Source organism: Pedobacter indicus (genome assembly GCF_003449035.1).
In the GTDB taxonomy this organism is placed as follows: Bacteria; Bacteroidota; Bacteroidia; order Sphingobacteriales; family Sphingobacteriaceae; genus Albibacterium; species Albibacterium indicum.
Genome location: NZ_QRGB01000001.1, coordinates 1,267,929 through 1,325,599, shown reverse-complemented (window position 1 = coordinate 1,325,599; position 57,671 = coordinate 1,267,929). Strand labels below are relative to the sequence as shown.

Annotated in this window: 48 protein-coding genes (2 of these 48 cut by a window edge); 9 read left to right on the top strand and 39 right to left on the bottom strand. The window is 41.0% G+C overall.

Annotated elements, in window-relative coordinates:
* From D3P12_RS06000 to D3P12_RS05990, 3 genes are all read left to right on the top strand, one after another.
* Positions 1–506: the end of a sodium-translocating pyrophosphatase gene (locus D3P12_RS06000; RefSeq protein ID WP_118194129.1), read on the top strand. Its footprint begins 1,708 nt before the window's first position; the window shows 506 of its 2,214 coding nt (coding positions 1,709–2,214); the start codon falls outside the window, past its left edge; the stop codon is at positions 504–506.
* A gap of 136 nt (positions 507–642) precedes the next feature.
* Entirely contained in the window at positions 643–2,139 is a 1,497-nt protein-coding gene (locus D3P12_RS05995) for an amino acid permease (protein WP_118194128.1), read from the top strand.
* A 61-nt stretch (positions 2,140–2,200) separates the two neighbouring features.
* Positions 2,201–2,767 carry a MarC family protein gene (locus D3P12_RS05990; protein ID WP_118194127.1) on the top strand — a complete coding sequence of 189 codons (567 nt, stop codon included), beginning with the start codon at positions 2,201–2,203 and terminating at the stop codon, positions 2,765–2,767.
* On the opposite strand, the gene D3P12_RS05985 is transcribed toward D3P12_RS05990, so the two are convergent.
* The 22 genes from D3P12_RS05985 to ubiE all read right to left on the bottom strand — a co-directional run bounded on the left by D3P12_RS05985 (position 2,764) and on the right by ubiE (position 30,364).
* Entirely contained in the window at positions 2,764–3,933 is a 1,170-nt protein-coding gene (locus D3P12_RS05985; protein ID WP_118194126.1) for an RsmB/NOP family class I SAM-dependent RNA methyltransferase, read from the bottom strand. The genes D3P12_RS05990 and D3P12_RS05985 overlap by 4 nt on opposite strands.
* 19 nt (positions 3,934–3,952) lie before the next feature.
* Positions 3,953–5,197, bottom strand: a complete 1,245-nt coding sequence (locus D3P12_RS05980) for a type 1 periplasmic-binding domain-containing protein (RefSeq protein WP_157970263.1) — start codon at positions 5,195–5,197, stop codon at positions 3,953–3,955.
* Entirely contained in the window at positions 5,154–6,704 is a 1,551-nt protein-coding gene (guaA, locus tag D3P12_RS05975) for a glutamine-hydrolyzing GMP synthase (protein ID WP_118196996.1), read from the bottom strand. The genes D3P12_RS05980 and guaA overlap by 44 nt, the downstream gene beginning before the upstream one ends.
* A 32-nt stretch (positions 6,705–6,736) precedes the next feature.
* Complete coding sequence (locus D3P12_RS05970; RefSeq protein WP_118194124.1) at positions 6,737–7,705, bottom strand: NAD(P)H-quinone oxidoreductase; 969 nt, start codon at positions 7,703–7,705, stop codon at positions 6,737–6,739.
* Between the two features lies 1 nt (position 7,706).
* Positions 7,707–10,406, bottom strand: a complete 2,700-nt coding sequence (locus tag D3P12_RS05965; protein WP_118194123.1) for a TonB-dependent receptor — start codon at positions 10,404–10,406, stop codon at positions 7,707–7,709.
* Between the two features lie 154 nt (positions 10,407–10,560).
* A complete protein-coding gene (locus D3P12_RS05960; RefSeq protein WP_118196995.1) occupies positions 10,561–11,088 on the bottom strand; it encodes a ferritin in 528 nt (175 codons plus the stop codon).
* Between the two features lie 129 nt (positions 11,089–11,217).
* Positions 11,218–11,607 (bottom strand): DUF6686 family protein, encoded by a 390-nt coding sequence (locus D3P12_RS15435; RefSeq protein ID WP_118194122.1) that lies wholly within the window; start codon positions 11,605–11,607, stop codon positions 11,218–11,220.
* 59 nt (positions 11,608–11,666) lie between these two features.
* Positions 11,667–13,511 carry a UbiD family decarboxylase gene (locus tag D3P12_RS05950; protein ID WP_118194121.1) on the bottom strand — a complete coding sequence of 615 codons (1,845 nt, stop codon included), beginning with the start codon at positions 13,509–13,511 and terminating at the stop codon, positions 11,667–11,669.
* 48 nt (positions 13,512–13,559) lie between these two features.
* The gene (locus D3P12_RS05945; RefSeq protein WP_118194120.1) at positions 13,560–14,009 is read right to left on the bottom strand and encodes a deoxycytidylate deaminase; all 450 of its coding nucleotides are present in this window, start codon (positions 14,007–14,009) and stop codon (positions 13,560–13,562) included.
* A gap of 25 nt (positions 14,010–14,034) precedes the next feature.
* Positions 14,035–15,945, bottom strand: a complete 1,911-nt coding sequence (locus D3P12_RS05940) for an amidophosphoribosyltransferase (protein WP_118194119.1) — start codon at positions 15,943–15,945, stop codon at positions 14,035–14,037.
* Between the two features lie 130 nt (positions 15,946–16,075).
* Positions 16,076–16,609: an OmpH family outer membrane protein gene (locus D3P12_RS05935; RefSeq protein ID WP_118194118.1), complete on the bottom strand. Its 534-nt coding sequence runs from the start codon at positions 16,607–16,609 to the stop codon at positions 16,076–16,078.
* 61 nt (positions 16,610–16,670) lie between these two features.
* A complete protein-coding gene (locus D3P12_RS05930; protein WP_205941063.1) occupies positions 16,671–17,180 on the bottom strand; it encodes an OmpH family outer membrane protein in 510 nt (169 codons plus the stop codon).
* Between the two features lie 190 nt (positions 17,181–17,370).
* On the bottom strand, positions 17,371–18,825 hold the full coding sequence (locus tag D3P12_RS05925) for a RagB/SusD family nutrient uptake outer membrane protein (RefSeq protein ID WP_245977401.1): 1,455 nt from the start codon (positions 18,823–18,825) through the stop codon (positions 17,371–17,373).
* A gap of 17 nt (positions 18,826–18,842) precedes the next feature.
* The gene (locus D3P12_RS05920) at positions 18,843–22,010 is read right to left on the bottom strand and encodes a SusC/RagA family TonB-linked outer membrane protein (RefSeq protein ID WP_118194117.1); all 3,168 of its coding nucleotides are present in this window, start codon (positions 22,008–22,010) and stop codon (positions 18,843–18,845) included.
* 351 nt (positions 22,011–22,361) lie between these two features.
* Complete coding sequence (bamA, locus tag D3P12_RS05910) at positions 22,362–24,944, bottom strand: outer membrane protein assembly factor BamA (protein ID WP_245977400.1); 2,583 nt, start codon at positions 24,942–24,944, stop codon at positions 22,362–22,364.
* 117 nt (positions 24,945–25,061) lie between these two features.
* On the bottom strand, positions 25,062–25,802 hold the full coding sequence (locus tag D3P12_RS05905; RefSeq protein ID WP_118194115.1) for an isoprenyl transferase: 741 nt from the start codon (positions 25,800–25,802) through the stop codon (positions 25,062–25,064).
* A 118-nt stretch (positions 25,803–25,920) separates the two neighbouring features.
* On the bottom strand, positions 25,921–26,802 hold the full coding sequence (locus tag D3P12_RS05900) for an NAD kinase (protein ID WP_118194114.1): 882 nt from the start codon (positions 26,800–26,802) through the stop codon (positions 25,921–25,923).
* On the bottom strand, positions 26,803–27,465 hold the full coding sequence (locus tag D3P12_RS05895; protein ID WP_118194113.1) for a CBS domain-containing protein: 663 nt from the start codon (positions 27,463–27,465) through the stop codon (positions 26,803–26,805).
* 22 nt (positions 27,466–27,487) lie between these two features.
* Positions 27,488–28,261, bottom strand: coding sequence for an alpha/beta fold hydrolase (locus D3P12_RS05890; protein ID WP_118194112.1), 774 nt, complete (start codon positions 28,259–28,261; stop codon positions 27,488–27,490).
* Between the two features lie 104 nt (positions 28,262–28,365).
* Positions 28,366–28,815, bottom strand: a complete 450-nt coding sequence (locus D3P12_RS05885) for a GatB/YqeY domain-containing protein (protein WP_118194111.1) — start codon at positions 28,813–28,815, stop codon at positions 28,366–28,368.
* Positions 28,816–28,860: 45 nt separating this feature from the next.
* Positions 28,861–29,604: an SDR family NAD(P)-dependent oxidoreductase gene (locus D3P12_RS05880; protein WP_118196991.1), complete on the bottom strand. Its 744-nt coding sequence runs from the start codon at positions 29,602–29,604 to the stop codon at positions 28,861–28,863.
* Between the two features lie 28 nt (positions 29,605–29,632).
* On the bottom strand, positions 29,633–30,364 hold the full coding sequence (gene ubiE / locus D3P12_RS05875; RefSeq protein WP_118194110.1) for a bifunctional demethylmenaquinone methyltransferase/2-methoxy-6-polyprenyl-1,4-benzoquinol methylase UbiE: 732 nt from the start codon (positions 30,362–30,364) through the stop codon (positions 29,633–29,635).
* Positions 30,365–30,441: 77 nt separating this feature from the next.
* Here ubiE and yihA point away from each other — a divergent pair, with 77 nt between their 5' ends.
* Genes yihA through dapA form a run of 6 tightly spaced genes read left to right on the top strand, consistent with a single transcriptional unit; the run spans position 30,442 to position 37,855 of the window.
* Complete coding sequence (yihA, locus tag D3P12_RS05870; protein ID WP_118194109.1) at positions 30,442–31,053, top strand: ribosome biogenesis GTP-binding protein YihA/YsxC; 612 nt, start codon at positions 30,442–30,444, stop codon at positions 31,051–31,053.
* Positions 31,054–31,074: 21 nt separating this feature from the next.
* On the top strand, positions 31,075–31,923 hold the full coding sequence (locus D3P12_RS05865) for a UbiA-like polyprenyltransferase (protein WP_118194108.1): 849 nt from the start codon (positions 31,075–31,077) through the stop codon (positions 31,921–31,923).
* A 12-nt stretch (positions 31,924–31,935) separates the two neighbouring features.
* Positions 31,936–33,648, top strand: coding sequence for a M3 family oligoendopeptidase (locus tag D3P12_RS05860; protein ID WP_118196990.1), 1,713 nt, complete (start codon positions 31,936–31,938; stop codon positions 33,646–33,648).
* 17 nt (positions 33,649–33,665) lie between these two features.
* A complete protein-coding gene (locus D3P12_RS05855; protein ID WP_165438720.1) occupies positions 33,666–34,883 on the top strand; it encodes a multidrug effflux MFS transporter in 1,218 nt (405 codons plus the stop codon).
* Positions 34,884–34,917: 34 nt separating this feature from the next.
* A complete protein-coding gene (ligA, locus tag D3P12_RS05850) occupies positions 34,918–36,939 on the top strand; it encodes an NAD-dependent DNA ligase LigA (RefSeq protein WP_118194107.1) in 2,022 nt (673 codons plus the stop codon).
* Between the two features lie 34 nt (positions 36,940–36,973).
* Complete coding sequence (gene dapA, locus D3P12_RS05845) at positions 36,974–37,855, top strand: 4-hydroxy-tetrahydrodipicolinate synthase (protein ID WP_118194106.1); 882 nt, start codon at positions 36,974–36,976, stop codon at positions 37,853–37,855.
* A gap of 40 nt (positions 37,856–37,895) precedes the next feature.
* Here the strand turns inward: dapA and D3P12_RS05840 are convergent, their stop codons facing one another.
* From D3P12_RS05840 to gap, 17 genes are all read right to left on the bottom strand, one after another.
* Entirely contained in the window at positions 37,896–38,075 is a 180-nt protein-coding gene (locus D3P12_RS05840; RefSeq protein ID WP_118196988.1) for a histone H1, read from the bottom strand.
* A gap of 129 nt (positions 38,076–38,204) precedes the next feature.
* Positions 38,205–39,449: an aminotransferase class I/II-fold pyridoxal phosphate-dependent enzyme gene (locus tag D3P12_RS05835; RefSeq protein WP_118194105.1), complete on the bottom strand. Its 1,245-nt coding sequence runs from the start codon at positions 39,447–39,449 to the stop codon at positions 38,205–38,207.
* A 178-nt stretch (positions 39,450–39,627) separates the two neighbouring features.
* Entirely contained in the window at positions 39,628–41,304 is a 1,677-nt protein-coding gene (ftsZ, locus tag D3P12_RS05830; protein WP_245977399.1) for a cell division protein FtsZ, read from the bottom strand.
* 137 nt (positions 41,305–41,441) lie between these two features.
* Complete coding sequence (ftsA, locus tag D3P12_RS05825; protein WP_118194104.1) at positions 41,442–42,785, bottom strand: cell division protein FtsA; 1,344 nt, start codon at positions 42,783–42,785, stop codon at positions 41,442–41,444.
* Between the two features lie 6 nt (positions 42,786–42,791).
* On the bottom strand, positions 42,792–43,610 hold the full coding sequence (locus D3P12_RS05820) for a cell division protein FtsQ/DivIB (protein WP_157970262.1): 819 nt from the start codon (positions 43,608–43,610) through the stop codon (positions 42,792–42,794).
* A complete protein-coding gene (gene murC, locus D3P12_RS05815) occupies positions 43,603–44,964 on the bottom strand; it encodes a UDP-N-acetylmuramate--L-alanine ligase (protein WP_118194102.1) in 1,362 nt (453 codons plus the stop codon). The genes D3P12_RS05820 and murC overlap by 8 nt, the downstream gene beginning before the upstream one ends.
* On the bottom strand, positions 44,951–46,066 hold the full coding sequence (murG, locus tag D3P12_RS05810; RefSeq protein WP_118194101.1) for an undecaprenyldiphospho-muramoylpentapeptide beta-N-acetylglucosaminyltransferase: 1,116 nt from the start codon (positions 46,064–46,066) through the stop codon (positions 44,951–44,953). The genes murC and murG overlap by 14 nt, the downstream gene beginning before the upstream one ends.
* Positions 46,067–46,070: 4 nt before the next feature.
* Positions 46,071–47,237 (bottom strand): FtsW/RodA/SpoVE family cell cycle protein, encoded by a 1,167-nt coding sequence (locus D3P12_RS05805; RefSeq protein ID WP_118194100.1) that lies wholly within the window; start codon positions 47,235–47,237, stop codon positions 46,071–46,073.
* A gap of 14 nt (positions 47,238–47,251) precedes the next feature.
* The gene (gene murD, locus D3P12_RS05800; protein WP_118194099.1) at positions 47,252–48,619 is read right to left on the bottom strand and encodes a UDP-N-acetylmuramoyl-L-alanine--D-glutamate ligase; all 1,368 of its coding nucleotides are present in this window, start codon (positions 48,617–48,619) and stop codon (positions 47,252–47,254) included.
* Positions 48,619–49,872, bottom strand: coding sequence for a phospho-N-acetylmuramoyl-pentapeptide-transferase (gene mraY / locus D3P12_RS05795; protein ID WP_118194098.1), 1,254 nt, complete (start codon positions 49,870–49,872; stop codon positions 48,619–48,621). The genes murD and mraY overlap by 1 nt, the downstream gene beginning before the upstream one ends.
* A gap of 3 nt (positions 49,873–49,875) precedes the next feature.
* Positions 49,876–51,333: a UDP-N-acetylmuramoyl-L-alanyl-D-glutamate--2,6-diaminopimelate ligase gene (locus D3P12_RS05790; RefSeq protein WP_118194097.1), complete on the bottom strand. Its 1,458-nt coding sequence runs from the start codon at positions 51,331–51,333 to the stop codon at positions 49,876–49,878.
* Positions 51,330–53,405, bottom strand: coding sequence for a penicillin-binding protein (locus D3P12_RS05785; RefSeq protein WP_118194096.1), 2,076 nt, complete (start codon positions 53,403–53,405; stop codon positions 51,330–51,332). The genes D3P12_RS05790 and D3P12_RS05785 overlap by 4 nt, the downstream gene beginning before the upstream one ends.
* Before the next feature lie 20 nt (positions 53,406–53,425).
* Positions 53,426–53,839, bottom strand: coding sequence for an FtsL-like putative cell division protein (locus D3P12_RS05780; protein WP_118194095.1), 414 nt, complete (start codon positions 53,837–53,839; stop codon positions 53,426–53,428).
* 2 nt (positions 53,840–53,841) lie between these two features.
* Positions 53,842–54,747 (bottom strand): 16S rRNA (cytosine(1402)-N(4))-methyltransferase RsmH, encoded by a 906-nt coding sequence (gene rsmH / locus D3P12_RS05775; protein WP_118194094.1) that lies wholly within the window; start codon positions 54,745–54,747, stop codon positions 53,842–53,844.
* Positions 54,737–55,204 (bottom strand): division/cell wall cluster transcriptional repressor MraZ, encoded by a 468-nt coding sequence (mraZ, locus tag D3P12_RS05770; RefSeq protein WP_118194093.1) that lies wholly within the window; start codon positions 55,202–55,204, stop codon positions 54,737–54,739. Before mraZ ends, rsmH begins: the two co-directional genes overlap by 11 nt.
* Before the next feature lie 490 nt (positions 55,205–55,694).
* Entirely contained in the window at positions 55,695–56,882 is a 1,188-nt protein-coding gene (locus D3P12_RS05765) for a phosphoglycerate kinase (RefSeq protein WP_118194092.1), read from the bottom strand.
* A gap of 62 nt (positions 56,883–56,944) precedes the next feature.
* On the bottom strand, positions 56,945–57,671 hold the 3' portion of the coding sequence (gene gap / locus D3P12_RS05760) for a type I glyceraldehyde-3-phosphate dehydrogenase (RefSeq protein WP_118194091.1). 272 nt of this gene lie beyond the right edge of the window; only the last 727 of its 999 coding nucleotides appear in the window; its start codon lies off the right edge, out of view — the gene reads right to left on this strand; the stop codon is at positions 56,945–56,947.

Below are 57,671 nucleotides of genomic sequence, written 5' to 3'. Positions count from 1 at the left end.
AAGCGAAGCCGGAATATCAAAAATGTGTTGCGATCTCTACAAATGCTTCGCTCAAAGAAATGATGTTACCTGGTGCAATCGCGATTCTTGTTCCGGTTATTATAGGATTTATATTCGGACCAGAAGTACTTGGAGGACTTTTAGCAGGTGTTACTGTATCGGGTGTGCTAATGGGAATATTCCAAAATAATGCCGGTGGTGCCTGGGATAATGCCAAGAAATCATTTGAAAAGGGAGTTGAAATCGACGGGCAAGTTCATTACAAAAACTCTGAACCTCATAAGGCATCAGTTACCGGAGACACCGTTGGTGATCCTTTTAAAGACACATCGGGTCCATCTATGAATATATTAATCAAACTTATGTCTATCGTTTCGTTGATCATAGCTCCGCACATCAATGAAGGAAACCATAGCGAAGCAAAGGCCCTCCATAATAAAGTTTCTGAGCCGATAGAGGTTGTAATTACAAATACGGAAATCAACCAATTCGAAAAATTGAATTAAACGTTCTCTCTTTTTTTAAGAAAAACATAAAAAGCGACTTAGGAAAAACCTAGTCGCTTTTTATGTTTTTAATCAAAAATTTGTACGTTTGATCTCATATTCTACATAAACCGAAAAGAGAAACTATTCGAAAAGCATGTTATTTAAAAAATCAATATCACTACTTGTAGATGAAGCAAAAGAAATGGGAGAAGGAACTCTCAAACGAACATTAACAAGCTATCATTTAGTTGCTTTGGGTGTCGGCGCGATCATCGGTGCCGGTTTATTTTCACTCACAGGAATTGTTGCGGCAGAAAATGCAGGACCGGCAGTCACGATATCGTATATCTTAGCTGCATTAGTTTGCGGTCTGGCCGGATTGTGTTACGCAGAATTTGCATCAATGATACCGGTCGCTGGTAGCGCTTATACATACGCCTACGCTACTATGGGTGAGTGGATTGCATGGATTATCGGGTGGGATCTAGTACTTGAATATGCCTTAAGTGCCGCAACAGTCGCTGTAAGCTGGTCACAATACTTCAGTCAGTTCCTCGGAGGCTTTGGCTTGAACATTCCACAGTTTCTCTTGCATGGCCCATGGGAAACCTACGAAACGGCAACAGGGCTCACTGAAACTGGAATTATAAATCTTCCGGCAGTAGTAATAGTCTGTTTGCTATCACTCCTATTAATCAGAGGAACAGCTGAATCTTCATTTGTAAACAACATGTTGGTGGTCATCAAGCTGGCAGTGGTCCTTATTTTTATTTGCCTGGGTTGGTCTTTTATGGATTCAGCAAACCATACTCCCTTTATTCCTACAAACACTGGGGAAGAGCTTTTAAAATCAGGACAAATAGGTTTATTTGATTTCTTTAAAGAGGGGTATTTTGGTGAATATGGAATTACAGGTATTATGCGCGGTGCTGGTGTTGTGTTTTTTGCGTTTATTGGTTTTGATGCCGTTAGTACGGCTGCGCAGGAAGCGAAAAATCCCCAAAAAGACATGCCGATTGGTATTATTGGATCTCTCATTGTATGTACTGTTATATATTTCTTCTTTTCCTTCGTCATGACTGGCTTGGCGAATTACACCGAATTCGAAAACGACGCGAGTCCGGTAACAACAGCTTTCGCTGTAACAGGGTACACGTTCTTAAATCAGTTTTTGATGATCGCGATCTTGACTGGCTACACATCCGTAATCCTCGTCATGCTTTTAGGTCAAAGTCGTGTATTTTACAGTATGAGCAAAGACGGGCTGCTACCAAAACTTTTTTCCGATTTATCGAAGAAACAAACGCCTTGGAAAACTAATTTAATATTTATGATATTTGTAAGTGGTTTTGCAGGTTTTGTTCCAATCTCGGATCTCGGACATATGGTAAGTATTGGAGCATTATTTGCCTTCTCTTTAGTATGTATCGGTATCGTTATATTGAGAAAGACAGATCCAAACGCCTATCGGCCGTTTAGAACACCTTTTGTTCCGGTGATACCAATCTTGGGAGTAATTGTGTGTGTATTATTGATGGGGTCGCTACCAATCGAAAGTTGGGAAAGGCTTGGAATATGGATGACCATTGGTATCATTATTTATTTAATTTATGGGAAGAAACACAGCAAAATCCGAAACGGCAATATTTAAAAAAACTTTCGTATTGCTTACGAATGGAAACAATAGAATAGATTAATAATCAACATATTATATGTATTTTAACTTTAAAGAGATTCTTTCGGTATCAATGATACTATTTGCTATCATCGATATTTTAGGATCGATCCCCATTATAATCGACTTACGACAAAAAGTTGGAAAGATTCAATCGGAAAAAACATGTCTGGTTGCGATGGGGATCATGTTGGCCTTTCTTTTTATCGGAGAGGAGCTGCTCAACATTATTGGAGTAGATGTCGCTTCTTTTGCAATAGCTGGGTCATTAGTAATTTTTTTCATAGCGATGGAAATGGTGCTTGGTATTACAGTTTTTAAAGAAGATAGTCATGAAACAGCCTCCATCATACCTCTAGCCTTTCCTTTAATTGCGGGGGCAGGAACGCTTACCACTCTTCTCTCTTTAAAGGCGGAATTTGCCACACAAAACATTATAATAGGAATTGTTTTGAATTTTATAGTCGTTTACCTAGTATTAAAGAACACCTATCGTCTGGAAAAATTACTTGGAAAGAATGGCTTGAGCGTACTTCGTAAAGCTTTCGGAATAATCCTGTTAGCAATTGCCATTAAGCTATTTCGGTCGAATACAGGTTTTTAAATGATCCGAATCATACGAGCTGCAAATAATGTGTCCGCCCCTTCATCACTACCTTCTAAATAGTCCATTGTTTCTATCTGAAATCCATTTTCAGATAAAAACTGAACATGGTCTTCATTTTCTTCTTGATAAACGGAACAAGTCATGTAGATAATAGGTTTACCTATCTTTACATGCTTGATCACACCAAGTAAAATCTGCCGTTGCAATTGACTATAATATTTAAGTTTTTCGAGAGTAAATGACGACATTTGTTCGGGAGATCTTCCCCATGTACCAGATCCTGAGCACGGAGCATCAATAATAATACCGTCGAACTTTTCATCACCTATGCTGGCTTTTGCACCTTTCGTTAGGTCGATAACCTTCTTTCGATAGGGAATTCTAATTCCCGCTTTGTCAAATCGCTCATCAAGATTGCGAAGAATACTGACCCGTATGTCCGAAACAAGTAATCGAATAGTCGGGTTCTTCTCGATTAATAAAAGTGCCTTTCCTCCTGATGCGGCACATGCATCCCACCAGCTATCTCCGTCTTCCGGACGAAAAAAATCGATCGTTCGCTGAGAGCTTAGATCTTGTACCTCGTAATGTCCTGCTATTTCCTTAATTTTATCGAGCTGACTATCTGCTTCTAGTTGGAGAGTCAAAGGTCCAAGTCTCGTAAATTCAATATTATTTTCTGATATCAAGTCCATCACATATCGCTCACTTCCCAATTTCATTCTGATAAATAAGCGACGTTGATCAAAATGACTGACCAAAAAATCATCTACATTAATCTTATCTGAAATCATCTCAGGTAAAGGAAAACATTGACTCGGAGTAAAGTCATATGAACTTTTCAGATGTTGAAGTTTTTGCTCTATCGGTTTTCCAATAGTAGATAACAATGACGGCTCGAGCAACTCGACAAAATCACTGGAATTTGTGCACAGATACTCGGCAATAGCCAACTTAGCTTCCAACTCGTAATCAGGAAAAGCCACACCAAGTCTAAAATAGTTAAAAACTAGCCGTCGGGCAATTTTTCGATCCTTAGACCCCATTTGCTTATTCCTTCTAAAGTAATTACTTAAGAAGCGAGAGAGAGGAATATCGAAGCTATATTGGTCGAGAATATTTTTAAAAGTACTTATTTGTTGGCGTAGGCGCTTTACATTCATTATTCAGCTTATTCAGAGTCTAATTAACCGGTACATATTTGTACCCATTAAACTCTAATATACGCACGAAAGTATTCACATAACCCCAAGCTGAGTTCCTTTCGAAACGATAGTCTGTTTGGACACCCGCATAGGTTTCTTCTGTCAAATGTTGCGGATAGTCTTTACCGTATTTAGCCAACATGTACCCAAAGAAAAAACCAGTATCAAAACCCTTGTAGGCGTATTCGGTTGGCTCGATTTTAAATTCGTCTCTATATTTTCGTTGAAAATCTCTTACAGTCGACTTATCAGCATTTACATAAAATGAGGTGGAAATTTTCGTGTTCAATAACTCCAAGTTAAAGGTATCGAATGAACCACGACTCCAATTTGGATGTCCAAATAAATCGATCTTAACATCCAATTCATCCTTTAGATCTACAAGGCCAGTTAAAATACTGTTTACTGCATATTTATTCGTGGAGCCTACGACTATAATATTGTTACCTACCAAATTAAGAATATCACGAACCTTATTTACATCATTAACTTCCGTAAACTGGATACCCTTTTCTCCAAAGCTTCTTTTTAACGGTGTCAAAAATTCAACACTTTCTTCATCAGCTTTATTAATCAAAATCACCTGATCATCACGACGATGAATCTTTTCAATATAGTCTGCTATACCGAAGCTATGTAAATCTATGGGAGCTATCAGACTTACCAAATTTGGATGCATGAACTGCGATGGTTTTGACGCCGCCAACGGTGAAACCTGCAGGGCGTGACCCGCTTTCGATGAGCTAGAGAAAACTTCTATTTCTTGAGGGAATATGGGTCCGACAATTAAGTCGGCAGACTGCACTTCGGGACTCACCGCCATACGTCTATTCTCTACCGCATTATCACGTGAATCCAATACTGTTAGTTTAAAATTATTCCCTCGCTGAGTAAGATTATCCATAGCAAGTTTAAACCCTTGGTAGAAATCTAAAGGGACAGATACTCGCTTCACGTCCTCCCGACTAGGTTCTCCCGCTATACGATTTAGTTGAAACGGAAGTAACAGAACTACGGAGTTAACAGTAGGTTCAACCGGGGTTTCTTCTTTTTCGACTTCTTTCGGCTCTTCGGGTTCAATGGGCTCTTCTTTCGGCTCCGTTTTTACCGGAGGTGCAGTTGGTCTAAAAATAGAACAACTACTTAAGAACACCAATACCATCAGAACTATTAGAACCCTACTCCCACTCAATTGTCGCTGGTGGCTTTGAACTGATGTCATAAACAACTCTGTTGATTCCTTTGACATGGTTAATTATTTCATTAGATATTTTCGATAGTAGCTCATAAGGTAAGTGAATCCAATCTGCTGTCATTCCATCCGTAGAGCCTACTGCACGTAAACAGATAACATGTTCATATGTTCTTTCGTCCCCCATCACCCCAACCGACTGAACCGGTAGAAAAATCGCACCCGCCTGCCATACCTTGTCATACCATCCTGCTTCTCTCAAATTACGGATATAAATTGCGTCGGCTTCCTGTAAAATTCTTACTTTCTCCGCAGTTATATCTCCCAATATGCGAATCGCCAACCCCGGACCCGGAAAAGGATGTCTACCCAAAATAGCAGGATCCATCTCCAATGCCTTTCCGACCCTCCTTACCTCGTCTTTAAATAAAGTCTTCAATGGCTCAACCACTTTTAATTTCATAAAATCAGGTAGTCCACCCACATTATGATGAGACTTGATCGTTGCCGAAGGTCCATTAACAGATATCGATTCGATCACGTCCGGATATATTGTTCCTTGTCCTAACCATTTTACGGTATCACCCGCTGGCAATTGATTTTCTATCTCATGAGCTGCATCGTCAAACACTTCAATAAATATGCCGCCGATGATTTTTCTTTTTCTTTCAGGGTCCTTAACCCCCTCCAATTGTTTGTAAAACCTTGCCTTCGCATCAACACCTTTGATGTTTAAACCCATATGTTTATATGAGTCCAGCACTTGTTCAAACTCATTTTTCCTTAACAGTCCATTATCGACAAACACACAATGTAAACGATCACCAATTGCCTGATGTAATAATATAGCTGCAACTGATGAGTCTACACCGCCTGAAAGAGCAAGAATCACATGGTCATTACCAATTTCTTTCTTTAAACTGTCAATTGTATTTTCAACAAAAGCGTCCGGCGTCCAATCTTGACTACAGTGACATATATCAACTAAGAAATTTTCCAACAATACTTTTCCGTCAGCACTATGTGTTACTTCAGGATGAAACTGGATACCGTAGGTTTGTGTTCCTTCAATCTGATATGCAGCCACACGTACATGATCAGTACTAGCTAAAACCTGAAAATTAGTTGGAACTTTAGAGATCGTATCTCCGTGTGACATCCATACTACTGAGTCCTTTTGGATGTTTTTAAATAAAGGATTGTTATCAGCGATATATTGCAAACTAGCTCTTCCGTATTCTCTAATCTCAGACGGAGCAACAGTACCTCCAGATTGATTGGCAATGTATTGAGCACCATAGCAAACACCAAGCAGAGGTAAGGATCCATGTATTGCAGAATAATCAAATACAGGCGCATCATCCTGATGAACGGAATAGGGACTTCCAGATAATATAACACCTTTTACATCAGAACCTATTTCAGGCGGATTATTAAACGGATGGATTTCACAATAAACGTTTAGTTCCCTTACTCTACGAGCAATTAATTGGGTATATTGTGACCCAAAGTCCAGGATGATAATCTTTTCTTGCATGGGCTCAAAGTTAGGAATTCCAATTGATTCACTTACCATGTCAAGACAATTTTTCCAAAATGTTGCCCGTTCTCAAGATATCGATGTGCATCACCAACGTTTTCATACGAAAACGTACGATCTATCACCGGCACGAACTGACCTTGTTCAATTTTCGGCCATAGATACTTCTCCACCTCACGGCACAGAGAACCTTTGAATTCAATAGTTCGACTGCGCAGGGTGCTGCCCGAGATAGTTAGTCTTTTCTTCATCACTTCCATAATATTCAGTTCAACCTTTGCTCCCTCCATCGCGTTGATATAGATTAATCTACCTTCGGTATTAAGTAAGCGAATATTTTTTGCAAAGTAACTCCCTCCGATCATATCTAAAATAATGTCAATCGTTTTATCCTGTAAAACTTTTTCAAAGTCCTTTTGCTGATAATTGATGGCCTCTGTAGCGCCCAAATTAACACAGGCATTGCATTTTTCGTCAGACCCGGCTGTAACGTATACCTGTTTCCCAAAAATCCGTGCTAGCTGGATTGCTGTTATACCAATCCCACCACTTCCGCCATGAACCAAAATCGACTCATCCTTCGAGAGACCGCCTCGCTGAAATACATTATGCCACACGGTTAAAACTGTTTCCGGCAAAGACGCCGCCTCGGTAAAAGAAAGATTTGATGGCTTTATCATACACAAACGTTCGTCGACACACACCGTATCCGAATATCCGCCACCACTAAGTATAGCACATACATCATCGCCAATATTCAAACGACTCACGTGGCTACCAGTGGCAGTAACGGTCCCACTCACCTCCAAACCAGGAATATTTTGCACAGTTCCAGCAGGTGCATTATAATTGCCACGTCGTTGAAATATGTCCGGTCGATTAATTCCCGAAGCTTTCACCCTAATTAGTACTTCGTGAGGCCGACAAGTTGGAGGATCAAGCTCAGTAACATAGAGGACGCTTGCCTCGCCTGGCGAATCATATTGTATCGCTTTCATATTATTTAAGATCTGGAAATTTTTGTAAACGGAAATTTAAGGACACTAAAAAATAACGCCCAAGTCGATTATTACGAGTTTGGTAAGTTTCATTGCCATATACATCATGACTTACGCCCGTATTTTGGTTAAATAGATCATAAGCTTGTATACGTAACGCCCCACGATTATTTTTCAGAAAAGTTCTTTCAAAATATGCGTTCAAGATAGTAGGATTTGCATTGACAAAGTCGCTATAGCCATTATTCACCCGTTGCGATATATCAAAACTAAAGGCCCAATTCCCAAAATAGGTCTTGCCACCCATACCAAACATCCACGTACTGGCAACATGATCCTGTAAGGATGCCAAAGAGTTAGCCGTATGATTCAGTGTATAAGACCCTCTGACATCCAAATCTAACCAGTCTTCTTGCATCAATGAAGTTTGCAAGCCTTGCGTATATACCAAGTAACGACCTTTATTCTTCTGATAGTTAATAAACGATATATTATTAGTGTAGATAGCCGACCCACTAAGATTGATATTCAATACCTCCTCAATTAACGAGAGGGAATAAAGATAATACGCATTGGCATCAAAATATCCGGAGGTGTTTTGAAAGCTGGTCCATTGTTTTGTAGTATTTGGAACGGACACACGGTTAACAACGATTTTATCTTTAATATTCTGAAAAGTAAAATTACTAAAAAACGAATTGCCCGATTTCAAATCAAAACTACGATACTGCAAACTTATTTGATTAATAAATTCGCTCTTCAATAAGGGATTTCCAAACACAATATTCTGAGAGTTTGTCCGGTCCTGAATAGGTTGTATCTGCGAAAAATCAGGTTGATTATTTTTCCCCTGGTAGTATATCGAAAAATTACTAAACTTATTTATCCTATATGCCACTCGTAGACTGGGAATCAGGTTCATATCATATCGATTCGTCGCAGTGTCCCTGTGCGCATGCCCTCGTAATATTGTGGGTTGCAGTCCGAAACCGATAGTATATGTAGTTTGATCATCATTATATTGGAAATTAAATCCCACGCGATCAATCTGATACTGATATTCATAATTTAGTCTTGTAGAGTCAGAAACCGGCAAAGTCGAACCATAGTTACCAATGTTGATTGTCTTTCTACTGTTATTATAGGAGGCATACGTGTGTTCAAAATTTAATTCGATGATGCTTCTGTCCCCAATTGGCTCGATAAATGAACCTTGTAAGGAAAAATTCTTCACGTCACGATCGTTAAACAAAGATTGGCTATAACGCTCAACCCTTCGTAACGGATCGGTATAACTCGAATCAATATGAATATTAGATTCACTTACGCTGTTCTCTTTGTCATCTTCACTCAAATCACCGTGTATTGTCATACCAAAACGCCTCCCTTCCTTTTTAAAACGATGATTAAAAAACACATCCAGGTCACCCCGTGGCGAAAAGGACTCATCGGCACTCCAAATTTGCCTTGACGTTGTTAAAAAACCACTTTCAATAAGGCTAGCTCCATCCGAATCCCCATTGCTCATCTGATATGATAAATTAGGACTTACCTTCAGGTAAGTGCGATCCGACAATTTTGACTCTACATTCCAGACCAATGTATGCCTGTCATTAACTGAGTTTAAGTCTCGTGTTTCTTCACTAACAATGGCGCCACTCTGAAAATTACTCGTAATATCCGTACTTCCTTTAGTCTCATTTGCCCGATTTACAAAAACGTAACCACCGTACATTGTGATTTTCTCAGAAAGTGTATTCCGAAAATTTAACCCGACTGAATTCGTTTTATTAATCCCATCATCTGTCTCGATCATACTACTCAGATCAGAACTAGTACTTTCACGCCCTCCAGCACCCGTGACATCACCAAAACTAAATAAACTTGAATTCGTATTATTAACCGATCCCAGTACCGACAACTGCCTTTCGTTATCGAAACTGTTGGCCGAAACACTTCCCAAGTATCGATGATCTGTGCCCAGCCCTGTAGTCACTTGCCCAAACATACCGCGGTTACGGTCTTCCTTGATCGTAATATTGATGATCTTTTCGGGAGAAGAACCTTTTATTCCAGTAAAATTGGCCTGGTCTCCATAATCATCGATTACTTGTATATTTTCAACTATCTCGGCCGGCAAATTTCGTGTAGCAGTCAATACATCCCCTCCGAAAAAATCTTTGTTATTCACCTTTACTCTCGAAACGGGGACCCCGTGCGCTACCACTTTTCCTGATCTTTTAACCTCAACTCCTTGTAGTTTCTTTAAAAGCTCTTCTAATAAGGCCCCTTCTCCAAATTGGTAAGCTGCAGCATTGTATTGCACCGTATCTCCTTTAATTTCAATCGGTACTGCGAACACCACTACCTCCTTAAGGATATTGCGCTGAGGCTTTAAAATCACTGTTATTAACTGATTGCTAAGATATAGCGGATTTACACGATAAAAATTATCTTGGAGTTGAAAACCTAGTAAACTAAAAACCAAACGAAAATCAGCAGACCTTACTTCTTCAAAATAAAACTTGCCACTCGCATCAGTTGTCGTTGACAATGTATCAGAAGCAGATATTAATCGAACGTTGACTCCTTCCAAATTTACGTTTGATGTGTCCTGAACAGTTCCACTAACTGACCTTGTTTGCTGCCCATAGGTCAGAAACGATAATAGGATCAATAAGAAACATAAACCAAAGCGCATAAACGGCAACAAGATTAAGTCAAGATCTTATCATAGAATAGTATTTGTGAGCTTAGTAGAATTCGTCGAAATATAGAACTTTCTTTGTTCTAATACAAAAGAAAAGGGTCGCCATTTTGAAATGGCGACCCTTTTCTCTGTAAATTATTGAGACTTACTCTTCTAAATAAGCAACCTTCTGAACGTGTTTGTCAATTTCCCAACGTCCGGTACCCTCTTCCCCAATTACATCAAACATCTCAAGTATCCGCCGTGCCACGTATTCTTCCTCTATCTGCTCCTCTAAGAACCATTGCAAAAACTGGAATGTCACATAGTCTTTTACTTTCATACATTTATCAGCAATATTGTTCAATTGCTGCGTCACATGCATTTCCTGTTCTAAAGCCGACTCAAATACTGATCGGAATGATTCAAAGTCTTTTGGGATGTTTTTAATCTCTGGAGAAATGGCTCTACCTCCACGATCATTTACATATTTAAAGATCTTTAGCATGTGGTTTCTTTCTTCAGCTGATTGCCTTTCGAAAAAACCAGAGCTGAAATCCAATCCCTGATCATCGCACCACGATGACATGGCTAAATAGATTGATGAAGAATGGGCTTCTAATTGAATTTGCTCATTCAGTAAGTTTTCTATATCTTCTCTCAGTGAAGTTTTTAAACGAAGTAGATCTTTCATGGTTTCAATTATTAACAACAACACAACATCGTGTTTGTATAGTGCAAAAATAACAAACAATGAGGTAATTTGTTAACAGTAAACGTTATACAAATTCAATCTAATTAAGCTCGAGAGATTTTTTACGGTTTATTGACTTGCTTGGAGACGTTGGTCAACCAAAGGGCATGTAAGAGGACACTTCAGGCACTCGTGAATCATACTGTTCAGTTGAACCATAAACTTTGCCGCCCGTAACAATTCCTTCAATTGAATAACTTCTAAAATACTTAGAATAAGAAATCGCTTCGTCCTATAAGAATTGACAATGATCGTATCCGACTTGCAGGAGGAATCAGTTAGTATAGCTACGATATCAATCGCATCAATCTCTTTCTTAAACGAGAGAAAGTCCGATACCGTTAAATCGAACCGCTCGCCCCGAAACGTCAAACGATAACAATTTTTACGACTGCATTGACAGAACTCGCCAATATCTGATTTGTATAATTCTTCTAGTTGATTAAACTGGATACACATATAATTCCGCTATCACTGTGCGAATATATACTTTATTTGTAATCAGTCCAAATAAAAAACTATATTATCCCATATAAAGACCCGGCTTTCGACCCCAATTGATCAACTCTAGCTTCTACTTTAGGGTCTTTAATAAGTTCAGGCGCATGATGTGGCTTTTTCCTGGCGTCGATTATTATCGGACCACGACAGCCCCAGTGTTTATACTCCGTAAAACTACCAACACCGTAAATATCGTGCGACGGATTGCTCCTCGTAAAAGTAGTCCACACAAAATTATTAATGTTTGCCGCCACAAAGTCAGCATCATCACAAAGAACAATCAACCCTACACCTTTTAATAAATCTATATTCTCTTCTAAAATCGTTGTATATGCTTTTAGACGTGCTTGTTCTTCAGAATATCCATCAAAACGTGGAGACTCGACAGCTACCACGCCCGGCAATACCAACTTAAAATGACTAAAGTCGCGAACTGACGGAAAAGTAGAGGGGTATTCAGTTACTAAGTCTCTTTTTTTATCGCCTACACCAGCTATCACAACCTTCGAACCTGAATTAAGACCTTCACCCGTATAGTCGAGCGTGTCAATAGTAGTTTTAGTTTGGAAATGCAAGTCCCTGGTCGGATCAATCCTTTCCAATATATGTGTCAAAAAAGCAGGGATATCGTGAATATCCAGATGAGGGTTATCATCGTGAGATGAAATAAAAAGAAACTTCGCCAAACTCAGTTGGTTTTTTCCAAGGATTTGATTCGCTATCGTCAACGTCTCTTGGGGTATCTTATCTTTCAAGTAAGGGGTATATCTTTCACTCCCAATTGCAAAAAGTAGCGGATGTACTCCAGCAGCATCTACAGCGTGAACCGCATGGAGACCATCAATCTCTTGAGGAATAGCAGAACCTGTAATATCATGAATAAGTGCTCCGAAGCTGGTATCTTCCTGCGGAGGTCTTCCAACAACCGTAAAAGACCAGATCGCATTCTTCTTATGATATACATTGTGAACTTTCATAACCGGAAACGGATGTACCAAGCTATAATACCCAAGATGATCCCCAAAAGGCCCTTCAGGTTTGTTCTCGTTTGGGTACACAGTTCCTGTAATAACAAAATCAGCGTCTGCTGAGATACAAAAGCCCTCCTTGTCATAAAAATATCGAAACCTTCGATTGCCCAAAGCTCCTGCGAATGCCAATTCAGGTAACCCTTCTGGCAATGGCATGACCGCTGCTAAAGGATGAGCAGGTGGCCCGCCAACAAAAATGCTGACTTTTAAGGGTTTCCCCAATTGGTTTGCTTTGGTTTGATGAATCCCAATACCTCGATGCAATTGATAATGCAGACCAACCTCCCGATTGAACTGATAGTCATTTCCACTAAGTTGGATCCGATACATCCCCATATTCGCTTTCATCGGGCCAGGTTTCTCAATATCCTCGGTATATACTTGTGGCATTGTTATAAAGGCTCCACCATCATCAGGCCAGTTAACGATTTGTGGAAGCTCGTCTATCCGGGCTCTTCCAAACATAATCGGTGGGTTCGATCTCGACTTCAACGGAAGAGCACCAAACCCTACACCTAAAGATTTAACAGATTTGATAGGTGATTTAAGCCCTTTTAAAGGATTTGACCGTAATTCAACCAGACGCTTCACATGATCCAACGTATCTCTAAAAATAAAACGTGAACGATCTAACGTACCAAACAGATTGGATACAGCCGGAAATTTACTATTCTTAATATTCTCGAAGTAAAGTGCAGGCCCTTGATTCTCGTAAACTCGAAGGTGAATGGCGGCCATTTCTAAATAAGGGTCAACCTCTTCTTTAATTCTGATTAGGTGACCATTGCGTTCCAAATCACTTACACATTCTTCAAAGGTTTTGTATCCCATATTATTAAATATGGGATAAAGATAACTTAAATAAGAACTGGAATGAAACTATATCCGAGAAGTTTTCACACCGAATCTTTCTAAGAAGGATATACCCTCATCTTCAATTAACCCCTTGTATTCAGCGTAAGAGTGTCGGTAAAAAACATGAACAATACCTGCCGAGAAAATAAATCTAGCACATGGCAGACAAGGTGACAAAGTTGTATATAATGTAGCACCCTCCAGATCCGCCCCATTTTTAACGGCGTAAAGGATAGCATTTTGCTCCGCGTGTAATGCCAAAGAACAACTCCCCTTGCTATCTCTCGCGCAGCCTTCGCCCGGCCACTCTTCATCACAGTTATGCGTTCCCGACGGGGGACCATTATAGCCTATAGATATAATACGAGTGTCTTTAGAAAGTACTGCTCCAACCTGCGCTCTGATGCAATGTGACCTTTTCGAAAGCTCCTCCGCAAGGTTCATAAAAATTTCATCAAAACTTGGTTTAGCCATTCTTAATAACGTCCAAAAGTAAAAACTAAGCTGAAAAATACGCCCGTGTTTTCTTCCCTTCTACCCAATTCATAAAAGCTCTGTTCACAACTTTATTACCTCCAGGGGTTGGGTACTCTCCAGAAAAATACCAATCCCCTTTATGGTCAGGACATGCTAAATGCAAATTATCCAGCGTCTGATAAATAACCTCAACTTTAGCATTAATATCGTGAGGCGTAATGATACGGGCTATCTCTTCAGAAATCTCATCGTAAGTAAAAGGATCATAAATCTCCTTCACATGATTGACCACTTTTTCTTTTTCTTGATTTAGGGAGAGTATGCACTTATGATAAACCTCTTCAATTATATTCGCCATACCTCGCTGTCTTAACAATGAGATAGCCGCTTCAAATGCCACAAACTCGCCCATTTTTGACATGTCAATCCCATAGCAATCGGGATATCTGATCTGTGGGGCGGAAGAAACAATGATGATTTTTTTTGGCGACAAACGATCAAGAATCTTCAATATACTCTGCTTTAGCGTGGTACCGCGAACAATCGAGTCATCAATTGCTACAATCGTGTCTTCATTTGGCTTAACGACCTCATAGGTTGTATCATAGACATGCGCGACCATATCTTGCCGATCGGCATCCTGCGTGATAAATGTGCGAAGTTTCGCATCTTTTATGACCAATTTTTCGAAACGAGGTGAGATATTTAACATCTCACTCATTTCCTCGTCAGAAATCTTATCTGCGCGCCGTAAAAGTTTCCGACCCTGCAGTTCCTTTACATATTTATTGATCCCTTCATGCAAACCAAAATAAGCAATTTCAGCCGTATTGGGAATAAACGCAAAAACGGTCTTCTTAATATTATAATCAATTGACTTAAGAACAGAATCACATAACAATTGACCTAACATTTTCCGTTCTTTGTATATACTCGCGTCACTTCCTCTTGAAAAATATATCCGTTCGAAAGAACATGCTTTTTTCTCAAGGGGAGCAATAAACTGTTCTAAGCTCACCTGCCCATTTCGTTTTATAATTAAAGCATGCCCTGGGTCGATCTCTCTAATTTCCTCAATCGGCACATTAAATGCAGTCTGGATTGCTGGTCTTTCAGAAGTAACCACAACAACTTCATCATCCTGATAATAAAATGCAGGTCTGATACCAGCTGGGTCTCGCATGACAAATGCATCACCATGACCAAAGATTCCATTGATAGCATAGCCGCCATCCCATGTTTTAGCAGATCGTCTCAAGATATTAGCAACATCGAGGTTTTGTGCTATCAATTCACTGATCTCAACATTTGAATAACCCTGCTTTTTAAATTGATCGAATAAAACATTATTCTCTGTATCCAAAAAATGACCTATTTTCTCTAATACAGTCACCGTGTCCACCTGCTCTTTCGGGTGTTGCCCCAGTTCAAACAATTGCTCCAACAATTCATCGACATTGGTCATATTAAAATTACCGGCAATAACGAGATTTCTGGTTTTCCAATTGTTCTGACGCAAAAAGGGGTGGCAATTTTCCAGGCTATTATTGCTCTGAGTTGAATACCGCAAATGCCCCATCAAGACCTCACCGGTAAAACTCATGTTTTCTTTTAACCATTTCGCATCCAAAAAATTCTCCGGATTCGTTTTTTGTATGGCTCCAAACTTCGATTGCACATGCTCAAATATTTCAGAAATTGCATTCTTCCCCAGTGCCCTATACCTACTGATGTATCTATAACCAGGTTTGACATCCAGTTTAATCGTCGCAATCCCCGCTCCGTCTTGACCTCTATTGTGCTGCTTCTCCATTAAAAGATAAAGCTTATTCAGACCGTAAAGAGACGTTCCGTATTTTTCTTGGTAATATGATAATGGTTTTAGAAGGCGGATTAGTGCGATACCGCACTCGTGTTTGATTGAGTCACTCATAGCATCAATTGAAATGCAAAATTAAGTATTTATTAACGCCTAGAAAAGTATTATTTTATAACAAAGTTTAAAAAAGAAAAAGGGCCACCTCAAACGCATGAGATGGCCCTTTCCTTATCTTTTCAGATTTCTACTGAATACCCAACTTTGTTTTAACCAAAGCGGTGATATCTTCCCCACCTTCAAAATACACAAGGGCTTGATTTTGCGTGTCAAAAACATAGGCATAACCTTGTTCTTTAGCCACTGCAGCAATAGCTGCTTGCGCTTTAGCTAAAATCGGCTTATACAATTCCTCTCTTTTCTGAGCAAGCTCTTGTTGCGCTTTTTGATCTAGTTCGCCTATCCGTTGTTCGATAGTTTGAATCTCTTGATTCAACCCTTCCAACTCCTTACCTAAAACTTCTTGGTTCTCCTCTGTCAATGTTTTATATTTTTCCTGAAAAGTTGCAATCTTAGCTTGGCGCTCTTTATCAACAGCTTCAAGTTCACCTAACTTAGTCTTACGAAAAGCCTCAAATGATTCGTCTGCTGTTTTCACCTCCGGCATTGCCTGTAAAACCTCTCCTGAGTTAATATGCGCCACTTTCTGCTGGGCACTAACTGCTCCTATCGTACAAAAAAATACGGCAACTATAGCTATTGCTTTTACTACGTTTTTCATTTTCAATTGTTCTGTTTTTTTTTTGAGTTTACTTGTTTTGTTTATTGTATTTTTATTGCGATTAATAACCTAGTTCTTTAATCACAGCTTCACTGCGATCCAATTTCGGATTCGAATATAAGAAAGTCTCCGTTCCTTTATCCAAAATAATATCCAAACCTTCTTTTTCAGCAATTGCCTGTACAGCTTTTTCCACACGAGTTTCAATCGGCTTCAAAAGTCGTTCGCGCTCTTTGAACAGATCACCCTCAAAACCAAACCGAGTGCGTTGTAGCTCTTTTGCCTCTCGCTCTTTATTAACAATCATATCTTCCCTACGTCTGCGCATTTGCTCATTCATATTCGCTTGGTCTTCCTGATATGCCTGATACATCTCTTCTATTTCTTCGTATTGAGCGTCTACTTCTTTTTGCCATTTAGAAGATAAATCATCTAACTGCTTAAGTGCAGCCGTATATTCAGGAATTCGTTGCAGAATAGATTCACTATCGACGTATGCAAATCGCTGAGCGAAAGTAAATGTCGAGAATGACATTAACAATACGATTAACCAGATTTTTTTATTTTTCATAGTTTATCCCTCTACTATAATTAGCTGTTGAAGCAAAAGTAATGCTATTTTTTCTAAATTCTTGTTAATAAATGTTAATAATATCCAAAGAGCACCCTCCCGATAGGTCATATTAATAAAAAGAAAACCGTGATGACATCTACTAATATGATGCCATCACGGTTTGTATGACAGGATTCTCAACTACCGATTAGTAGCCTGGATTTTGTTGCGATGCTAAACCTGGATTGGCTTTAATCTCAGAATCTGCAATCGGCAAAATAGTCTTATAAAAACTTCTATCAATCGTTTTCTCGCGGTGAGCTACGGGCACCCCTTGAAAATCATCGTTATAAGTGATCGACTTATTAAGGCGAATCTGGTCGAAAAAGCGGTGGCCTTCTGCAAACAATTCTTTGCTTCGCTCATTTAAAATCATATCAATTGTTATTGATCCGGAAGTTGCAGGAGCCAGACCAGGAGACCTTTTACGGATCTCGTTGAGGTATTCAGCAGCCTGACCTTTGTTGCTATGAAAAGCCGCTTCGGCAGCAATTAAATAAATTTCAGACAGACGGATCACCTTAATATTCACTGCAGTCGATGTAGCTTTACCGTCTCCATCCAGATTAACGCTACCACTGTATTTATAACAAGAGCCCAGATGGTCTTCCCCACTTTCATCATAGCTCATAACCCCCCAACGAACGTCAGCTTCATCTTGCCCCAACCGGTCAAGAAAGTAATCACTAGCCATAAACCAACCCATAGCACTGCTGGATCCATGCCCTAGTCTTCTCAAATAGAAACTCAAGGATGATGTCCCCAAATCGCCTTCGCTCGGATACATTGCCAATTCAAAAATAGACTCTGAGCCAAACTGCTGAGTCCAGGAAGAAACCCATTCATTATTTTCATAAAGCTTATATGGCCCTTCATTAATGATCTCCTGTGCAGCAGCAAGAGCAGCCGAATAATCATTCATATTCAAATAAACACGTGCTTGTATCGCCAGATTAGCATAATAATTCAGGTAACCGTTCGATTTCGCTTTGGACAGCAAAGGCTTCGCTGCTTTTAGATCTGCAATGATCTGTTGGTAGTTTTCTTCTACACTAGCACGCAGTGGTTGGGCAGAAGCATCTAATGGCTCAGTTACATTTGGAACACCGAATGCGGTCTTATCATCATTGTAAGCCTTGCCATACAACCGAACTAAGTCAAAATACATCAACGCCCTCGCCGTCAACGCTTGGCCCTTATAATCACTAAAATCGTGCTCTGTACCCTCAGCTTCTAAACGCTCAATGCTTGTCAGGAGACTATTTACTTGCGATATACAGTGGTAAATCTGAATCCAGAAACCAGAATAGCTACCGCTCGAGGGAGCGTGGTTAAACGTATAAAGCCCGTCGAGCCCCCGACCAGCAGAATAAATCGTCAAATCCCCTCCCTTAGCATCTCCATACATGATAAAATTACGCCCATAGTAATCAAAATCGGTCATCTTACGCATCAACCCATTGATCATTACACCGGCATCCGCCGGTGTTGCAATAGAAGTCTCAGAGTCTCCAGAATTACTAGGCTCGACATCCAAGAACCCTTTACATGAAGCAAAGGATGTCACAATAAGCCCAACTGCTAGAATATTAAATATTTTCATTTTCATACTGTTATTCATTAAAAGCTAAATTCGATACCAAAAGTATATGTTCTACCAAACGGTGTCTCCCAGCCGCGGGTACCGTATTGGTTCACCTCAGGATCTCCTATTTTATATTTTGAGAATGTTAACAGATTCGTACCATTGGCATACAATCTGACGTTTGACACCCCGATCTGATTAATCAAATGGCTTGGCAGATTATACGCTAAGGTTAAGTTTTTTAATCTCAAATAAGTAGCGTCAAACATCTGTCTGCTACTGTATTGAATAGCGTCTGTCAGGTCATTTCCATCTATTTTCGGCAAGCTACCACCCGTATTGGATGCCGTCCACATATTATCGTAGTAATCTTGTGAACGTATCCGCTCCCAGTAGTATCCGTCATCTGCTACGTCTCTGTTTGCACCATCATAAATATAGCCTCCAATTTTATAGTTAAAGTTAACAGCTAATGAAAAGTTCTTGTAAACTAAATCTGTATTAAAACCACCATATACGTCGGGAAGAGCACTGCCCAGAATAATATCATTGGCTTGACCGAAATCGTAGCTCGCACCGCGTCCATTGAATATAAAATCGCCATTGGGATTCTCAGGATCATTCACAAACCAAACATTCTTCCCATTTTCTGGATCTACACCTGCCCACTCGTAACCGTAAAAAGCTAGTACTGGCTCACCTTCACGATAGATATATTGCGCACGCCCATCTCCACCTGTTGGATCGTACCAAACAATATCCTGCGGCCCTTCACCTTCAGCACGATACAGCTTCGTCACTTTAGACTTAATGAAAGATCCATTGATACTGGCACTCCATCTGAAATCTTCGTTCCGTATAATATCACCACCAAGTTCCAATTCAATACCACGGTTGTTCATTTCTCCAACATTCTTCAACGTACTTCCAAAACCGGTAACTCTTGAAATTGGCACATTTTGAAGCAAATCCCTCGAATCACGATTAAAATACTCGACTGTACCATAAATACGCTGATCCAGCAAACCAAACTCCAATCCGAGGTTAAGCGTATAGTTAGTTTCCCATGTTAAATTCGCATCTGCAATGGTACTGATACCACCGCCGGCTTGTTCCATATATTTAGAAGTATATGAAGTCATCGACCGCCATCCATAATTTGAAGACGGCAAGGTTCCATTGACACCATAGGACGCCCTTAACCTCAAATCACTGAGATAGTCTACGTCTTGCAAAAATGCTTCCCGACTCAATCTCCACGATCCCGCTACAGACCAAAAGTTTCCCCAACGGGTGTCCGGACCGAGCCGAGATGAGCCATCGCGACGAAAAGAAGCTGAAGCCAGATACTTTTGATCATAATTATACTCAGCTCTCGATAGAACAGACATCATATTGCTGCCCCAATAGTATGCATTAGCGGTGGTTTCACCGGCTGTGGCTACCGTATGCAGGGCACTGGAAGGCAGGTCGGTACCCGATGCACGCTGATAATCGGTTTGATTTTTTTCCGCCTCAAAACCCACTAATAAATTCAATCCATGCAAACCAAACTGTTTATCATAGGTCAGTGTATTCGAAGACACTATTTTCTTCATATTTGTGCTCATTTCTGCAACTGAACCATTCGTATTCGAGCCACTATAATGAAGCGAACTATAGTAAATATGATCTTTTATTTCTGATTCATCATATGAAAAGACCGTTTTAAAATTAAGTTCGGGTAAGAGCTGAATGTTTAATGTTTCAATAGCTGACACCCTAAACGTCTGGGATGTATTCTCCCACTCCTTATCGTAGAAAATATTGTTTTGAGCGTAGCTTCCGTAACGGGCCATCCAAGGATCACCGGTCAAATAGTCAGTCGGCCAATACAATGGCCAAAGAAGGTTCCGCGTCTGCATAAAGTAATTTGAACTTGTATTTCGCGTATCGTTAAATCCTTCCTGATCTGTCTTAGCGATATTGATATTAGAAGTAAAATCAATAAAATCACCTATTTTTTGCGACAGATTTACTCTTCCCGTTATACGATCGAAAGCATTGACTTTAATCCGACTTTCGTCCTTACTGTATGAAAGTGATGAATAATATTTTGTATTGTCAGTTCCGCCACTCACGGAAAGGTCATTGGTCTGATACATTCCTGTACGGAATAATGCGTCATCCCAATCAAAATAACGACCTTCTCTATTCTCAATTCCATCAGTCATTCCAAGAATGTTTACATTATCGTATAGGCCAGTACCGTTGGTTTCAAAGTAGTAGCCATGCTGATTGAATTTATTATTTAACCTTCTCAATGCATCACTATTCGCCACATCATCGCTCTTTCCACCTGCAGTATTATAATCGTGAAACACCATATAAAGCATGTTCACTTGTTCCTGCACACCCGCCGCCTCGTGGTTATCCGTAGCCCATGAAGGTGTAAAGCCAACAGAAGATTTGAAGTTAATAGTCGGTTTCCCCAACTTTCCTTTCTTTGTGTTAATAAGAACAACACCATTAGCTGCTCTTGATCCGTATAACGAAGAAGCAGCTGCATCTTTTAAGACTGTAATCGATTCAATATCAGAGGGATTAATCGAATTCATAATATTGTTGGAGGTATAGATGTAATCTCCTAGCTGACCGCTACTACCGGAAACCACCGGCACTCCGTCGATCACATACAGAGGTTCATTCGACGCATTCATCGAACCAATACCACGGATCCGTATACTTGAAACCGAACCGGCCTGTCCTGACGAGTTGGTAATCTGCATACCCGGAACTTTTCCAATCAATGCACTCTCAAACGACGTATAGGGTGCATCTTTTATATCTTCCTGATTTACTGTTGAAGCCGAACCGGTAAAGGTCCCTCTTGTGGAGGTTCCGTAGGCAACGACAATAACATCTTCAAGAGCTTGGTCAGATACCTCCAGTACAATATTGATACTGTTTCTTCCATTTAAATTGACTTCCTGACTGTGATACCCTACGGAAGTTATTACGAGTACAGCGTCGGTGGCTACATCAGTCAACAAGAACCGGCCGTCCACATCGGTAGACAGTCCTTGCGTAGTTCCTTTCACCTGCACGCTTGCTACAATCGGATCACCATTAGCGGCCGTTACGGTTCCCGTAACTTGCGATTGAGCAAAAACATGAAGATAAAAAAAGAAACAAATAGTGAATAGTAAAAGTCTTTGCTTCATAGTTTAGATTAATTTTAACAAATGGGTGAGTATGCCATCCCCTGTCAATCCAGAGAATAAATCTAAAGTACGAAATTCTTCCGTTAACTAAATAGAAAATTGAAAAGAAATAAAACCTCAGCAGAATTTGGTGATGTATATTTGTAGACTTGTATGACACCCATTACGATTTTTCCTGGATTATTTGTCCATTATATCCGCATTTCCACCCAAAAAATGCGGATACAATGCGGATTGATTCCATTAAAAATCCATTAACGAGTAAAACAAAATATAAAGGAGGCTATCCCCAAAGATCAGCCTCCTTTAACTTTTTTATCAAGTATGGAAAATCAGATTTTTTTTAGTTTTCTAGAACCCGCCGATATTTTGTTGGATACTAAATGTAAAGTTTTGCTTCCAGTTATCTCGAATGCTGGCAGGTAATGGAATCGGATCAAAGGCATGACCATAGTCGATACCCAACATCCCGAAGATCGGCAGATATACCCTTGCTCCCACACCAATCGTTCTACGCACATTAAATGGATTAAAATCTTTAAAGTTATTCCAGGTATTACCCGCTTCAGCGAAAACCAATCCAAATACTGTCGCTTGATCGTTCAACATAATCGGGTGACGAAGCTCTAACTGATACTTCGTGTAAATTGGGCTACCCGAGTTAATTGCTGTATTTACATCAACACCTTCTGGAATCACATAACCGTTGGCATAACCACGCATGGCGATGATCTCAGAGCCCTGGATAAAATCAAAACCCTGCATCCCGTCACCACCCAGTTTAAAGCGTTCAAACGCAGGCTGACCGGTAGCACTGCTATAAGTTCCTAAGAAACCGAATTGTGCCTGTGCTTTTAATACCAATTTGCCTGATATTCGTTGGAACCACTGTGAATCGAACTTCCACTTATGATACTCGGTCCAACGATAGCGTTGAGCATCAGGGGCAGTTGCATAGTTCGTCTTATTCATCAGTGAATATGGTGGAGTCACTTGGATTGTAAATCTTAAATTCGTACCGGAAGTCGGATAAATCAACGCATCCAATGAGTTACGACTGATCTCTTGGGTCAGGTTAAAGTTATAAGAGGTTCCCGTTTCGAATAAATAATTTTGCCAATTCTGGAGCTTGTAACGCTGGAAATTAAGTGCATAGTTAATTCGGAAGAAATTGTCAGGCCATTTCAATCTCTTACCTAAACTCACAGATACCCCATCCATCTGGATTCTCTGCATATCCTCATCAGGTACCGTCTGCCTTCCGGTCCATGGGTTCCAACCATATGAAGAGGAGGATGTAAAAGCACTCAAGCCAAAATAAATTGGTTTCTTACCACCAAGCCAAGGTTCTGAAAATGAGAAACTATATGACTGGTATTGCTTACCGTTCGTTTGCCCACGTAAGCTCAGTTTCTGGCCGTCTCCTCTCGGCAATGGCTTCCAGGCACCCTTATCGAATAACTTCCGTGTCGAGAAATTATTAAAGGTCAGACCCAAGGTTCCGATAATCCGGTTCCCACCGAACCCACCAGATAGCTCGATCTGATCGGAAGGTTTCTCAACGACATTGTATTCCATATCTACCGTCCCTTCTAACGGGTTCGGGATTGGTACAGGATTGGTTTTAGTTTCATCAAAATTACCCAACTGCGCGATCTCTTGCACAGTTCGCATTACCAAATCTTTTGAAAATTTCTGTCCCGGTTTATTCGCGATTTCACGCAAGATCACGCGATCGTTTGTAACATCATTCCCTTTTACTGTCACCTTGCTAACAGTATATTGAGGCCCCTCATACATCCGCAACTCCAAATCAATGGTATCACCATATACTTTCGTTTGTACAGGGTCTACATTGAAGGTCAGATACCCATCGTTCATGTATAACGTAGAAACATCAGCTTCCGAACGCGACGGACCATATAGCTTTAACATTAACTTCTCTTCAGAAAATATATCACCTTTCCGAATTCCCAATATTTGATTTAATACAGTATCAGAATATTTTGCATTCCCCGACCAACTGATATTTCCAAAATAATATTGCTTGCCCTCGATAATTTCGATATCTATTTCAACATGTTTATTGCTGACTTGACGTACTGTATCAGAAATAAGATCAGCATCACGATAGCCTTCAGCATGAATTTTATCAACTAACGATTTTTTCGCTTCATCGTATTTTTCGTAGTTAAACTTACCAGGTCCCCAAAACCTCCACCATGTCCTTTGCTTCACCTTCTTCATAAACTTCCGGAGTTTTGCGTCTGAAAAGACCTCATTTCCCTCGAAATTAATCTTGTTGACCTTTACTTTCTTGTTACGATCTACATTTACGACCAAAATTTGATTGTTCGCTTCTGTAGAATCTTTCACCTGGGTCATTTCAATATCAGGGTACAGATAGCCTTTCTCTGCCAGATAACGTTTAATGGTATTTTCAGTTGTAGTCAACAGGTTTTCATTGATAATTTTATTGGCGCTACCGTCGACACGTTCTTGAATATCCGTGGTTTGTGATTTACTGAGCCCGTTGATCTCTATTCGCGTTAAGCGCGGACGTTCCACTACAACAATTTCAAAAAATATTTGATCTCCTTCGATGCGTTCAACGTTGATTGCGATATCATCAAACAGACCCTGTGCCCAGAGGTTCTTTATTGCGGTTGTAATGGCTTCTCCCGGAACCTCAATTCGATTCCCGACGTTCAAACGAGAGATTGTAATCAAAATATCATCTTCCAGATACTCGGTTCCGGTCACTTTAACACCGCCTATTATATATTCTTTGGGACGTAGATAACTAATATCCTCATTTTGGACTTGCTGTAAGAGGCTTCCGGAGGAATTGGTATTGGTCGGCATTTGGATCTGAGCGAGAGAAACTGTACTTCCCAGTAGTAATGAACAAAATATAATCAGTAGGTGCTTCATTTATATAATTTAACGCTGCTAATGTAGCGCAAACAGTTGTTAATTTTTGTTAAAATATTTTTTTGCAAAAAAAGTGGAAAAAATCCACAATTCCATATAGTTTGACGTATATCTTTCTTATGACAGCTGCTCGCTAGTCAAACCGAACCTTCGTTCTCGTTTTTGATACGCTATAATAGCCTCATAAAAGTCCTGTTTATTAAAATCAGGCCATAACTTATCAACGAAATACAATTCAGAATAGGCTAATTGCCAGAGAAGGAAATTACTGATCCGCTGCTCCCCACTTGTTCTTATCATCAACTCCGGATCGGGAATACCAGCAGTTTCTAAATTATTGGCAAATAACGCCTCATCTACCTCTTCTATTTTAAGTTCGCCATCTAAGACCCGTTGCGTGATGTGTTTTGTTGCCTCAACAATCTCTTGACGAGAACTGTAACTCAAGGCCAAAGTTAGCGTGCAATTTGTGTTACTCGAAGTCTTTTCGATCGCCTTAAGCAAAAGTCTAGAACAGGACGATGGTAACAGCTCAATATCCCCAATCGTATTAAGTCTCACACCATTTTTCATCAGGGTTTTGGTTTCTTTATTAATAGCGTTGACAAGGATTTCCATCAGAGCGGTTACTTCCAATTTAGGGCGTTTCCAATTCTCTGTTGAGAAAGCGTATAATGTTAAAAAGGGGATACCGATTTCGACCGCTGCTTCAACCGCCTGCCTGACAGATTCGACACCTTGGTTATGTCCAAAAACCCGTAATTTACCTTTCTCCTTTGCCCATCGTCCATTACCATCCATAATAATAGCGACGTGCTTTGGTAATTTATCCAGGTTAAGCTGTTCCTTGAGTTCCATTTGTATTTTTATTACCGGTCTATTTCATTACGGCAAGTAGATTACAACACTATTCCTTTTTTTATAATAGGAAAAATCAGGAACAAAGATAGAAGAATGTTCTAAATTCCTAAAATATTTAATAGTTTCGGCTGTCTATACCCCACAGTAGTTTACGTCTCAGCGTTGACAAGAAACTCTCTTCCTTTAAACGGATTAAGTTGACAAGAAAGTCTGCTTTGGCCACGGTCAATTTAACATCGGTGTGCAGATCCGTCGTTTTTGAGTCACATGACAACAGAAACTCGTTACTGCGGCTCTCTATTTCGATCGTTAATACATCACGATCAGAAATAACAAGGGGACGTACATTTAGATTATGAGGTGAAATCGGTGTAATCACAAAATTGTTTGAATCCGGGAGAATAATCGGCCCGCCACAACTTAATGAATAAGCAGTGGAACCGGTAGGTGTAGCTACAATGATACCATCTGCCCAATATGCATTGAGGAGTTCACCGTTCAGGTATACACTGGTTGTAATCATAGCTGAAGATCTTCTCTTCAAAACTGTAATGTCATTTAACGCGAAACTATCACCATTGAATAGAGGCTGGCTTGAGCTGCTGACTGACAATAAGGTCCGTTTTTCGACACTGTAATCGCCTTTCAATAATAAGTCTAAGGCACTTGAAATATCATTCTTATTAATACTAGCCAAAAAGCCTAATCGACCCAAGTTGATGCCCGTAACCGGTATTTCAGAGTCCCGAATGATCGACACAGCAGACAACATCGTTCCATCGCCGCCCAAACTTAGCATAAAATTTATATCGGAAGGCAGATCATCCCGTTTGTCAAACACTTTCCAGGTTCCACATTCCATAAAGGTCGACAGGAAACTATCAAAACTTCCATATACCCAAAGTTCAACTTCCCTTTCTCTAAGCAAGTTAAATAGTTGTTCAACAAAAGGTATTACTGAAGACTGAAACTCGATACCGTAGACTGCAACTTTCATTTACATATTTAAATAGTTCATAAGTTGCTCATATCGATCACGCGATGAATCGTCCGCTCTCAACTCATTGAACGTAGCTTTCACATGGTATTCATACCGCAAAAACGCTGCAACAATAGATGCAACATCCGTCCGGTTTAATTTTATTGTAATCTCCACACGAGTAGAATCTGGAAACCTCCTAACATATGAACTGAGAATCTGCGCATTGTCCGACTCAACAATCTGAGCAATATGAGCCAGAGAATTGTCTCTATTATTAACTTCTAAAACAATGATTGCTCCGGGTTCATCAGATGTCGTAATCTGCGCAAGTGTTTGAATAACATCGTGCAAAGTAATACACCCGCAATAATGATGCTTTTCGTCTACCACTGCCAAAACATCCAATTGATGAATAAAAAATAATCTTACGACATCGTAGAAGTGCTGTGTATTGAAAATAAATATCAATTCATGAGAGACGTCTTTGAGTTTGCTGTCTTCATTCTCACTGAGAGCAGACTTGATATCTTCTTCGTGCACCAAGCCAACAAATTGGTTATACCGAATAAAAGGCAATTGCTTCACATTATACTCATTCATACGATCCAATAAAGACTGAAGGCTATCTGAAGCCTTAGCCGCATAAATCGTATCAGAAATCATATCTTGAGCAATCATTACCTTCTCCTTATCTATTAAACTATATAGAAACTGATTGGTTTAACCGTTCTAAGTAATCTCTTAACAGCACATTGAATTTCTCAGGTTGTTCCATCATCGGCGCATGACCACACTGGTCTACCCAATGCAGTTCTGAGTCGGGTAATAGCTCATTGAACTGCTCGGCAACATCTGGCGGAGTTACCTTATCCTGCTTTCCCCAGATAATGCATACGGGGATCTTGATTTTAGGAAGGTCTTTTGCCATATTATGACGTATTGCCGACTTGGCCATCGCTAATATTCTGATAACCCGTTCCCTGTTGTTGACTGTTGCATAAACATCATCAACGAGCTCCGGTGTAGCGGTGAGTGGACTGTAAAACGTGAACTCTACCTTTTCCTTGATATACTCATAGCTGCCGCGCTTAGGAAAACTTCCGCCGAAAGAGTTTTCATACAAACCCGAACTACCAGCTAATACAAGCGACCTCACATTCTCTTGAGAGGCAACGCAATACATCAAACCCACATGCCCTCCTAAAGAGTTACCAACTAAAACAAAATCTTTTAGTTTCATATGGCGGATAAACTTGGCTAAAAACTTAGACAAGGTCTTTACTCCGGTCGTTATAATGGGCATCTCATAAACAGGCAACATGGGTATAATCACTCTATATTGCCCTTTAAATTCATTAACCACCGCTTCCCAATTACTGAGTGCACCCATCAAGCCGTGAAGAAGTATAATAACATCTCCTTGACCTTCATCAATATATTTAAATTCTTTGTCTTCTTTTACGGTAAAATTCATGGGTTTCTATTTCGCTAATTCATTTTTTCAAGATATATATCAAGAAGAAGTTTGCTTATTATTTTTTAAATGTAATAATTTAGATTTAGAAAAACCTATTGTTTCTAAGCAGATAAAACCTCCTTAACGATTTCAGATATCGTTCTTCCGTCAGCTTTTCCGGCGAGTTCTTTATTAGCAGCACCCATGACTTTTCCCATATCTTTCATACTGTTCGCACCTAGCTGTTCCACGATTTTCAATATCTTTGTTCTCACCTGTTCTTTGTCTAATTGTTTAGGCAAGTAACTCTCAATCACGTCGATCTCTTCTTGCTCTATCGCAAACAGATCATCTCGCTGTTGTTGTTTATAGATCTCGGCAGACTCTCTGCGTTGCTTAACAAGGCGCTGCAACACTTTAATTTCTTCTTCCGCGCCAAACGTGCCAGCATTCTTATCGGTCTCTGCTACAAGAATAGCAGCCTTAATAGCCCGAAGGCCACGCAAGCGTGCCTGATCCTTGGCAAGCATGGCGCTTTTTATATCTTGATTAACTGTATCTTTTAGTGACATATTTAAAATATTATAATGAGCAAAACTACTTAATTCTATCGATAATCATTTTCTATGGAACATTGTTCCGTTAGCTTGAGCAGTCGGCATAATCAATAGTTCATTGATATTCACATGCTTGGGACGAGAAACAACATACGAGACCGCATCTGCTATATCGTTTGCCAGCAAAGGATCAAAACCCTGATATACTTGTTCTGCCCGCTCAGCATCTCCTTTAAACCTGACAATTGAGAATTCAGTTTCGACAGCACCCGGATGAATTGTGGAAACCTTTACTGAAAAAGGAAGTAAATCTATTCTCATAGCCTTACTTAATGAGTCAACTGCATGTTTCGTTGCACAATAAACATTCCCCTTAGGGTACACCTCTTTAGCAGCAATTGACCCGATATTGACCACATGTCCTCTCTTTCGTTCCTTCATACCAGGAAGAACCATACGACTGATATACAAAAGCCCCTTTATATTTGTATCAATCATTCGGTCCCAGTCGTCCCAATCACCCTCATCTATTGGATCCAGACCTTGACTCAATCCGGCATTATTAATTAAAACATCAATTTCCTGCCATTGTTTTGGGAGATTATTCCAAGATTCTTTAACCTGACCTTTGTCCCGAACATCTAATTCTATGATTTTGCATTCAATATCAAACGCAGCGATTAATTCTTTTGCTAATTGATCAAGTCTATTACCCCTACGGGCTACCAGAAGAAGTTTATAACCGTCCTGAGCAAAAGTGCGCGCACAAGGCTCTCCTATTCCAGCGCTAGCTCCGGTAATCATGGCAATTTTTGCTGTATTCACGTCTTAACTATTTAGTTGCTATATATATTGTACAAATACCAAAAGTCTGAGGTTTGCACTCCGCCTTCCTGAAGCCGGCGTCTTTTAAACAATCGGCAAACTTTTCCCCATCGGGGAATTGTGCAATTGATTCCGGAAGATAGGTATATGCGCGATTATCTTTGGAAAATAGCCGACCTATAGCCGGCAGAATATATTTCGAATAAAAAGAATAAAGTTGTTTAATAGGAAACTTCTTGGGGTTAGAAAACTCCAAGACCACGGCTTGCCCGCCTGGACGGAGAACACGATGGATATTCGTCAAACCTTCATTTAGATTTTCGAAATTCCTAACACCAAAGGCGACCGTTACCGCGTCAAACGAATTCTCGTCAAACTCCAGATTTTCGCTGTCGCCTAATTCTACAGAAAATGTTTCAGTCAGGTTATTGCGCTCAATCTTTTCCCTCGCAATTGCTAACATACCTTCCGAGATATCAATTCCAATAACGCGTGACGGCTGCAACCTTTTGATCGACTCTAAGGCGAAATCACCTGTACCGGTTGCGACGTCCAAAATACGCGCTGGCTGTAAATTCTTAAGACTTAAAATGGCTCTCCTTCTCCATATTTTGTCAATACCGAAAGAGAGAAAATGATTTAAAAAATCATATTTAGCAGAAATATTATTGAACATCGCAGCCACCTGCTGTTTCTTGCCAGCATCAGACTGCCTATACGGTGTAATGATTTTTGTCATATACTATACAAAGATACAAAGGCCAAATTATAAATTAGTATAAAGAGTTCCTAGTTTTTAATGTTTAACTTTGTAAAATGATTATCAGAAGTGCCGAATTTTTATGTAGCAACACGAGAACAGAGAAACTACCCGAACCCAACTTGCCTGAATACGCATTCATCGGCCGCTCAAATGTTGGAAAATCTTCTCTGATTAATGCGCTTACAAACAAGAAAAATTTAGCTAAAACCTCTCAGACACCTGGGAAAACACAACTGATCAATCATTTCCTTATCAACGGAGAATGGTATCTCGTTGATCTTCCCGGTTATGGCTATGCAAAGACATCCAGAACGAATCGCGCTGAATGGGAAAAGTTTATCAGACGATATTTACGGGTAAGAGAAAACTTACAATGCATTTTTGTTTTAATCGACAGTCGTCATGAGCCTCAGAAACTAGATCTTGATTTCTGTCATTGGCTCGGAGAGAACGGGATCCCCTTCCTGCTCGTTTTTACAAAGGCCGACAAACAATCAAACTTAAAATCAATGCAAAATATTCAGAAGTTCAAAAAGGCTCTTTTACAATGGTTTGAAGCGGTACCACCGTTTTTTTTAACTTCATCAGAAACTCAGGAAGGATGTGAAAGCTTGTTAGAAGAAATAGACAATATTAATCAGCGCTTCCATGAGCAAACGCATTAAGACCCGTCATTACCAAACAATATGAGGAAATATTTTTCTTTAGTTTTATTTGCACATAGCATCTTTGCATTACCGTTTGCTATCATCGGTTTTTTTCTCGCCACAACAGTTAACTCGGCAGATTTCAGTGCAATCAAATTTATTCTCATGCTCCTTTGCATGGTCTTCGCTAGAAACGCTGCCATGGCTTTTAACCGATACATCGACCGGGGCATTGATATTCTAAATCCAAGGACTGCTAACAGAGACATTCCGTCAGGAAGGGTATCTCCAAATCAAGCACTTACATTTACAATCGTAAATTCTATTTGCTTTATCATGGCTACTTATTTCATCAATTCGCTTTGTTTCTATTTATCCCCTGTTGCACTTCTTGTTATACTTGGTTATAGCTACACAAAACGGTTCACGGCACTGTGTCATCTTGTTTTAGGGCTCGGTTTAGGGCTCGCTCCCTTAGGTGCTTATTTAGTCATAACCGGGGCATTTGATATTGTACCTGTTTTCTACTCATTAGCAGTCATTTTCTGGGTAAGCGGCTTTGATATCATTTATGCATTGCAAGACGAGGAATTTGATAAAGAAGAAAACCTACACTCGATACCGGCTTTTTTTGGAAAGAAAAAAGCATTGAGGATATCAGAACTGCTCCACCTTCTTTCCGCCATTTTTGTTATCCTGCCAGCTTTCTACATAGAACTCGGATGGCTTTATTACATTGGAGTTGTTTTTTACGTCAGTTTATTAGTTTATCAACACCTTATTATCAGTCCAACGGATCTGAGAAGAGTAAACCGTGCATTTATGACCACCAATGGCATTGCGTCGGTAATCTTCGCTATCTTTTTCTTATTAGATATTTGGATTTAGAAAATGCAAGAAATGAAAGACCTTACTATTCAGAAGAAAACCAGAAGTTTTGTACCAGAAAACATCAACGTTATATGGGAAGAGTTATCGCCTTTGTTCGACGACCTAAAAAGCAGAGAAATAAAGTCCTTAAAAGAGCTGGAAAAGTGGATGGCTGATCGTAGTGAACTGGAAGCTATGCTCGAAGAGGATGCTGCGTGGCGATATATCCGGATGACTTGCAACACAAACGATGAAAAATTATTGCAAGATTTTCAATACTTTGCTACCGAAATCGAACCAAAAATTGCCCCTGTTAGCAACTTCCTCAATAAAAAGTTAATTGACAATCCATTTACTAAAGAACTCGATCGCAACAAATATTTCATTTATATACGAAGTGTAAAGAATGCGCTGGCTTTATTTCGAGAAAAAAACATTCCTCTGCAAACTCAGGTTCAGATTGAACAACAGAAATATCAATCCATCACAGGGGCAATGTCGGTAGAACTGAACGGAAAGGAATATACGCTGGAACAAGCTGCTGTATTTATGAAAGATACAGATCGGGATAAAAGACGATCAGCCTGGCAAGCGATCACAGAACGGCGACTGGAGGATAGAAGTTCATTGAATTCCCTATTCAATCAATTGATATCCTTAAGGCATCAGATAGCAAAAAATGCTGGTTTTGATAACTATCGGGATTATGCGTTCAAGGCGATGGGGCGCTTCGATTATACTCCAGAGGATTGTTTTCAGTTTCATGATGCGATTGAACGAAACATCGTTCCGATTCTTAGGGAAATTGCTGAAGAGCGAAGGGAAACATTGGATCTTCCAATCTTACGACCTTGGGATATGGATGTCAACCCGCACAATCTGGCTCCTCTACAACCTTTTAAAAATGGTGAGGACCTGATTCAAAAAACGAAAACATGCTTCGCTAAATTAGACCCCTATATCGGCGAGCGTATTGAAATCATGCAGGCAAATGGGCTTTTCGATGTTGAAAGCAGGAAAGGAAAAGCACCAGGCGGATACAACTATCCGCTTTCGGAAACTGGCGCACCATTCATTTTTATGAACTCTGCCAATACGTTTCGAGATTTAACCACCATGGTACATGAAGGGGGGCATGCCTTGCATACATTTATCTCGTCTCACCTGGAATTGAACGATTTTAAACATCTACCGAGCGAGATCGCGGAATTAGCGTCCATGTCTATGGAGTTGATCTCTATGTCGCATTGGGATGTCTTCTTCGAAAATGAAGAGGATTTGAAAAGAGCCAAGCGAGATCAGTTGATCGACGTACTCAAAACTTTGCCTTGGGTTGCTACGATCGACCGCTTCCAACACTGGATTTACACTCATCCAGAACATACCGATGAAGATAGAGCACGTGAATGGACTGCTATCTTCAACCAATTCGGTCATCAATTTGCTGATTGGAATGAACTGGAAGACGCCCGCGAAAATCTTTGGCAAAAGCAATTACACCTATTCGAAGTCCCATTCTATTACATCGAATACGGAATGGCACAACTGGGCGCTATAGCAATCTGGAAGAACTATATTGAAGATCCTGAAAAAGGCTTGGAAAATTATCTAAAAGCTCTCACACTGGGATATACGAAAACAATCCCAGAAACATATCAAACAGCGGGCATTCAGTTTAACTTCGATGAAAACTACGTCAAGGAGTTGGCCGACTTCATTAAAGAACAGCTCGATCAACTTTAAGAATTAAGTATCTTTTAATGACTATCGAGAAAAAGAAAAGGTTCGTAATCATCGTACTCCTGGGGCTGCTGGCCGCTCTCGGGCCTTTTTCTATCGACATGTACCTGCCAGGTTTTCAGGCTATTGCGACAGACCTCGGCACCAATATCGAGAAAATACAGATGTCCCTAACCAGCTTTTTTGTGGGCATTGCATCAGGTCAGCTTGTCTACGGACCGCTACTAGACCGTTTTGGGCGCAAAACCCCGTTGATAGTCGGTTTAGTTATCTATATCGGTGCCTCGATTGGCTGTGTTTTTATACAAACAGCTGATGGGCTTATTCTACTTCGTTTTGTTCAGGCTCTCGGAAGCTGCGGAGGGATGGTTGCGTCTCGAGCATTGGTTCGTGATTACTTTCCGGCATCCGAAACTGCAAAAATATTTTCTCTCCTCATGCTCGTGATTGGTGTTTCACCAATTCTGGCACCCACACTAGGTGGGATGGTTATCCATCTTTGGGGATGGCATTTTATTTTTGCATTTTTAGCGGTACTCACTGCGATAATCGCATTGGGGGTAATTTTTGTTCTTCCCAAAAGTGAAGCCAATCCACAGGTCTCTCTGATGCCCCGACCAATTATCCGGGGCTTTATACAAGTCCTCAAAACACCCGCTTTTATTATATATGCTATTGCTGGTGGAACAGCATCGTCTGGGATGTATGCGTACCTTTCAGGCTCACCGTATGTCATGATGGACATCTATGGCTTAACGGAACAACAATATGGTTGGGTATTCGGTCTCGTGGCTGCCGGTCTAATTACATCGAGTCAATTAAACAATCTTCTGCTGAAGAGACACAGCAGTGCCACAGTAGCATACTACGCATTGATGATGCAAGCGATTGTTGGCTTATGCCTGTTTCTTTTCGCGATCTTAGATAGCTTAAGTCTTTTTAGTATTATATTTTTAATCTTTTGTTTCTTGGCCTGCCAAGGCTTTGTCTTCCCGAACACATCTGCCTTGGCGTTAAATCCTTTTTCAAAATCCGCTGGCAGTGCATCCGCTTTACTGGGAAGTATTCAATTAACCATTGGAGCAGTCGCTTCAGCATTGGTAAGCATGCTCCACAACAACACCTATATTCCGATGACATCAATCATGGCTTTTTGTGCCGTGTCAAGCTACTTGATCTTAATCTTTGCGGTTAGGTGGACAAAGAAAAAAAGTAAATCTAACAGCCAATCTCAATAACATAAATTCCTGCGAATGTCGTAACTTCGTCTCTATGGCAAGCATATCACCCGGAGAAAAAATAGATATACTGAGAAGGGAACTCAATCAATATAATTACGAATACTATGTCTTGGCGCAGCCGTCAATTTCGGATTACGAGTTCGATCAGAAGTTAAAGGAATTGCAAAAGCTGGAAGATGAAAACCCTGACTTTTTTGATCCTCGCTCACCGACTCAAAAGGTAGGTGGAGAGGTTACCAAAAAGTTTAAGGTTGTAACGCATACCTGGCCGATGCTCTCACTGAATAACACGTATAATGAACAAGAGCTGAGAGATTTTGATACACGGGTTAGAAAGGTCGTAGGCAACCAGATTGAATATGTATGCGAATTGAAGTTTGACGGGCTTTCTATCAGCATACGTTATGAGCACGGCAAATTGACGCAGGCGGTCACTCGTGGAAACGGTGTAGAGGGTGATGATGTAACAGCAAACGTTAAAACCATACGCAGCATTCCACATCAAATTAAGGGACAAGGCTTCCCTGATTTTTTTGAGATCCGCGGAGAAATTTTTATGCACCGGGCAGCATTTTTACGTCTGAACGAAGAACGGGCTGAACAAGGTAGTCAAACTTTTGCCAATCCACGCAACTTTGCTGCCGGCACCATCAAACTTCAGGATTCCAATGAAGTTGCCAAAAGACCGCTAGACTGTTTTCTTTATTTCTTGTATACAGAAAATCGAGATAAGCTATTCCATACACACTCCGAAAGCTTAACTGCATTGAACGATTGGGGATTTCCTACAAGCAAACATACCAAGGTGTGTCAGAACATGGATGAGGTATGGAAATTCATTGAATATTGGGAGAAGAACAGAAGCGCCCTTTCATATGATATCGACGGCATTGTAATCAAGGTAAATAATTATATCCAACAAGAGGATCTTGGCTTTACAGCAAAATCCCCACGTTGGGCAATATCTTATAAATATAAAGCTGAAGAGGTTTACACGGTACTCAAAAAAGTCAGTTATCAGATTGGAAGGACGGGTGCAGTAACTCCAGTTGCAAATCTAAAACCTGTATTACTGGCGGGCACGACGGTAAAAAGAGCAACCTTGCATAATGCAAATGAAATTGAGCGGTTAGATTTACATGAACAAGACACCGTTCTGATCGAAAAAGGCGGAGAGATTATTCCGAAAATTATCTCTGTCGACAAAACGAAACGGAAACACCATGCTGAAGCTATCGTATACCCTTCCAACTGTCCAGAATGCGGCACACCCTTAGTTCGCGAAGCGGGTGAAGCTATTTATTTCTGCCCGAATGATCGCCATTGTATTCCACAGATTCTTGGCAAGCTCCAGCATTTTGTAAGCAAAGGAGCAATGGATATTGCCGGTATCGGAAATGAAACGATCGTAACGCTTTATCATGCCGGACTTGTAAAGCAAATTAGTGACTTATATCTTTTAGGTGAAAGAACTGAAGAGCTATCTCATATCGAGCGGTTCGGTGAAAAGTCCATACAAAACATGATTGAAGGCATTGAGAAGTCAAAGCAAAAACCCTTCGACAAAATACTTTTTGGCTTGGGAATTCGCCATATAGGGGCGACTGTAGCGCAAAAACTGGCTAATCACTTTGAGACAATGGACAAACTTTCCACAGCAACATCAGAAGAAATAACCGCCATTCACGAGATCGGTGAACGGATCGCCAACAGCTTGGTAAATTATTTTGCCGATGAAGAACATCTAAATGAAATTGAAAAACTAAAAGCTGCCGGACTAAATTTTGAAATTGTACAAATCAAGAAGGAGATTCTCAGCGACGAACTTCATGGTAAGACATTTCTTATTTCAGGAGTCTTTGAAACCATTAGTCGCAATGATTTAAAGGATATAATTGAAAAACACGGGGGAAAGATGGTAAGCAGTATATCTGGTAAATTAGATTACCTTGTTGCTGGCGAAAATATGGGCCCAAGCAAGCTTGCCAAGGCTGAAAAATTAAATATTGACATAATTTCTTACGAACAGCTATTAAAAATGATAATAAAATAGCCATATTTGCATAATATTAACAAAAAAGTACTTAATGAAGGGTCTTATCGGCGTCGGAGTCGCCCTAGTTACTCCATTTGATGAAAATGACCAAGTTGATTTTGACACGCTGGGAAAACTAATTGATTTCCAGATTGAGGGTGAAGTAGACTATCTCGTTTTGCTGGGCACTACAGGTGAAACAGCAACCCTGACAACCGAAGAGAAAAAAGAGATTTTTAAGTATGCATCAAAGAAAGCAAACGGTAGAGTCCCGTTAGTTGCTGGAATAGGCGGCAATAACACCACAGAATTAGTTTCGTTTTTACGCGAGACTGACTTGTCGGCCTACTCGGCTATCCTTTCGGTAAGCCCCTATTATAATAAACCAACCCAAGAAGGAATTTATCAGCATTATGCGAGGTTAGCCAAAGCGACAGATCTTCCAATCATACTTTATAACGTTCCACGTCGCACAGGCAGCCACATGGAACCCAAGACAATCCTACGATTGGCTAATGATTTCAATAATATTGTTGGAATTAAGGACGCCTGTGGCGACTTTGATCAGTACAATAAAATTATGAGAGATAAACCCGCTGACTTTCTGCTGATATCGGGAGATGACGCATTGTTTCTACCCATGGCATCGATCGGTGCACAGGGTTTGATTTCAGTTGCCGGCAATGCTTTTCCCAAAGAGATCAAACAATTAACAAGCTTAACATTGGATAACAAATGGCATGAGGCGAGGGAAATTCACCTTCATTTGTTACCTTTATTCGAATTATGCTTCACCGAGAGCAACCCTGCTGGTGTCAAAGCTATGCTCAATGAAAAAAGACTCTGTAGCGAAGCAACCAGACTGCCTCTGGTACCTGTTACAGAGCCTACTCGAGACCAGATCAAGCAAGAACTCAAACAACTTGGAATTTAAAAAGGCCAATCTTAATGATTGACCTTTTTAAATTAATTTCTTATTTCCCAGCGTTTTTTGCTTCTTGAATTTTCAAACGAAGATCCTGCGAAAGATTCTTCAACTCTTGAAGACCTTTTCTTACGCGTGTACCTGCAGCGCTATTTCCTTTATTAAAAAACTTATCTGCATCAGACTCTAGTCCTTCCAAAAGACTTTTCAATTCATTGAATTTTTCCATACTTGCCATAATTAATTACTCCTTTTTTTAATTTATAAATTAAGTTAATAATGAATGTATGTCTAAAAGTAGAATCTTTTTTCGAAAAAAAAAACTAAAAACGCGATAAATTGCATTAAAAGTCGCTTTTTACTGGGTTGAAACTACGTTTTGTTGTTTATAGTATCCTTGTTTCAATTTCTCGCCAATTTCTGTATAAGCTTCCAGCGTACGTTGAACGTCCTCTAAAGAGTGTGTTGCTGTAGGAATCAAACGTAATTCAATCTGACCTTTTGGAATAACAGGATATACCACAATGGAACAAAAAATACCATAGTTTTCCCTCAAATCCATCGTAAGAGATGTTGCTTCCGTCAAATCACCCTTCAAGAAAACTGGAGTAATTACCGTATCAGTATCTCCAATATCAAAGCCACGCTGACGTAGCCCATCCTGAAGTGCACGGGCAATCTCCCATAGTTTTTCTCTAAGTTCCGGATGGTTTCTTAGCAGCTCAAGACGCTTTCTAAGTCCAATCACCATAGGCATTGGCAAAGATTTTGCGAAAGTCTGAGACCGCATATTATAACGTAAAAATGTTATAATTTCCTCGTTCGCAGCTACAAAGGCCCCTATTCCGGCCATTGACTTTGCAAAGGTGCCAAAATAAATATCTACAGCCTCATTACAATCTTGAGCTTCGTGCGTACCAGCACCAGTCGCCCCCATGGTACCAAAGCCATGAGCATCGTCAACCAACATCCGGAATGGAAATTCTTTTCTCAATGCTCCAATTTCCTTTAATTTTCCCTGTGCACCAGACATTCCGAAGACTCCTTCAGTAATCAGAAGGATGGCTCCACCTGTCTGCTCCACCAGTTTCGTTGCACGCTCTAACTGTTTGCGACAGCTGTCAATATCGTTATGTTGATATACGAAACGTTTACCCATATGGAGACGAACGCCATCAATAATGCAAGCATGAGATTCAGCATCATAAACGATCACATCGTTTCTGTCAACCAATGCGTCGATGATAGAAACCATACCTTGATAACCATAGTTTAGCAAGAACGCATCTTCTTTCCCTACAAATTCGGCCAATTCCTGCTCCAACATTTCATGATGAGTCGAGTTACCCGACATCATTCTTGCACCCATTGGATAAGCCAAGCCGTACTCGATTGTTCCCTGCGTATCCGCCTCCCTAACCTCGGGATGGTTAGCCAATCCCAAATAATTGTTAAGGCTCCACACCAAATGGTCTTTCCCCCTGAAATTCATATGTGGGGCGATCTCTCCCTCTAACTTAGGAAAAGAAAAATAGCCGTGTGACCATTTATGGTGTTGGCCAAGAGGTCCCAGGTTCTTTGATATTTTCTCAAATAAATCCAAAGTATAGTTATTTTTTGTTAATACAATATAAAAATTATGTACAAATATAGGTTTTTTTAATCAAAACTACTGAGCTACCTAAGCCTGAGCCTCAACAAACTGTCTTGGAAACAGTTATAAACAAAAAAAGCTGCGATTTGATTCACAGCTTTTTTGTTTATAAGTAGACATCAGCTGCTTAGTCCACGTTATCGTGCAGGAAGCTGTTATTCGGTCGTATCCCCGTCTCATCATTATCCTTGGATAATGTAAAACGAGATACATGAGATTCAGATGAATGTACTACATTTTCTAAAGCCATTTGCTTTCTTTTATATGCTGGCTCGTTTTCAATTTCTTGTAGTCCGCTCGCTGAGCGCAATTTCATTCCTAAATCACGCAAACGCAAAATTCTTTCTTTTGCTTTTCTTAACTGCTCCTCGACAGACTCTTCGGTACGATCAGCATCTGGATTCGGCTTTGCCTCTTCTGCTGGACTAAAGGCTTGTTGTGGTTCTTCTCTCTCTTCCGTTTCTTTCGGTATATCAAAAAAGAACTGAGTTTCACTTTCCTTTAATACATATTCATCATCCTTTTTTTCGTCAGCACCGTCTTCCTCTACATCTTCTTCGACCAATGTATGACGGACGATCGGGCGTTCGGATGATTCCGCCTGAGCACCCGTATTGCTTTTTCTCGAAGGATTACTAAATAGGTCAGCCGGTGGTGTTTTAGCCTTTTCCGCCTGAGGATTCCCAGCTATTGGAGTATTTGCTTCATCTTTCACTTCCGCCGTAGCCGCGCTCTCAACCGAACGGCTAGGATTTATCTGATTAACCGGCCTCACCAATGGCACCTCTTCCAAGGGAATTTCAATACGTTGGTTTTCTTTTTCTTTCAAGCGATCCTCCGCAGTTTGAAAACCGGTGGCAATGATGGTCACAGAAAGAGATTCTTCCAAAGATTCATCCACACAATTACCCCAAATCAAATCGGCCGTCATTCCCGCCTGGCTTTGAATAAAGTCAGTAATCGTTGAGACCTCATCCATCGTTACTTCTTTCTTTCCAGAAGTTATATTAAGAAGAATATAGCGAGCACCTTCGATTTCATTATCCTTTAATAACGGAGATGCCAAAGCACCTTCAACAGCTTTTTGAGCCCGATTATCACCCTCTGCCTTATCACTACCCATGATTGCCACACCGCTATCGTTCATAACAGTACGGACATCCTTAAAGTCCACATTGACATAACCCGGTATCGTGATGATTTCAGCAATTCCTTTTGCTGCGGTCGTTAAAATATCATCAGCTTTAGCAAATGCCGCTCCCATAGTCAAATTGCCAAAGATTTCACGAAGACGGTCATTGGATATTACCAAATAAGAATCAACATACTTCTTTAACTCTTCTAAACCTTCTTCTGCTTGTATTTTTCTCCGTTTCCCTTCAAAGGTAAAAGGCGTAGTTACAATAGCAACAGTCAAGATCCCTAGTTCTTTAGCAGCTTTTGCCAGAACCGGACTCGCTCCTGTACCAGTACCACCTCCCATTCCGGCGGTGATGAATAACATCTTGGTGTTCACACCCAACATGCGTTTAATATCTTCGATACTTTCGATAGCAGAATTTTCTCCAACATCCGGATCGGATCCCGCACCCATGCCCTCGGTCAAACTCGATCCCAATTGTACTTTATTGGGTATCGGGCTCAATTCCAGTGCTTGTGCATCCGTATTGCAGATAATAAAGTCTACCCCACTAATTCCTTGTCTGTACATATGGTTAACAGCGTTTCCTCCACCGCCACCAACACCAATTACTTTGATAATCGATGCTTGCTCTTTAATCATTTCGAATTTTAATTCTGCCATATCAATTTATCTTTTAACTCTTATTGAGCTCGGTACTATTTTAATTCTATTCAGTTATTCTAATGTAATATTACCACTTTTCCACAAATCTTTTCAAGAAACAAGTCCTTTGTTGAAAAATTGCCAATTGTGGAAAACTAGCGCGTATAATCTTTGTCATCAACGTTGATATTCGTATCGTCATTGATGAATTTAACAATCCGATCAAGGAAACCAAATCGTGAGCGACCTCGCTCCGAAATGCCCGCGATGTCCAATTTTCCTTTTTCTTCACTTAAGTCAGTATGATATTCGGCGGTTTCAATTCCTTTGATCAACAAACCGATGCCGGTAGCGTAAAGCGGACTTTTTAATTCCTCGAATACCTTCTTAGGCAATTCTTCATTTTTAGCCAAGTGTTCATTCGGAAAACCTACCCGACAATCCAGCCCGGTTACATATTCCACAAGCTGAACCAGGTGTTTCAACTGTGCCCCGCCACCGGTTATCACAATACCTCCTATCAACTTCCGCTCGTAACCCGACGACTTAATCTCATAATAAACGTGCTCTATAATCTCCTCCATTCTAGCCTGGATGATATAAGCCAAATTTTTAACTGAGATCTCTTTGTGATCGCGGCCTCGTAGACCGGGAACACTGATAATCTCGTTATCCCTATTTTCATCGGCAAGCGCAGATCCGAAACGGATTTTAAGCAGCTCGGCCTGGTTTCTTAAAACCGAACAACCCTGCTTAATATCTTCCGTTACAATATTACCCCCTAAAGGAATAACCGCTGTATGTCGGATAATTCCTTCATGGAATATAGCAACATCAGTCGTACCCCCACCAATATCGACCAACACCACGCCGGCATCCTTTTCATCTTCGCCTAAAACAGCCTCAGATGATGCCAGAGGTTCAAGGATAAGCTCCTGTGCCTCCAAATTTGCCTTGGTTACACATTTCTGGATATTTTTAACAGCACTAACGTGTCCAGAAATGATGTGAAAATTAGCCTCCATTCGTCTGCCTGCCATACCGATCGGATCCTTAATACCAGGTTCATTATCAATCGTAAACTCCTGAGGTAAAACATGAATAATTTCTTCCCCCGGAGGAAGAACCAATTTATACATGTCCTCCACCAGTTGCTCGATGTCTTTTCTTGAAATTTCAGTATCATCCTTTCGGGTCAGGATCCCCCGATGCTGTAGACTCTTAATATGTTGTCCGGCAATTCCAACATGAACCACGTTAATATTGACGTTCGATTGCGCACTAGCTATCTCAACGGCCTGTACAATACTGGATACCGTTTTTTGAATATTGGCAACCATCCCTCGGTTTACACCAGAAGACTCGGCATGTCCAACCCCCAATACCTCTATCTTATTCGCTCCACTGCGCCTTCCAACGGTCACACAAATCTTTGTGGTACCGATATCGAGGCCCACCACAATTGGAGCCTCATGCTTGGTTGTAACTCTTTTTTCCATACCTGTTTATTGATTAATGCTGTTATTATTAATAAGATTTTCTTCTTTCCTTATACAAACTATCTGATTTGCAAAACTTAAATTCACCCCCTTATATGTATCCCACCCCACTTTTGGGACAATGTGTTTATAAAACAAACGCAATTTTTCAAACTTTAGATCCAGCGAATCCGCATTCCCTAAAATAATCTGATGACTACCTACCCGAGGCACCATTTCGATCTCCCCATCCCTGTTAACATACAACTGCTCAATCTGCGCTTCCCAAATAGAATCCTGCTCAACATACTCAGCAATCGCATAAAGCCCCTTCAAAACATCACTCTGAACACTATCCAAGCCTGATCCATAGTCTTCATTGATCATACCGTTCGCAACCAATACATTGGGTGCATAATGATTAGAAAGTGGTATCTTTATTAGATTCTTATCCAGATAAAAATCTTCCCCTTTTCGGTTGATAACACGTAATACAGCTTCCCGCTGATTGATCCGAATCTCAACCTTCCCATTCATATCCATATTGACAAGCGCATTTTCGATAAATGGAATGGACCTCAAGTCAGCCTCTATATCATGAATCGGCAATGATTTTAATGTCCGGCCAACTACCTCCCCATGCTTCTCCAAGATCAGCTGATCAATATCCTGCCTTGCTACGAACGACTGCTCTCCCGGAATAATAACGACCAGATCACGACAAGCCAAATCGTTGCTTTTTACGGAAATAAAGCTCATGAGGACGAACAGGCCACTTAAACTAGCCGCCCACACAAAAAGCAGTAGCACTCTTTTCCAGCGTATATGTTTCAATCTTTTAAGCATTCGTCAATATCTGTTCAATCGGTTTAACCAAACGGTCTATATCACCAGCTCCAACGGTCACAACCAACTCCGGCATCTCCTTCTCAACATATGCCAGTGCTTCTTCAGGACTCATTAATTGTTTTTCACCTAGCGTTACCTTTCCTAACAACCACTCTGAATCAACCCCTTCAATAGGCTCTTCCCTTGCAGGGTAAATTGGCAAAAGGATAAGTTTATCGATCTGATCATTACTCAAAACAGCTGCAAAGTCATCCACAAAATCCCTGGTTCTAGAGAATAAGTGTGGCTGAAAAACAACCGTCAGCTTTTTATTCGGATAAATACTATTTACTGCGTCCAAGCATGCCGCCAACTCTGTCGGGTGATGAGCGTAATCATCGATATAGATGTGCCGTTCATTCTTAACAATATACTGGAAGCGTCTTTTAATACCTTTGAAGCTTGCCAGCGATTTCTTGATTGACTCGTTCGGAACACCATATGCCCTTGATGCGGCAATCGCGGCAACTGCATTCTCTACATTATGTCCACCAGCAATACCCAAGCGAATATCTTCAATCCGTTCACCGCCCTGATGGTAGTCAAAATAAAATTCACCATTTATGATGCGTACATTGGATGCATGAATCAGCGTCCCGGAATTCATTCCATAAACCCAGTCGGACGGCAAGTCTAGTCCTTCGTGAACAATGCGCACACCGGTTCCTTTAACCTGATCTATAAAGAGCCTGAAAGAGTCTTTGAGCTGCTCATGGCTGCCGTAAATATCCAGATGGTCTGCATCCATCGATGTCACGATGGCAATATCAGGATGCAAGGTTAAGAATGAACGGTCAAATTCATCTGCTTCAACAACCATAACCTCACTATCTGAGAATAGCGCATTCGTATTATAATTCGTTGCAATACCACCCAAGAAAGCTGAGCACGGAAAGCCGCTATCAGTTAAAATATGAGCAACCATCGTCGAGGTCGTCGTTTTACCATGTGTACCGGCAATAGCGATGGTATATTTTTGAGCACTTAGTAAGCCTAACACCTCCGAACGCTTATGTAGTCCGTGTCCTTTATCTCGAAAGACACGAATGATTTTTGAATCCTTAGGTATAGCAGGTGTATAAATAACCAATGTTTCCTCAAGGTTATTTAAAACTTCGCCAGGCACCGTCGACGGGTCATCTTTATAAACAATACGAATCCCCTCTTCTTCGAGCTGCCGGGTCAAGGATGTTTCTGTTTTATCATAGCCTTCTACCCAATAACCAAGATGATTAAAATAGCGAGCAAGCCCGCTCATCCCAATTCCGCCAATACCGATCAGGTAAACATATTTTATATTATCGATATTCATTCCTGTCTGCTAATTTTAAAACTTCTTCAGCTATCACAACGTCTGCATCTGCGATTGCCATTTTTTTTATCTCCGTTGAAAGACGATCACATTCGTCATCATCTGCAAGCAAAGCCATAACCTTCGCCATTAATTTTTCTTCCGCATCAACATCTGAAACCATAAGTGCGGCACTTCTATCAACCAATGATCTAGCATTTATCGTTTGATGATCCTCCGCAACATTCGGCGAAGGGACCAAAACAACTGGTTTACCGATTACACATAATTCTGAAATCGTACCTGCCCCAGCCCGGGATACGATGACGTCCGCAGCAGCATAGGCGTAATCCATTTGATCCATAAACGCATAAATTTTAACGTACTCACCCTGCCTTTCACTAATCCGGGCGCGATATGATTCAAAATAATACTTTCCGCATTGCCAAATAACTTGTAGATCCTGCTCGATCAACAAATCGATTGCCGCTATGACGCTTTTGTTTAGCGTTGAAGAACCCAGGCTTCCACCAATCACCAAAATAGTCTTCCTTTCAGCTGATAGGTTGAAATGGTTCAGAGCCGCTTGCCGCTTGCCTTCGATCGCAACTGATTCCTGTCGGATCGGATTACCAGTCAGCATAATTTTGTCTTTCGGGAAAAAACGATCCATATGTTCAAAAGCAACGCAGATTTTACTCGCTTTACTTGCCAAACGTTTATTCGTCATCCCCGCATAAGAATTCTGTTCTTGAATGATATAGGGTACCGAGGCATTTCCCGCAACATGCAACAATGGGCCAGACGCATACCCACCAACACCAACCGCTACATGCGGTTTGAACTCTTCTAATATTTTTCGCGCTTTGCGCAGGCTTTTTATCAATTTAAAGGGCAGCTTGATATTCATCCACAGGGATGAGCGATTAAAACCTTGAATATCGAGCCCGACAATCCGGTATCCCGCCGCTGGAACGCGTTCCATTTCCATCCTCCCCAAAGCCCCAACAAACAGCACCTCAGTATCTGGCGCAATGCGTTTTAAAGCATTCGCTATCGATACGGCCGGGAATATATGTCCACCCGTTCCGCCACCACTGATTATGATCCGTTTGCCATTCATTGTTTTATCCCATAGCCGGAATTTCACCGACGATTACTTTTTTTGATGATTCAGATCTCACTTCCTCAATATTCCTGCTTACACTCAATATAATTCCCAAAGCGATGCTGGTAAATAAAATCGACGTACCACCCATACTTACTAACGGTAAGGGCACTCCCGTCACTGGTCCCAACCCCACAGCTACAGCCATGTTAGCTAAAGCTTGTATTGTTAAACTAAAGCCCAAACCAGCTGCCAATAGCGCTCCAAAGGCTTTGGGACTCTGTGTTACGATCCGTATGCATCGATACATGAACACGATGTACAACGCTACCAAAACAACCCCGCCCAACGCGCCATATTCCTCAACAATAATTGCGAAGATAAAATCGGAGTATGGGTGTGGTAATACATTTCTTTCCGTACTATTTCCAGGTCCTTTGCCAAAGAAGCCACCCGTGGCAATCGCTATTTTCGAATGATCTGACTGATAGGATTTATCGGGATCTGCCTCCCCTCCTTTCATGTACGTATTGACACGTGAAATATAGGTATCGCGACGTGGTCCAACGAAAATCACCAATATCAGGAGGAGTCCACCTCCAAAACACACCAAGGCGATTTGTTTCAAACTAATACGTCCGATAATCAACAATAAAATACTCACTCCAAAAAGCATCAAAGCCGTAGAAAGGTTCGCCCAGGCGATCAATACAAAGATGATACACACGGATCCCATAACAGGTATAAAACTCTTTTTAACGTCCTTGATGTTTCCTTGCTTCCGCGTTAACATTCTCGCTAAAAAAGTAATTAAAGCCAACTTTGCTAAATCGGAAGTCTGGAAAGTTTGGTTGATGACAGGAATCGTGACCCAACGGTTCGCATCATTGATCGATTCTCCGAAAATCAAGGTATAAAGTAAAATAGGAATGGTAACAATCATCAAAATCTTCGAAATACCCGCGTAATAACGATAGTCCAGTAAATGTGAGAAATACATTAAGGCAAATCCGCCGATAATCATGGACATGTGCTTTACAAGATACACTTCAGACGCCATGCTATTCTTATACGCAAGCGTTCCAACCGAACTGTATACAGCCAGCATAGACCATAAGGATAGGATGATAACAATAATCCAAATCCACCGATCGCCTTTTAATTTACTAAATACCTTATTTACCATAGACCCATTTTCTTTTATAGATCACGAACAGCCTTTTTAAACTGATCGCCCCGATCTTCATAATTCTTAAATAAGTCAAAACTAGCACAGGCCGGTGACAACAACACAGTATCTCCTTTCTTCGCCAAGTGAAACGCCATTGTCACAGCATCCTGCATATTTTCCGTATTGACAATAATTTCTGTATCATCCGCAAAGGCTTCATGAATCCGCTGATTATCCTTTCCAATACAGATAATTGCAGTCACCTTGTTCCGAACCAGATCTTTCAGAATATGATAGTCGTTGCCCTTATCGACTCCACCCATCATCAGCACAACATCTCCGGGCATACTCTCCAGAGCATACCAAACAGAATTTACATTTGTCGCTTTGGAATCATTGATAAAATTGACACCCCCGATCTGGGAAACATGCTCTAGCCGATGTGGGATGTTTTGGTATTCGCCCATACTTTCCCGTATCGACTCATTTCGCAATTCGAGAACTTTGGCTACAATGCCGGAAGCCATATTATTATAGACATTATGTTTGCCCTGTAGAGCTAATTCATTGATTGACATATCAAATATATCTTGATTTAAAACGTTTATTATCATCGTGCCATCCATATCCAGATAGGCCCCTTCGCTAAGCTTTTTCTTTTGTGTAAAAGGGTAATGTATCGCCGGTGTTCTATATTGTTCAAGTCCTTTCTGAATCTCCTCGTCATCCTGATTGTAGATGAATACACTGTCTTTATCCTGATTCTCGCTAATTCTGAATTTCGAAGCAGCATAGTTCTCCATTCGATAGTCATAGCGATCCAAATGATCTGGTGTGATATTTAGCAAAACCGCGATATCGAGTTTCATCTTTTTAAAATCATCCAGCATGAAACTACTGATCTCCAGCACGTAATAATCATGCTTTTCCCTCGCTACCTGCAAGGCGAAGCTTTTGCCGATATTCCCGGCAAGCCCCACGTTCAAACCGGCCCTATTCAAGATAAACCATGTGAGCGTTGCGGTGGTCGACTTGCCATTCGAACCGGTGATACCGATCAACCGCGCATCTGTATAGCGAGCGGCAAATTCAATTTCCGATAAAACAGGTATTCCCGCTTCTCGGATTTTCTTTACAATTGGGGCATTCTGTGGAATACCCGGACTCTTTATCACTAGTTGTGATTCTAAAATCAGCTGCTCAGAATGCTGTTTTTCTTCATAAGAAATCCGAAGTTCATCCATCTGCTGTTTAACCTCATCAGGGATTACACCATAATCTGAAACAAAAACATCATAGCCCTTTTGCTGAGCGAGAATAGCAGCTCCTACACCGCTTTCACCTGCTCCCAAAATGACAAGCTTTTGTCCACCTATATTTTTATCCCTATCCAACATTAGCGCACTTTTAGCGTTACAATGGTTATGATTGCTAACAAAATCCCAACGATCCAGAATCGTGTCACAATCTTTGATTCGTGATAACCTTTTTTCTGAAAATGATGGTGAAGAGGTGACATCAGAAAAATCCTCATCCCTTCTCCATATTTTTTCTTTGTATACTTGAAATAGGACACCTGCATAATCACAGACACCAACTCAATTAAAAACACTCCACATAATACAGGAATCAACAATTCTTTTCTGATCATAATAGCAAAGGCGGCTATGATCCCACCAATAGCCAAGCTCCCCGTATCGCCCATAAAAACTTGTGCGGGATAGGAGTTATACCATAAAAATCCTACACATGCACCCACAAACGCTCCGGCAAAAACAACAAGCTCACCCGAATTCGGAATGTACATGATGTTTAGATAATCCGCAAAAATGGTATTACCCGACACATACGCTAGTATGGCGAGTGTAATGCCAATAATAGCAGAAGTACCAGCAGCCAAACCGTCTACCCCGTCCGTTATATTAGCTCCGTTAGACACGGCGGTAACAATAAATACAACGACGACCAGAAAAAGAGGAAACACGAATTTTCCCGCAGGCACGCCCAAAATTGTCAGTACATTACCATAGTCAAATTCATTTTCCTTATAGAAAGGAACATTGGTTACGGTCGATTTTACATCCTGTGTATAATAAGTCCGTCCGCTATTTGACATCTGTTCCGTCAAATTCTCACTATCCACTTCCGTAATCTTGTTTACCGGAACTTTCTGACGCACCAGAATATCGGGATGAAAATGCATAGTACAGGCGATAATAATTCCTAGGCCCACCTGCCCAATGATCTTAAACCGTCCCGCCAAACCTTCTTTATTTTTCCTAAAAACCTTAATGTAGTCATCCAGAAAGCCAATTGCACCCATCCAAATGGTTGTAACGATCATCAGGATAACGTAGACATTCTCTAATTTTGCAAAAAGAATAGTGGGAACAAGGATACCACCCAAGATAATCAAACCACCCATAGTGGGAGTACCTTGTTTTTCACTTTCACCTTCTAGGCCCAAGTTTCTGACTGTCTCTCCTACCTGCTTATTATGCAGGAGGCGGATTAGTCGCCCTCCATATACTGTTGTTATAATTAACGAGACAATAACAGCCATTGCCGTCCGGAAAGAAATGTAGTTAAACAAACCTCCGGCTGGTATATGAACGTATTGTTCAAGATATTGAACTAAATAATATAACATAGGTTATTGCTCGTTAAACGTTTCTGTTAATATTTCCTTATCGTCAAAATGATGTCGTATCCCATTGATCTCCTGATAATTCTCGTGCCCCTTGCCAGCTACCAAAATTACGTCATGTGCCTGCGCCAGATGACAAGCTGCACGAATTGCTTCTTTCCGGTCTGAAATAGTAAACGTCTTCCGTCGCCCATCCGCAGGGATGCCGACTTCCATATCTCTTAATATTGATATCGGATCTTCTGTTCGCGGATTATCTGACGTCAAGATCACCCTGTCACTATATTCCACCGCCACTTTTGCCATCAGCGGACGCTTCGTTTTATCACGATCACCGCCACAACCCACAACAGTAATAATCTGTTCTCCACCCTGTCGCAATTGCTGGATGGTAGACAATACATTTTCCAACGCATCTGGCGTATGAGCATAATCGACAATCGCAATTCGACCATCCGCCGATATCTGTGTCTCGAACCGCCCCGCTGCTCCGGGAAGCCGACTTAATATCGTGAGGACTCGTTTGTGATCCTGCTCCAACAGCATGGCTGTCGCGTATACCGAGACCAAATTATAAGCATTAAACTGACCAACTAACTTCACCCATACCTCATCTCCATCAACGTTCAGGAGCATACCATCAAAATGGCTTTCAATAAGTTTCCCATTATAATCCGCCAAGTTCTTCAGACCATAGCTTTTCTTATACGCTTTTGTGTTTTGCAACATAACCATGCCATTCTTATCATCCATATTTGTCAGGGCAAAAGCTGACTTAGGAAGCATATCAAAAAATGCTTTTTTTGCTTTGATATACTTATCGAATGTACCATGGTAATCTAAGTGATCATGTGTAATATTTGTAAATACCCCGCCGGAAAAAGACAGGCCGCCTACGCGAGACTGATCTACCGCATGTGAGCTAACCTCCATAAAGCAGAAATCACAGCCCTCCTCTACCATTTGATCCAACAAACGGTTCAGACTGATCGGATCTGGAGTGGTATGCGCGGCAGGTAGGATTTCGGATCCGATCCGGTTGTGAACAGTAGACAACAAACCGACATAATAGCCTAGATCTTTAAATAGTTGATATAACAAGGTGGCCACGGTGGTTTTGCCATTGGTACCGGTAACCCCAACTAATTTTAGTTTATTTGAAGGTCGCTCATAAAAGTTATGAGCCATTTGCCCTAAGTTCTCGGCTGAATTCTCAACGAGAATATAAACAATTCCTTCGATCAACTCATCAGGCAGCTCTTCACATACGATCGCAACCGCACCCTGCTCGATCGACTGTCTTATATACGAATGTCCATCTACAGCAATCCCCCTAACGGCTACAAACAGATCACCCTCTTCGACCTTCCTTGAGTCTGAATGTAGCTGATTAACCACAATATCCAGCGAGCCCTTCGTCTGAAGAATCTTCACATCAGTCAATATGTCGGTCAAACTTCTCATTTCAACTCAATTGCGATTGATAAATTATTTGTTATTTCTTGTCCAGCAGACAAGGATTGACGAACTACCTTTCCCTTACCGTTGACTGACACTTTAAAGCCTGCATTTCCCAGAATATATAAAGCATCCTTAAGCCCCATCCCTATCAAGTTTGGAACCTTCCCTTTTACTGCATCAGTGTCATTGTATGCAATAAGCGTAGAATCATTGTTAATCGCGTTGCCTAAATCAAACTCTTGATAAAGCCTTTTTGCAGCCTCCATTGAACCCGCTTTGGTTTCTGGTGAAACAGAAGCCTGCGCCATCTGGAAACCGCCAACTCCCTGATACATATCCATATCACTGGCATAGATACGTTGGGCAACCTCACTAAAAACCGGTCCCGCGACGCTTGCGGCATAATACCCGTTCCTCGGATTCTGAACCACAACAATCATGGAGTATTTGGGATTATTAGCTGGGAAATAACCCGCAAAAGAAGCCTGATACCTCCGTCTGCCCCGATACCCGGCCGCACCGTCAGCCATCTGGGCCGTACCAGTCTTTCCGGCAATCTTAAACAATGAGTTCTTCAGACCTTTGCCGGTCCCTTCCTCAACCGCGCCAAGTAACATTTCCTGTAAAACCTTGATGGTACGTGGCGAAGCAATGGATTCATCAATGACCCGCGCTTTGTAACGCTCTACGGTATTTCCTAAGCGACGAATCTCTTTTACGAAAAGAGGACTGATCATAACCCCATCATTTGCCACAGCATTATAGAAAGTCAACATCTGTAAAGGAGTCATCAACAGTTCATATCCATAGGACATTTGCGTAAGCGATAATCCGCTCCACGACTTTGAATCAGGTGTTTTTATCAGAGGCCTGCCTTCCCCCGGAAATTGTAAACCCAGTTTATCATTTAAATGAAGTTCATGGAGCCCTCTTGTAAAAGCGGCCGGACTTTCATTGTAATACGTATGGATTAACTTGGTTATTGCTGTATTCGAAGACACCTCAAACGCCTTTTTTACGGAAATTTTCCCATAGCCACCATGTCTTGAGTCGCGATGTGTTTTGTTATAAACCCTGAAAACACCGTTTCCGGTGTCTACAATATCTCCCGTATCTATTTTGCCATCTTCAAGCGCCACGAGGTACGACGCCAATTTAAATGTTGAACCAGGTTCGGCACTTTGAGCGATCGCATAATTGAATTTCTCTTCATACGTTCCTTCAGCAACTCGGGTATAATTGGCAATAGCCCGTACTTCACCTGTTTTTACTTCCATTACGATCACACAACCATTATCAGCGTTGCTTGTAATCAGCTGGCGCTCCAGTGCACTTTGGGCGATATCCTGCATGCGGATATCAATGGTAGAGATAATATCTGCACCGTCGACAGGCGCTACATCCATCTCCGGATTGACCGGCATCCAGACACCACCCGCAATCCGCTGTACCAAACGCTTCCCCCCCTCGCCGTCAATATAATTTGCATATGCACCTTCTAAACCTACCGGCTGCACATTTTCATTTTTATAACCTATGGTTCTTTTGGCTAAATCATCAAAAGGCAAAACACGCTTATTTTTCTGTTCAGCAATCATGCCTCCGGCCATAATGCCAAGGTTAAAAATGGGGAAAGACCTCATTTTCTTCATAGATTGATAGCTAACATCTCTTTTAATCAGAAAATAACGATTCTTATCGCTCCTTGCTCTCCTCAAAGCCCGTGAATACTGAGTCGCCGATTTATCCTTAAAGAAACCGGACAACGAATGTGCTAAAGAATCTACTTTCGAATAAAAGACGTCGTCTTCCTCAATACCGGGAGCATACATATCCATACGGATATCATATTCGGGCACAGAAGTGGCCAGTAAACTCCCGTCTACTGAATAGATATTTCCTCGGGCTGCATCGATATCTACATAGCGCGTGGACAAGCTGTCTGCCATTGCCGCCCATTTCTCGCCATGCACCATCTGAATGTTAAACATCTTGTAAACAACAGCCAACGCTATCACTACCATAATTCCAAAGGAAATATAGACTCTGAGCAATATGTCGGTTCTGATATTCATGCTATCCTAAAGCTTACTTCTTATTGTTTATCTGTCTCTTTTTTAATAACTATCTTTCTCGGTGGAACCACTAATTCCCTTAAACCAACCGTATCTACTAATTTCAGCACCTCTGACTGTGTACTACGCAACATCATGTCAGCCTTTAGTGTCTTAAACTCCCAACTCATCACCTTTACCTCCCTGCTTAAACTGGATATCTTTCTAACCGTATTTTCTGCATAATGCCGGTTTGCGATATAAATAATCCCCAGGAAAGACACGAAAAGAATAAAAGGAATGTTATTGACGATACTCAAAGATGACAGTCGACCACCAGAAAGCACCTTGCGGACAAAGTCTTCCGAGGCACTCGCCTTTTCTTCAACAGAGTCCTGAATTTCCTGTTGCATCTTTTCAGTCAACGGCTCATTCTTTTTGTAAGTATTTCCCATAACTATATCTTTTCCGCAATCCTCAACTTGGCACTCCTCGCTCGATTATTTGCCTCTACCTCCTCCGCCGAGGCCACCATTACTTTTCTATTGACGGCCCGCAAAGGCTTAATTTCATTTCCAAAAAAGTCTTTCTCAACTTCCCCCTTAAACTTACCCTTGGCAATAAAATTTTTTACCAAACGATCTTCAAGCGAATGGTAAGACATCACAACAAGCCGACCTCCAGTTTTTAACAAATCAGCAGACTGGAGCAAAAACGCTTCTAAAGCCTGTAGCTCTTTGTTTACCTCAATTCGCAATGCCTGAAAGACCTGCGCATAGTATTTATTTTCCCTTTTCTTAGGAACAACCGCTTCAACCGCCCGTTTTAACTGGGAGACCGTAACAATGGGCTCAATCACCCGCGCTGCTACAAGAGTTCGCGCTAAAGTCCGAGCATTCTGTATCTCGCCGTACATTCCAAAAATCCGGTGAAGCTCTTCCTCTGGATACGTATTGACCACGTCACGTGCGGTCAACGTACCGACCTGATCCATCCGCATATCCAAATCCGCATCAAAGCGAGTAGAAAAACCGCGTTCCCTTTCGTTGATCTGATGAGAAGAAATACCCAAGTCTGCCAAAATTCCGTCCACTTCGACAACTCCATGCACCCGCAGATTATTCTTCATGAAACGAAAGTTCTGATGAATCAATGTAAAGCGATCATCCTGAATAGAATTAGCGATTGCATCCGGATCCTGATCAAAAGCATACAGCTTACCACCTTCACCCAGATTCCGCAAAATTTCACGAGAATGCCCACCACCACCGAACGTAACATCTACATAAATTCCATGCTGGTCAATATTGAGCGCATCAATGCACTCCGTTAGCATTACCGGTATGTGGTAATCATTGTTCATTTTCCTTCCTCCTCAAATTTCCCATAACTTCTTCAGCCAACGTCGCAAAATCATCACCTTCATCCTCCCATTGCTCATCATATTTCGCTTTCGACCAGATTTCTATCTTATCAAACTGACTTGCCAAAACCACCTCCGATGTAATCCCTGCATAAGCCTGCAACGCCTTCGGAATCAAAACCCGACCAGCAGCATCCAACGTCAACTCAGTAGCACCCCGCATAAACTTGCGGATAAACTCACGACTCTTCCTTTCAAATTGATTCAACTTACTGAGTTCATCCATGATTTTATTCCACTCTGAACGAGTGTAAATCACCAGATGTTCTTCCAATCCCCGGTTCACAACAAGCCCTTCCCGCTCAACATCAGGCATTTGCCTTTTGAGCGCGGCCGGCAACACCATCCTACCTTTGGTGTCTAGCTTGCATTCATATTCGCCGAGGAAATAACTCATTCTTCAAAAAATTCTACTAATCAAATGTAAAAGTATAAAATTCTTCCACTTTCTCCCACTTTCCCCCACAAAAAAGTTTTCCACACCACAATTTCACGTGTTTAAGTGAACTCGGTTAGACTCCAAACAACGCGATGTAACGAAAAAAATCATGAGAAAATCTGCCTGCCGAAAGATATATTAATTCCTGGTTTGAGACTGGCTTTTAAAGAACAGTGACTTAACAGTGATTTAACAGTCCTTGCACAGTGGTAAGAGGTCAGTTAAACCACTGTTCAAGGACTGTTTGACCACTGTTAGACCACTGTTTAATTAGCAGAAGTGTTCCAGAAATCCAGAAGCATTTTAGAGCAATTTCAAAACAAGTTCTGTAGCGAAACCCATAAAAAAAGGACTGTCTTTTTTCTGTTCACTAGAAAAAAGACAGTCCTTTAATTTTATCAGTAAAGTATTCTCCGAAACCGACTACATATGTCGGTGCTCCCTCGACTTAGGAGATAGCTTTTACGCCTGGCAATTCCTTCCCTTCCATGTATTCTAACAATGCACCACCACCGGTGCTTACATAGCTCACATGTTCAGTCATCTTGAATTTAGCGATTGCCGCTGCTGAGTCACCACCGCCGATCAGAGAAAAGGCACCTCGTTCCGTTGCTGCTACGATAGCACTGGCAACAGCCCGGGTTCCTTTTGCATAGCTATCCATTTCAAAAACTCCCATTGGACCGTTCCATAGAATAGTTTTCGAAGCACCGATAATTTCAGCGAAATGCTCTGCAGATTCAGGACCGATATCCAATCCCATTTTGTCTGCCGCTATGGTGCTATTCGGCCCTGGAGAATGTGGTGCATCATTTGAAAATTCGTCCGCGATAATCGCATCCGTTGGCAAAACAAGATTTACATCATTTTCATCCGCTTTCTTTATCAGCTCAAGTGCCAGGTCCAGTTTATCAAGTTCAACTAAGGAGTTGCCGATTTCGCCACCTTGCGCTTTCACGAAGGTATAGGCCATACCACCACCAATAATTAAGTTATCAACCTTGCTTAGAAGAGCTTCTATCAGTTCCAACTTGTCAGACACTTTTGCCCCTCCCATAATTGCAGTGAAAGGTCGTTCGGCATCTTCCAGTACTTTTTTCGCGTTCTCCAATTCAGCTGCCATCAAGTACCCAAAATATTTATTTTCCGGAAAATAGTCAGCGATAATGGCAGTCGATGCATGTGCCCGGTGAGCGGTTCCAAAGGCATCATTTACATATACATCTCCGAGTTCAGCCAATTTTTTTGCAAAGTCGGCATCGCCTTTTGTCTCTTCTCCGTAAAAGCGCAAGTTCTCTAGCAGCAACACTTCGCCCGACTTCAAGGCAGCGGCTTTCTCCTTTGCTTGCTCTCCGACACAATCATCTGCAAATTGAACCTGAAGATCCAATGCATCCGAGAGGTGGTTGACAATATGACGTAACGAAAATTTATTATCCGGTCCATTTTTCGGTCTACCTAAATGAGACATTAAAATAACAGCCCCTCCGTCATCAAGAATTTTCTTAATTGTTGGCAACGCACCTTTGATTCTGGTATCGTCCGTAATGTTGAACTGTTCGTCTAATGGCACGTTGAAATCGACGCGGATCAGTGCTTTTTTACCTGAGAAATTTATATCGTCTATTGTCTTCATTATATTATTTCCTTTATAATTTTAAGATTAACGCAACAAAATTAGAATAAATCATGAGAGTATCAAATTGCATTGATCCGACTTAACAAATCGACTATTCGGTTTGAATATCCGTATTCATTGTCGTACCAACCTACCACTTTTACCAATCCGCCAACGACGGAAGTAAGCAACGAGTCAAAAATACAAGAATAAGGACTATTGAGAATATCAACTGAAACAATGGGATCTTCGGTATACTTTAAAATCCCTTTCAAATCTGATTCAGACGCCTCTCTAAAGACCGCATTGATCTCTTCAACGGTGGGTTGCTTTTCTAAAATACAAGTAAAATCAGTCAATGATCCGTTGAGAACCGGTACACGTATCCCTGCGCCTCCGAGCTTTCCATCTAAATGAGGAAAAACATTGGTAATTGCTTTCGCAGCCCCGGTCGTGGTTGGGATAATGGAAGCAGACGCCGCACGCGCTCTTCGCAAGTCCCGATGCGGCGCATCGTGAAGGTTCTGGTCTCCTGTCATGGAGTGAACGGTCGTAATATAACCATCTATAATTCCCCAATTCTCATCCAGAACCTTAACCATCGGTGCAACATTGTTCGTCGTACATGATGCGTTGGACAGAAGAGGCAAAGATAGATCAATTGTTGAATCGTTAACCCCTAGAACCAAGGTGGGGATTTCCTTACTAGGCGAAGGTGCTGATACAATAACCTGGTTGGCACCGGCTTTCAAATGCTTTTCAGCGTCTTTTTTTTTCGTAAAAAAACCTGTCGACTCGACAACTACA

Excerpts from the sequence above, each read along its gene's own strand:
- D3P12_RS05995 (WP_118194128.1), top strand. The coding sequence starts at position 643 with ATGTTATTTAAAAAATCAATATCACTACTTGTAGATGAAGCAAAAGAA.
- D3P12_RS05990 (WP_118194127.1), top strand. The coding sequence starts at position 2,201 with ATGTATTTTAACTTTAAAGAGATTCTTTCGGTATCAATGATACTATTT.
- D3P12_RS05985 (WP_118194126.1), bottom strand. The coding sequence starts at position 3,933 with ATGAATGTAAAGCGCCTACGCCAACAAATAAGTACTTTTAAAAATATT.
- D3P12_RS05980 (WP_157970263.1), bottom strand. The coding sequence starts at position 5,197 with ATGACATCAGTTCAAAGCCACCAGCGACAATTGAGTGGGAGTAGGGTT.
- guaA (WP_118196996.1), bottom strand. The coding sequence starts at position 6,704 with ATGCAAGAAAAGATTATCATCCTGGACTTTGGGTCACAATATACCCAA.
- D3P12_RS05970 (WP_118194124.1), bottom strand. The coding sequence starts at position 7,705 with ATGAAAGCGATACAATATGATTCGCCAGGCGAGGCAAGCGTCCTCTAT.
- D3P12_RS05965 (WP_118194123.1), bottom strand. The coding sequence starts at position 10,406 with ATGCGCTTTGGTTTATGTTTCTTATTGATCCTATTATCGTTTCTGACC.
- D3P12_RS05960 (WP_118196995.1), bottom strand. The coding sequence starts at position 11,088 with ATGAAAGATCTACTTCGTTTAAAAACTTCACTGAGAGAAGATATAGAA.
- D3P12_RS15435 (WP_118194122.1), bottom strand. The coding sequence starts at position 11,607 with ATGTGTATCCAGTTTAATCAACTAGAAGAATTATACAAATCAGATATT.
- D3P12_RS05950 (WP_118194121.1), bottom strand. The coding sequence starts at position 13,511 with ATGGGATACAAAACCTTTGAAGAATGTGTAAGTGATTTGGAACGCAAT.
- D3P12_RS05945 (WP_118194120.1), bottom strand. The coding sequence starts at position 14,009 with ATGGCTAAACCAAGTTTTGATGAAATTTTTATGAACCTTGCGGAGGAG.
- D3P12_RS05940 (WP_118194119.1), bottom strand. The coding sequence starts at position 15,945 with ATGAGTGACTCAATCAAACACGAGTGCGGTATCGCACTAATCCGCCTT.
- D3P12_RS05935 (WP_118194118.1), bottom strand. The coding sequence starts at position 16,609 with ATGAAAAACGTAGTAAAAGCAATAGCTATAGTTGCCGTATTTTTTTGT.
- D3P12_RS05930 (WP_205941063.1), bottom strand. The coding sequence starts at position 17,180 with ATGAAAAATAAAAAAATCTGGTTAATCGTATTGTTAATGTCATTCTCG.
- D3P12_RS05925 (WP_245977401.1), bottom strand. The coding sequence starts at position 18,825 with ATGAAAATATTTAATATTCTAGCAGTTGGGCTTATTGTGACATCCTTT.
- D3P12_RS05920 (WP_118194117.1), bottom strand. The coding sequence starts at position 22,010 with ATGAAGCAAAGACTTTTACTATTCACTATTTGTTTCTTTTTTTATCTT.
- bamA (WP_245977400.1), bottom strand. The coding sequence starts at position 24,944 with ATGAAGCACCTACTGATTATATTTTGTTCATTACTACTGGGAAGTACA.
- D3P12_RS05905 (WP_118194115.1), bottom strand. The coding sequence starts at position 25,802 with ATGGAACTCAAGGAACAGCTTAACCTGGATAAATTACCAAAGCACGTC.
- D3P12_RS05900 (WP_118194114.1), bottom strand. The coding sequence starts at position 26,802 with ATGAAAGTTGCAGTCTACGGTATCGAGTTTCAGTCTTCAGTAATACCT.
- D3P12_RS05895 (WP_118194113.1), bottom strand. The coding sequence starts at position 27,465 with ATGATTGCTCAAGATATGATTTCTGATACGATTTATGCGGCTAAGGCT.
- D3P12_RS05890 (WP_118194112.1), bottom strand. The coding sequence starts at position 28,261 with ATGAATTTTACCGTAAAAGAAGACAAAGAATTTAAATATATTGATGAA.
- D3P12_RS05885 (WP_118194111.1), bottom strand. The coding sequence starts at position 28,815 with ATGTCACTAAAAGATACAGTTAATCAAGATATAAAAAGCGCCATGCTT.
- D3P12_RS05880 (WP_118196991.1), bottom strand. The coding sequence starts at position 29,604 with ATGATTACCGGAGCTAGCGCTGGAATAGGAGAGCCTTGTGCGCGCACT.
- ubiE (WP_118194110.1), bottom strand. The coding sequence starts at position 30,364 with ATGACAAAAATCATTACACCGTATAGGCAGTCTGATGCTGGCAAGAAA.
- yihA (WP_118194109.1), top strand. The coding sequence starts at position 30,442 with ATGATTATCAGAAGTGCCGAATTTTTATGTAGCAACACGAGAACAGAG.
- D3P12_RS05865 (WP_118194108.1), top strand. The coding sequence starts at position 31,075 with ATGAGGAAATATTTTTCTTTAGTTTTATTTGCACATAGCATCTTTGCA.
- D3P12_RS05860 (WP_118196990.1), top strand. The coding sequence starts at position 31,936 with ATGAAAGACCTTACTATTCAGAAGAAAACCAGAAGTTTTGTACCAGAA.
- D3P12_RS05855 (WP_165438720.1), top strand. The coding sequence starts at position 33,666 with ATGACTATCGAGAAAAAGAAAAGGTTCGTAATCATCGTACTCCTGGGG.
- ligA (WP_118194107.1), top strand. The coding sequence starts at position 34,918 with ATGGCAAGCATATCACCCGGAGAAAAAATAGATATACTGAGAAGGGAA.
- dapA (WP_118194106.1), top strand. The coding sequence starts at position 36,974 with ATGAAGGGTCTTATCGGCGTCGGAGTCGCCCTAGTTACTCCATTTGAT.
- D3P12_RS05840 (WP_118196988.1), bottom strand. The coding sequence starts at position 38,075 with ATGGAAAAATTCAATGAATTGAAAAGTCTTTTGGAAGGACTAGAGTCT.
- ftsZ (WP_245977399.1), bottom strand. The coding sequence starts at position 41,304 with ATGGCAGAATTAAAATTCGAAATGATTAAAGAGCAAGCATCGATTATC.
- ftsA (WP_118194104.1), bottom strand. The coding sequence starts at position 42,785 with ATGGAAAAAAGAGTTACAACCAAGCATGAGGCTCCAATTGTGGTGGGC.
- D3P12_RS05820 (WP_157970262.1), bottom strand. The coding sequence starts at position 43,610 with ATGCTTAAAAGATTGAAACATATACGCTGGAAAAGAGTGCTACTGCTT.
- murC (WP_118194102.1), bottom strand. The coding sequence starts at position 44,964 with ATGAATATCGATAATATAAAATATGTTTACCTGATCGGTATTGGCGGA.
- murG (WP_118194101.1), bottom strand. The coding sequence starts at position 46,066 with ATGAATGGCAAACGGATCATAATCAGTGGTGGCGGAACGGGTGGACAT.
- D3P12_RS05805 (WP_118194100.1), bottom strand. The coding sequence starts at position 47,237 with ATGGTAAATAAGGTATTTAGTAAATTAAAAGGCGATCGGTGGATTTGG.
- murD (WP_118194099.1), bottom strand. The coding sequence starts at position 48,619 with ATGTTGGATAGGGATAAAAATATAGGTGGACAAAAGCTTGTCATTTTG.
- mraY (WP_118194098.1), bottom strand. The coding sequence starts at position 49,872 with ATGTTATATTATTTAGTTCAATATCTTGAACAATACGTTCATATACCA.
- D3P12_RS05790 (WP_118194097.1), bottom strand. The coding sequence starts at position 51,333 with ATGAGAAGTTTGACCGACATATTGACTGATGTGAAGATTCTTCAGACG.
- D3P12_RS05785 (WP_118194096.1), bottom strand. The coding sequence starts at position 53,405 with ATGAATATCAGAACCGACATATTGCTCAGAGTCTATATTTCCTTTGGA.
- D3P12_RS05780 (WP_118194095.1), bottom strand. The coding sequence starts at position 53,839 with ATGGGAAATACTTACAAAAAGAATGAGCCGTTGACTGAAAAGATGCAA.
- rsmH (WP_118194094.1), bottom strand. The coding sequence starts at position 54,747 with ATGAACAATGATTACCACATACCGGTAATGCTAACGGAGTGCATTGAT.
- mraZ (WP_118194093.1), bottom strand. The coding sequence starts at position 55,204 with ATGAGTTATTTCCTCGGCGAATATGAATGCAAGCTAGACACCAAAGGT.
- D3P12_RS05765 (WP_118194092.1), bottom strand. The coding sequence starts at position 56,882 with ATGAAGACAATAGACGATATAAATTTCTCAGGTAAAAAAGCACTGATC.